Here is a 56,633-nt window from a genome sequence, read left to right on the forward strand (position 1 = left end):
CGCTGGGAGCGGTCGGCGGTGCGCTCGGCGTCCTGGAGGGCGCGCGGGACCACGCTCCACTCGTCGGGGCGGGTCTCCCCGGCCTCGTTGCCGCACCAGCGGACGTCGGGCCCGCACACGCTGATCACCGCGTCCGGCTGGAGCTCCCGGACGACCGCGTAGTACCGGTCCCAGTCGTAGAGCTGCCGCTTGCCGTTGGGGCCCTCGCCGTTGGCGCCGTCGAGCCACACCGAGAACAACGGCCCGTAGCGGGTGAGGAGTTCGGTGAGCTGGGCGACGTAGAAGTCGTCGTACGCGGTCCCGGAGCCGTAGGTCGCCTCGGTGCGGTCCCACGGGGAGAGGTAGATCCCGAACCGCAGTCCGTGCCGCCGTGCCGCGTCCGCGACCTCCGCGACCACGTCGCCCTGTCCGCCGCGCCAGGGCGAGGCGGCCACCGTGTGGTCGGTGACGTCGCTCGGCCAGAGGCAGAAGCCGTCGTGGTGCTTGCAGGTGAGGATGACGCCGGTCATGCCGGCGCTCCTGAGTGCCCTCACCCATTGGTCGGCGTCGAGGGACGGCGGGTCGAAGAGGGCCGGGTCGTCGTGGCCCTCGCCCCACTCCCGGTCCGTCATCGTGTTCATCCCGAAGTGCAGGAAGCCGTAGAACTCCATGGCCTGCCAGGCGAGTTGCCGAGCGCTCGGTCGTACGGCGGCCAGTTCGCGTCCGGTCGGCGCGCTCACCGGAACCGCCGGTTGTAGACGGCGAGCAGGGCCAGCAGACCGGCCAGTCCGGCGAGCATGACCAGGAGGTGTCCCCACCCGACGGTCGTACGGGCGGTGACGACGAGCGCGACACAGGCCGCCACGACGAGCGCACGGGCGGCGACCAGCAGCGCCGTACGCGTCGCTTCCTTCATGTCCTTCATCTCGGAGTTCCTTCCGCTGGTACCTTCCGCTGGTGGCGCGCGGGCGGGGATCAGCCCTTCACCCCGCCGGAGGCGATGCCCTCGATCAGGCGGCGCTGGATGAGCGCGTAGACGAGGAGGACCGGCACGATGACGATGACCATGCCGGCGTACAGGCGCCCGTAGTCGGCCGCCGCCTTCTGCGCGGTGAACAGGTTGAGCAGGCCGACCTGGAGAGTCTTGTCGTCGCCCGGGAGCAGGGTGAGCGAGATGATGAAGTCGTTCCAGTAGGCGAGGAAGTCGAACAGGATCACGGTGGTGACCGCCGGGCGGGCCATCGGGAGCATGATCCTCGTCATGATCCGCAGGCGGGACGCACCGTCCAGGGCGGCGGCCTCCTCGTACTCGACCGGGATCGACCGGAAGTAGGCGGTGAGGAGGTAGACGGTGAAGGGGATCGAGGTCGCCGCGTAGACGAGGGACAGGATCGCCGGGTTGTCGATGAAGAAGCCGCCGGGGAAGACGTCGATCAGCGCGCGGTCCCAGTCGACGAGCATCAGGAAGATCGGTACGACGATGTAGTTGACGTTGACGAAGAGGCCGGCCATCAGCGCGGTCTCGACGAGACGGCGGCCCCGGAACTCGTAGCGGGCGACGACGTACGCCGCCGGTACCGAGACCGCGAGGACGAGGACCAGGCCGAGCAGGGTGACCAGCACCGAAGTCAGGAAGTACCGGCCCATGTGCGCGGTGACGAACGCGTCGGTGTAGTTGCGCAGGTGCAGGCTCTTCGGCAGGGTCCACGGGCTGCCGAAGAACTCGCTCTTCTGTTTGAGGGAGGCGAGCAGCACCCAGGCGACCGGTACGGCGACGGACAGCGCGAGGGCGGCGACCAGGGTGTGGGTGAGCAGCCGGGCGGCGCGGGGGCGGGGGGCGGCTGGGGTGGTCATGGGTCCGTCCTCAGAACTGGAGGGGCTCGCGGCGGGTCGCCCGGCTCACCAGGAGCGACACGAGGAACGAGAACGCGAAGACGACGACGCCGATCGCCATGCCGTAGCCGTACGACGAGTTCGTGTACGCCTGCTTGTACATGTAGCTGAGCAGCACCTCGGAGGAGCCGTCGGGGCCGCCGCCGGTCATCGCGCGGACCAGGACGAAGCTGAGGTTGACGGAGCTCATGATGAAGAAGGTCAGGGTGGTGCGCAGGTTCTGCCAGATCAGCGGCAGGGTGAGGGCGAAGAACTGGCGGACGGCACAGGCCCCGTCGAGGGCGCTCGCCTCGTAGAGCTCCTCCGGGATGCCCGCCATGCCCGCCATGTAGAGGACCATGTAGTAGCCGAGCGACTGCCAGACCATGGCGATGGCGATGGCGTACACCACGATCTTCTGGTCGCCGAGCCAGATCTGCTGCCAGCTGTCCAGGGACAGCAGCCGGAGGGTGCCGTTGAGCAGCCCGTTCTTCTGGTCGTAGACGGCGGAGAAGATCGCCGCGATGACGACCACCGAGAGCACGTTGGGGATGTAGAGGACGAACCGGTAGAGGTTCCGTCCGCGCAGCCGCTGCCGGGTCATGACCGCGGCGAGGAACAGTCCGGAGCCCATCGTCACGACGGTCACCACGACGAGGAGCGCGACGGTGTTCTGGAAGGCGCGCACGAACTGGTCGTCGTCGAGGAGGCGTTGGAAGTTGTCCCACCCCACGAACCGTTTCTGCGGGGAGAAGCCGCTCCAGGTGTAGAAGGACATCCGGAACACGTTCACGGTCGGGATGATCATGAAGACCGCGAAGAGCACCAGTGCGGGCAGCAGACAGGCCAGGACGAAGCCGGTGTTGCCGCGCCCCGGGACCGCCGCCCGCCGGGGAGGTGCGGGCGGCGGGGTCCGCGGGGTCCGCTTTCCCGGCGTGCGGTTCGTGGCGCCCGGGGGTGGGTTCGTCGAGTCCGGGGGTGGGTTCGTCGAGTCCGGGGGTGGGGTGGAGAGCGTCGTCACCGCCTCAGTCGCCCGCCTCGCGCAGCTTCTCGCTGGCCTCGTTCAGCGCGGACTGCCACTTGTCCTCGGTGGTGTCGCCGCTGATGATGCTGTTCGCGGTGTCGAAGAGGGTGGCCTTGATGTCGACGCCCTCGACGGGAGCGGTGCTCGCGAAGCCGCCGACCAGCGCGGACACGTCGGGGTCCTCGTACACCTGGTAGAAGGCGGCGTTCTCGCCGGTCAGACTGCTCGCGATGCCCTCGGTGGGCTGGATGGCGTTCGACTTGGCGAAGATCTTCGCTGCCTCGTCGGAGTAGAGGTAGGCGATGAAGTCCTTGGCCGCGTCCTTGTGCTGTGCGGCGGTGGGGATCCACACCGATTCGACCGAGGTGGTGATGTAGCGTTTGCCGCCCGCCGTGACCGCCGGCAGCGGGGTCAGCGCCCACTGGAAGCCCTTCGCGCGCGGCGCGTCGGCCATCTCGCCCACGATCCAGGTGCCGTTCGGCATGAACAGCGCCTTGTTGTCGAGGAGCAGCTGCTGGTTCTTGGTGAAGTCCTGCTCGTTGGCGTACCCGACGGTGGTCGGGGCGGCGTAGCCCAGCAGCCGGGTGGTGAGGTCGAGGGCCTTGCGGGCGTTCGCACTCTTCCAGACGTCCTTCTTGTACGTCATGACGTCCGTGTAGAACTGCTCTCCGCCGATGTCGGCGAGCAGTGCGAAGAAGTACGAGTCGAGGTAGCCGGCCGTCGGGTACGTGAACAGGGGGATGCCCTGCTTCTTGGCGGTGTCGCCGAGCGCGAACATCTCGTCCCAGGTCGCCGGGACCTTCCACCCCTTCTCCTCCAACAGGCCCTTGTTGTAGAAGAGGCCGGTCGGGGCGTAGTACATCGGCAGCAGATACGTCTTGTCGGTGCCGTAGGGGTTGGTGTTGAGGTTGCCGACGATCCCCTCGGTGAGCTTGTCGCCGACGGTCTTCGACTCGCCGGGGACCTTCTCCTTCAGGACGGGGGTGAGGTCGTCGAGGGCCTTGTCCTTGATGAGGGTCTCGGTGAGCCCGGCCTTGCGGCCCTGGCCGAGGACGACGACGTCCGGGTAGCGGCCCGCCTTCATGTTCGGGGTGATCTCGTCCTCGATGCTCTTCGAGATCTTCAGCTGGACGTCGATGTCGGGGTGGGCGGTCTCGTACGCCTTGATGACCTGGGTGTACATGTCCCTGCCGTAGCCGCCTTCGAGGGCGGCGACCTCCAGGGTCGTCTTTCCGGAGTCCGTGCCGCTCCCGTCTCCGGCCGAGCAGCCGGTGAGCAGTGAGAGCACCGTGACCGCGGCGCCCGCGAGGACGAGCGATCTCCTCATGGGGGGTCCTTCCCGTGGACAGTTGCCCACCTGGCTGCGAGCAGGAGAACGGGTGGAACGGGAGAACGGGTAGAACGGAGAACGGGTAGAACGGGGAAACAAGTCCGGCTCACCGTGTTGTTACGGTGGCATCGATAACATGAGGCCATACGGTGGCACCGATCAGGGTGCGGCGCAAGGGGCCGAAGTGAGGCGGTTCCGTGTGCCTCAGGAACGGCGCGGCGGTGCCGTGGAGGCGCGCAGCGACAGGGACGCCGTGGCCGCGGACTCCCCGGCATCGGTCTCGTCGTCGTCCAGCAGCAGGGCGACCGCCGCGGCGCCGTAGCGGTAGAAGTCCTGGCGGACGGTGGTCAGCGGTGGGGCGCAGTAGGCCGCGAGGGCGATGTCGTCGACGCTGACGATGGACACGTCCTCGGGCACGGAACGGCCGCGCTCACGCAGCGCGCGGATGACGCCGAAGGCCATCTCGTCACTGGCGACGAAGACCGCGGTGACCTCCGGGATCATCGCGACGATCTGCCCCAGCCGGTGCCCCGAGTCGGGCGACCAGTCGCCCTCCAGGGGCGGGGGCGCCTCGATCCCGGCCGCGGCCAGGCACTCCTGCCAGCCCTGCCGCCGGCGCCGCGCCTCGATCCATTCGTCGGGGCCGGAGATGTGCCAGACCTGCCGGTGGCCGAGGTCGAGCAGGTGCTGGGTGGCGACCCGGCCCGCCTCCCGCTGGTCGATGCCGAGCACCCGCGCGCCCGCCGTGCGCGAGCCGTCGAGGGTCACGGTCGGAATGTCGCGGGTGATGTCCTCCATCTTCGGCGTCACCGAGATGAGCGGTACGGCGATGACGAAGCCGTCGACGCCCTGGTCGGCGAGCCTGGCCAGGGCCCGCTCCATGAGGCCGGTGTCGAGCGCGGCGATGGTCGCGATGTTCACCGCGTAGCCGGCCGCGCCGGCGGCGGCCTCCACGCCCGCGGTCACCGCCGAGCGCGAGTAGTAGCCGCCGGAGGCCAGCAGGACGAGCCCGATGGTGTGACTGCGCCCGGAGGACAGCGCCCGGGCGGCGCTGTTGAACCGGTAGCCGGTCTGTTCCACGGCGGCGAGCACACGCCGCCGGGTCTCGGGGTTGACGTTCGGTGAGCCGCGCAGCGCGCGCGAGACGGTCTGCGCCGACACCCCGGCGGTCCGGGCCACGTCGGCCATGCTCGGCTGCCTCGGCCGCACGGTGCTCTCGCTCATGACGCTCCCTCCTGTGTCCGTACCGATCCTAGCGTTCTTGTTACGCATGGCATCGATAACATAGGCTCCCGCCCGTGACTGAGCTGAGCACGACACATGCGCTCACCTGGGACGCGGGCCGCCTGTACCGGCACGGCGTCCCCCATCGCATCCTCTCCGGGTCGCTGCACTACTTCCGGGTCCATCCCGGCCTCTGGCGGGACCGGATCCGCAGGCTCGCCGACCTCGGCCTCAACACCGTCGACACCTATGTGCCGTGGAACTTCCACCAGCCCCGCGAAGACGAGGAGCCCCGCTTCGACGGCTGGCGGGACGTGGAGCGGTTCCTTCACCTGGTAGCCGAGGAGGGCCTCGACGCCGTCGTCCGACCGGGCCCGTACATCTGCGCGGAGTGGTCCAACGGCGGTCTGCCGAGCTGGCTCACCGCCCGGGAGCCGGCGGTCCGCAGCTCGGATCCCGCGTTCACCTCCCCCGTCGGCCGCTGGTTCGACCGGCTGATCCCGCGCGTCGCCGCGCTCCAGGCCTGTGCGGGCGGGCCGGTCGTGGCGGTGCAGGTGGAGAACGAGTTCGGCAGCTACGGCGACGACCACGCCTATCTGCGCCGGCTGCGGCAGGGCCTGGCCGAACGGGGCGTCAGCGAGCTGCTGTTCACCGCCGACGGCCCCACCGAGCTCATGCTGGACGGCGGCACCCTGCCCGGCACCCTGACGGCCGTCACCCTGGGCTCCCGGCCGGAGGCCGCCCGGCGGCTCCTCGCGGCACGCCGTCCCGACGAGCCGTTCCTGGTCGCCGAGTTCTGGAACGGCTGGTTCGACCACTGGGACGGCCGGCACCACATACGGGAGGTGGAGAGCGCGGTCGGCACCCTGCGCGGGATCCTCGCCGACGGCGGCAGCGTGAGCCTCTACATGGCGCACGGCGGCACCAACTTCGGGCTCTGGGCGGGCGCCAACGAGGAGTCCGGCCGACTGCGCCCCGTGGTGACGAGCTACGACTCCGACGCGCCGATCGCCGAGGACGGCAGCCTCACTCCCAAGTTCTTCGCGCTGCGCGAGGCGCTCGGCGCCCGCGGCCCCGTCCGCTCGGAGGTGCGCCCGCCCAAGCTCCCGGCGGCCCGGCTCCCCCTCGTCCACCGCGCCGACGTGCTGGCCGGTCTGACCGCCGTCCCGGCCCCGGTCACCACCGGTCCGCGTCCCGCCTCGTTCGAGCGGCTCGGGCTCGACGCCGGCATGGTCCGGTACACCGCGCACCCGCGGATCCCGTCCGGCGCACACCGGCTGGTCCTCACCGACGTACGGGACCGGGCCCTGGTCCTCGTCGACGGCACGCTGCTCGGCGTCGCCGAACCCGACTCCCCGGAGCTCCCCCTCCACGGCACCGGCGAGGTCGTACGGCTGGACGTGCTGGTCGAGAACCTCGGGCGGGTGAACTACGGGCCCGGCATCGGCGGGCACAAGGGCCTGCTCGGAACCGTCCTCGTCGACCGGCGTCTCGTCCAGGGCTGGGACAGCGCACCGGTCGCGCTGCAGGAGTGGACCTCCGCCGAACTGGCCGACGCGGTCGCCGCCGGTCCCGCGCGCACACGATCGGGCTTCGCCACGGCCGTGTTCCCCGTCGGTACCCCCGCGGACACCTTCCTCGCGCTGCCGGGATCGAGCCGCGGTCTGGTCTGGGTGAACGGCTTCCTGCTCGGCCGCTACCGCGAGAGCGGCCCTCAGCTGACCCTGTACTGCCCGGCCCCGCTGCTGCGGACCGGCGACAACACGGTGACGGTCCTGGAGCTGGAACGGCTCGGCGGGACACTGGAGTTGCGGGACCGCGCCGAGCTGGGGCCGCCGGAGGAGTACGTGGAGGAGTTCGACTGACGGGCGGGGTGGCCGCCCTCGGAGCCCTGGGCCGGTACCGCGACCCGCTCGTCGACCGTGGACCAGCGGAGCAGGAAGCGCCGGAGGGCGGCCGTGTCGAAGCGGACCAGTGCGGAGCCCTCCGACGCGCGGAGCTCCACGGTCGTGTGCGCCGGCCCGTACGGCCGGACCCGCACACTGCCCCCGTCGGCCGGGCCCTCCAGTCCCTGTTCCAGGAGGGCGCGGGCGAACACCCAGGTGACCTCCTCGCCGTCCAGCGAGGCACAGGCGGGGAACACCAGCCTTACGGCGAGGGGGTCGTCGGAGGTGCAGCGCAGGTTGGCCGGCACGGCCAGCTCACGCTGGTCACGGGTGAGCAGGCAGGCCCCCATGGGCTGGTCGAGGCTGATGTACACGGCGGTCTCCGAACTGGGGCGGGGCGGCGGCATGTTCCGCCGCCTCGCCCTGAAGAGCGAGGAGAAGGCCGGGCATTACGCCACTCCGGAGAACCCGGACTATGACGTGCGTCACAGACTACGAGCGCAAGCACCCGTGGGCGGGCCGGTGCTTCCGGTCCGCCCACGGTCCTCGGTGTCGCTCGGTGTCGCTTGGTGTCCTCCGGGGAGTCGGTCGGGTCAGGGCAGCTTGATCAGGGTGTAGTCGTCGCAGTAGCCGGCCGCCGAGCCCGCGTTCTTGTAGCAGTAGACGCCGGCCGAGGTGGTGGACGCGCCCGTGGTGAAGAAGATCGGCTGCTGGGCGTAGGACGTGGTCGAGGTCCGAAGATACGTTTCTGCACCGCCGAAGCTCTTCACGCCGACCGCGACCTCCTCACCGGCGGTGGCCGCCTTGGCCCAGCCCGCCAGCAGATAGGTGCCGCTGGAGGTCAGACCGCTCACCGTCTGGATGGCGCCGCTGGCGCTGACGCCGGTCCGCAGGGCGTACGTGCCGGTGCGGGCGTTGGAGGCGACGACACTGGACGCCGTACCGGTGCTCTGGGCCCAGGGGGTCAGGGCGCCGGTCTCGAAGCCCGGGTTGGTGATCGCGTTGGTCGCGGAGGACAGGGGCTCCACCGCGAGGTCGTCGCAGTAACCCGCGCCGGTGCCGCCGGTGTTCTTCCAGCAGTAGACGGTGGCCGTGGTGTTCGAGGAGCCGGTGGTGAAGAGGACCGCGGCCTGGGTGTACGCGGTCGTGGCGATGTTGGTGTAGGTCTCCGTGCCGCCGAAGCTCTTCACCCCGATCGCGAGGGTCTCACCCGCGTTGGCGACCTTCGCCCAACCCGTGAGCAGGTACGTGGTGTTGGGGCTCAGACCGGTCAGCGCCTGGTTGGCGCCGCTGCCGCTCGCCGCGGTGGTCAGCGCGTAGGTGCCGGTGCGGGCGTTCGACGAGGTGACGGACGGGGCCGCACCGCTGTTGGTCCAGGGGCTCATCGAGCCCGATTCGAACCCGGCGTTGGAGACGAGGTTGCCGCCGGTGCCGTTGTAGGCGCCGATGTTGGGGGCGGCCGTCGCGGAGACGGTGTTGCCGAAGGCGTCCTTGCCGCCGTTGGAGCTGATGACCGTACCGGCCCGGATCACCGGCGAGGAGGGGTGGACCTGGTAGGCGCTCGTGCCGGTGTAGGTGGAGGAGCTGTTGGCGTTGCCGGGGTTGCGGAACTGCGGGTCGGCCGTGACCTTCGCGGCGTCGGCGGGCTCGGAGGACGGGTGGTTGCCGTAGAAGAGGTTGTTGGAGTAGACGGACCCGGCGCTGGTGGTGAAGTAGCCGCCGGTGCCGTAGTTGAAGACGGCGTTGTTCTGGAAGGACAGGGTGCCGGTGACGCTGGAGCCGCGCCGGGAGTACAGGACGGGGGTGTTCAGGCCGCTCTTGTTGACGTAGATGCTGTTGTTGTAGATGAGTGGGACGGCGACCGAACTGCCGCTCTTGTTGGGGATGTTGCCGACGAAGTGGAAGACGCCGGTGCCATGGGTGGGGGTGCCCGCAGCGGGGCAGCCGGCGTTGGTGCCGTCGTTCTCGCTGATGTTGTAGCGGATCACCGTGCCGTCGCTGGGGACGGTCGAGGTGGGCTCGTTGGCGATGGTGAAGGGCGGCATCAGCAGCATGAAGCCGCCGATGTTCTGGTGGCTGTAGTTGTACTGGAACGTGGTGTTGTGGTTGCCCCAGTCCACGTCGAAGCCGGTGCCGTCGGCACCGTCGACGTGGCAGTAGACCTCGTTGTTCTGCACGACGGTGTCGTTGCTGCCGGACATCCAGATACCCGCCGAGGCGCGGTTGCAGTACTGGCCTGAGGGCGGGCAGTCCTCCTTCGCACCGCCGTAGCCGGCCTTGTTGCCCTCGATGAGGGCGCCGTCGTTCTTGACGACGAGGATGTCGTCGGCGCCGCTGTAGGTGATCGTGTTGTCGCGGATGACCGTGTTGGTGGTCTGGTTGGTGCCCTGGCCGTCCCCGTCCGGGGTGACCGCGACGGCGATGCGGTCGACGTGGTCGAAGGTGTTGTTCTCGATCACCACGTCGTCCCAGGTGGACGCCGGGGTGGTGTGGTTGGTCTGGACGCCGACGCCCGCGTTGGTGGCGTACCAGCCGCCCGAGTAGCCGCTGATGTGGTGGATGTTCATGTCGTGCACCCGGATGTGGTGCAGGACGCCACCGGACGCGTTCTCGGCGAGGACACCGGAGCGGTAGTTCGGGGAGGAGGCCGCGTTGGTCAGTTCCAGGCCGCCGATGTCCCAGTACTGCTGGTTGAGCAGGTGGATGACGGGTCCGGTGGCGCCGTTCGCGTCGATGACGGGCTTGGCGCCGGAGCCGTAGGAGCTGATCGAGATGTTGCTGCCCGAGGCTCCCGAGCCGCCCGGGGAGAGCTGGCCGGTACACGTGGTGCCGGCCTTGAACAGGATGCTGTCGCCCGCGCCGAACGTCGTGCTGTTGACGCTGCCGACCGCGTTCCAGGGGCTGGACTGGCTGCCGCTGCCGTTGCTGGACGCCGAGCAGTCGACGTAGTAGGCGGTGCCCGCCGCGTGCGCGGCGGTGGCCGGGACGAGCAGGGCGCCCGCCAGGGTGGAGAGCAGGGTGAGGATGCGGGACGCCCGTACGCCCGGGCGGTCCGTTCTGCGGCGCTTCATCGCGACGCTCCTTGGTGGGTGAAGGGGTCCTCCGCGGCGCGGGATGCGACGCGGCTCTTCGAGCACCGGGCCGGCCGGCCGAACCGGCCGCGCCCGGAGTTCATGCGGTCGCCTCAGCGCGCGGGCAGGGCGGCCGGGAGGGGCGTTTCGAGGACGGAGGCGTGCCGCATGCCCGGCGGCAGGGCGAGGGAGACCGGCTCCCAGGCCACGCCGTCCTTGCTGCGGGCCGCTCCGTATCTCCCTTCGAGGAAGTGGTCGAAGATCATGACCATCTCGTCCCCGCGCCGGAAGATCGACGGGCCTTCCACCACGGAGGGGGTGACCGGTCCCACGGAGGAGGTCCACGGCCCGCCGGGGGTGTCGAAGGTGGTCAGATGGATGTCCTTGTGGGCGGTGGCGAGGTCGTTGGTGCCGCGCTCGTCCTTGTACGCCATGAGGAAGCCGCCGCCCTCCAGCTCCCGCACGGTGGCGTCGATGACCGGATGGCCGGGGTCGAAGAAGATGTCCGGGTCCGAGAAGGTACGGAAGTCCTCGGTGGTGCAGTGCCAGATGCGATGGTCCTGGCCGATGTGCTCGTAGTCCCGGCCCTCGGCGGTGGTGCCGGCCTCGACGACCGACGACCAGATGAGGTGGTACGTCCCGGTCGCGCGGTCGAGGAAGAACTCCGGTGCCCACGCGTTGTGGGCGCCGTCCACACCGGCCATGACCGGGAGGAGTTCCTGCGCGGACCAGGTGACGAGGTCGGCCGAGGTGGCGTGGACGATGTACGGGCTGGTCCAGCCGTCGGTGGCCAGCAGATGGAACAGGCCGTCGGGGCCCACCCCGATGAACGGATCCCGCAGCCGGCCGGTGCCGACCGTGCCCCGCAGGACGGGGCTGCCGCCGTTCACGGGCGTGAACTCATGGCCGTCGTGGCTGTAGGCCAGGTACAGCGCCTCTTCGGCGTCGGTGAAGTAGGAGACCACGTACATCGGTGGCGGGTCCTTCCGGGACGTCGGGGGCAGGGGATGCCCGGGACGGTGGGGTCGTGGGACGGCTGGAGGCCGTAAGGCAGTACCGGGGTGGCGCGCGGGGACTGGGGCCGGGGATCGGGGCGAACGTGGGGCGGGCGGGCCGTGGGTCCAGGGCCGGGGTGGGGAACGCCGGGCTGGTGGCCGGGCCGGTCCGCCTGGGCCCTTCCGGCCTGGGCCCTTCCGGCCTGGGCCCGTCCGGTGGGATGGCCTTCGGCGTTGGGGATGGGCGTAGGCGTTCCGGCGGGGCCGGACGGTCGGTCAGGCCGCCCGGGACGGGAGGCGGCGGTGCCCCCGCCGGTCCGCGTCGGCTGCGCGGCGCGGCGCCGGGTTCGTCACTTGACCGCGCCGGCGGACATGCCGGCGACCACCTGGCGCTGGAAGAAGATGAAGATGATCAGCAGTGGGAGTACGCCGAGGAGGGCGGCCGGGAAGAGGGTGGTCGGCTGCACGGTGTGCGGGTCGATGAACGAGTAGGCGTTCACCATGACGGTCCGCTTGTCGGGATCCTGGAGGAAGACCAGCGGGACCAGCAGGTCGTTCCAGATCTGCAGGGAGACGAAGGTGAGCAGCGTGCTGGTGACCGGCCGCAGCAGCGGCAGGATGATCGTGAAGAACGTACGGAACGCGCCGCAGCCGTCGAGTGCCGCCGCCTCCTCCAGATCGGTGGGGACCGAGCGGATGAAGCTGGTGTAGAAGAACACGGCGACCGGCAGGTTCAAAGCCGTGTAGATGAGGACGACGCCCGCGTAGCTGTCCAGCAGGTTCAGGTCGCGCATCAGCAGGTACAGCGGGGCCGCCACCACGAACACGGGGATCGAGGTGCCGAGGATGAACAGCCGGTACACGGCGGTGGACCAGTGCTGGGTGATCCGGGCCAGCGGGTAGGCGGCGAGCGAGCCGATCACGGTGATGGCGACGCACGACAGGCCGGTGATGAGCAGGGTGTTGAGGGTGCTGCGCCCGTAGTGGATCTGGCTGAAGGCCTCGGAGAAGTTCTTCAGTGTCAGCGAGTGCGGCATGCCGAGCGGGGAGCGCGCCACGTCGGCCGCGGTGCGCAGCGAGGTGGCGACCGTGAAGAGGAACGGCAGGACGAACAGCAGCGTGCCGAGGCAGAGCAGGACGGTGCCGAGGCCGCCGGTCAGCCGGCGCAGCGGGCCGCGGGACGGTCCGGACGCCGTGTCGGGGCGGGTGGGGGCCGGGGGCTTGCCGACGGCGGACGGCCGGGTCCGGGCCGGCGGCGAGGTGATGTCTGAAGTCATGGTGGCGATCCGTCAGCTTCCGTCGGTTTCCATCAGATGCGTCGCTCGCGCAGCCGGAGCAGGGAGGAGGTGGCGCTGGACAGGACGACCACGGTCACGAGGAGGACGACCGACAGCGCGACGCCGTAGGCGAACTTCCCGCCGCCGAAGACGTTCCGGTAGACCAGCAGGGTCAGCGTGTCCGTGGCTCCGGCGGGGCCGCCGTTGGTCAGGACGAGGGGGAACTCGAAGACCTTCAGCGAGCCGATCAGGCTGAGCGTCACGTTGACGGTGAGCGCCGGGGCGAGCAGCGGCCACTCGACGCTGAGGAAGCGCCGCCAGCCGCTCGCGCCGTCCAGGGCCGCCGCCTCCAGCAGTTCGGCCGGCAGGTTCATGTAGGCGGCGAGGAAGATCGCGCAGGAGTAGCCGGTGAACATCCAGATGTTGACGGCGGCCACCGAGTACAGCGCGGTGGAGGTGTCGCCGAGCCAGACGTGGTTGAGGCCGTGCAGGCCGACCAGGTCGAGGAGGGCGTTGATGCCGCCGGTCGGGGCGAACAGGTACGACCAGATGAAGGCGGCCATCACGGGGGAGATCAGCGTCGGTGTGAGCAGGACGACGTTGAGCGCCTTGCGGACCTTGGGGCGGCGGAACAGCATGCTCGCGAAGAGCAGCCCCAGGCCGTTCTGCACGACCACGACGACGACCGCGTAGAGCACGGTGTGCCACAGGGCGGCGGTGACGGCCGAGTCGTCGGCCATGGCCTCGTACTGCTGGGTGCCGACGAAGTGGGCGATCGGGCCGCCGAGGCTGTCGGTCATGCTCAGATAGACGCCGCGGGCCAGCGGATACAGCATGAACACGCCGTAGATGACGATGGCCGGCAGCAGGAAGGCGGCCATGGTGGCGCGCCGTCGGTGGAACACGGGGGTCCTCCTCTTGCCCGGGTTCTCTTGCCGGGATGTGGCCGTGGCGGGGGCGGTCAGGAGCCGTTCCTCGCGCCCCCACCACGGCTGACCAGGGGTGGCCGGTTGTCTCCGGCCGGTGGCTTCGAACCGGGCTACTTCGCGGACGCCGCGGTCTGGATGTCCTTCAGGGTCTGCGCGGCGTCCGCCTTGCCCAGCAGATAGGCCTGGATCTTGGAGCCGGTCGTGGTCTCGGAGGCCGCGCCGTACCAGGAGTTGGACGGGAGGATCCGGTAACGGCCGTCCTTGAAGGCGTCGGTGAAGGCCGTGGTCTCGGTGCTCTCCGGGGTCAGCCCGCCGGTGAAGGGCGACTCCGCGTGCTCGGCCTCGAGGTACTTGGCGAGGTTCTCGTTCTGCGACCAGAACTTGACGTACTCACGCGCCGCGTCGCCCTGCTGTGACTGGGAGTTGACGGCCCACATGGTGCCGGAGAAGAGCATGCCGTTGGGCTTGGTGCCCGCGGCGCCGCCCGGCCAGGGCGCGAAGGAGACGGGGAAGCCGGCCTTCTTGACGTTGGAGACCTGCCAGGCGCCCTGGTACCAGAAGGCGCTCTTGCCGGCGCTGAAGTCCTGCGGGCCCTGCGCCCATTCGTCGACGCCGAGTTCGTTCTTCCAGCTGACGTACCCCTTGTCCTCGAGCGTCTTCAGCTGCTCCAGCGACTCCTTCCAGTCGGGGTCGAAGGAGGCCTTGCCGTCCAGGAAGTCGGCGTCCCACGTCTTGCTCTTGTTGTAGACGAGGGTCGATCCGGCGGCCTGGAAGACGGAGCTGCCGGTCCAGGCGGACTTGTCGGGGAGCGCGATCGGGGTGATGCCGGCCTTCTTGACCTTGGCGAGGTCGGCGAGGAACGTCGGCCAGTCGGCGGGGACTTCGGTGATGCCCGCCTTCTTCAGCAGGTCCATGTTGGCGTACAGACCGATGCCGATCAGCTCCATGGGCATCGCGAGGGTCTTGCCGTCGGTCTGCGCGAACGGCTTGGCGTCCGCGGCTATCCGGCTCGCCCACGACTCCCCGGACAGATCGGCGAGGTAGCCGGAGGCACCCCACTTCTTCATCTTGTCCGTGTCGACCATGATGACGTCGCCGGCCTTGCCGCCCAGCAGTTCGGGCTGGAGCTTCTGGACGTAGGTGTCGTTCGCGGTGATGTACTCGAAGTCGATCTTGATCTTCGGATTGGCCTTCTCGAACGCCTTGTTGATCTCGGCGACGTTCGCCGGCTCCGCCCCGCCGCCCTTCCATGCCTGCACATGAATGGTCACCGTGCCGTCGGCGGAGGCACCGGACGAGTCACCGCCGCACGCGGCCAGCGACATCGCCATGGCGGCGACCGTGGTGGCGACCGCGAGACATCTCCCAGAGCGCTTCATTGCACACCTCACCCATCGTCGGTACGGACCGACTTGTCACGTCTGAAGGGGTTCTGAATCGTTCAGCCCGCACCGGGTGGGTGCAGCGCTGATCCGTATGGAAAAGGGTCGGTCGACCCGAGTTGCGGCGAACGTTACGTGCCGATGGCCGGGAACTGTAACGCAAAACTTAGGCGACATCTATACGTAACTTTCCGTGGCCGCCCGACACGGTCGGCGTGACATCGCCCGACCGAGCCTCACCCCAGGACGGCGACTCACGCCCTGCTCGCGGGGCCGAACCCCATAACCACCTGGCACTTCATTGACGCCTCGCGCGACTTATCGTTAAAGTTTCCAGCGATATACGGCACGGGCTGGACAGTGCAGGCTCTAAAGTCGTCGCGTGCCGGGCAGCGCAGGCAGAAGGAGTTGGGGTGGCAGGGCGGGTGACCATCGCGCAGGTGGCCGAGGAGGCCGGCGTCTCCGCGATGACCGTGTCCAACGTCATGAACGGCAAGCCGGGGGCCTCCGAGGAGACCCGGCGCCGGGTCATGGAGGTGGCCGCGCGGCTCGGCTACCGGCCGAACGTCTCGGCCCGCAACCTCAAGGCCGGCCGCAGTGGGCTCATCGGGCTCATCGCCCTGGACCTGACCAGCCAGTACGGGCTGGAGATCCTGCGCGGTGTCGCCGACGAGCTGGCCGACGCCGAGCAGGAGCTGCTGGTCAACGCCTCGTACCACGACGCGGTGCGGGAGAAGGACCGGATCGAGTTCCTCGGACGCGGTCTGGTCGACGGCGTCCTGCTGATCGCGCCCGTCCTGGAGAACGAGACGGTCGAGCTGCTGCGCCGGCAGAAACTGCCGTGCGTCATCATCGACCCCCGCCGCCTGGACGTGCCGCTGCCCCGGCTGAGCGTGGACAACTACCACGGGATGCGCCAGGGCACCCGGCATCTGATCGACCTGGGGCACACCAGGATCGCCTACCTCCGCGGTGAGGAGGACCTGGAGAGCACGTCCATCCGCTTCCAGGGCTTTGAGGACGCGATGCGGCTCGCCGGGCTGAAGGTCGAGGAGCAGCTGGTCGCCTCCTGCGACTTCTCCTACGCCAGCGGCTTCCGCGCCGCCTCCCGGCTGATCACCGAGCACCGTCCCACGGCGATCGTCGCCGGCGCCGACCTCATGGCGCTGGGGGCTATCGACGCCGCGCGGGCCTGCGGGCTCACCGTGCCCGCCGACTTCTCCGTCGTCGGCTTCGACGACCTGCCGCAGGCGGCGCAGAGTTTCCCCGGTCTCACCACCGTGCGCCAGCCGCTGCACGACATGGGCCAGAAGGCGGCCCGCGCGCTGCTGTCCCTGATCGAGGGCCAGCGGCTGCTCATGGAGCACATGGAAGTGGGCACGGAGCTCGTGGTCCGCAACTCGACGGCAGCGCCGGGCGGCGCAACGCCGTAGGGCGCACCCGCACGCGACCGGAACCGGTTCGCCGCGCCGTGACTGGAACCAGGGCGACGGGGAGGGTGTTATCCCTTGTGGGCGCGGCGCGACGGACCCGCCCGCCGGCGAGAGGAAGGAGGGCGACGTGACGAGTGACAAGGCCCGAAAACTGTTCGAGGCCCTCGACCTCGACGAGGACGGGACCCTGACCCGCGCGGAGGTGATCACCGCTCTGCACACGAAGGGCCCGTCGCTCGCCGCGTCGGGATACCTGCCGTCGTGGGGCCTGGGGAACGCCGACGCGTCCTCCGCCCTGTTCGACGCGGCCGACCAGAACGGGGACGCGGTGCTGACCCTGGAGGAGTTCGCGGCGGTCGTGGACCGGCGGTTCGGCTGGGGCTGAACCGAGGGTCTCGGCCTCCGGCCCGGTCATCTCAGTCCCGCGCGTTCTCGCCGCGGGACATCCGGTTGAGCGGATGCGACGAATACCTCTACGGGGAAGCACCGGACGGGCTCCCGGCACCCCCGGGAGCCCGTCGTCCCGGTACGGGTGCACGCGGCGCCCGCGGACGTGCGGCCGGCCGACGGCGACGCATACTCCGCGTTAGTGTGGAAATCCACCGAATCGCCGGAAACGCGGGATGGTGATCTTCGTATGCACAGGCTCCGCATGACCGGAGCCGGGACGGCAGCCGACAGGGCGGAACCCGCGCCGGGGGACGAAGAGGCGTCCGGCGCGAGGACGGAGACACCCACGAAGTCACCCACGGAGACGCTGAGTCTGGCCCTGCGGCAGGCGACGACCTCTCTGGGCGGCCTCGGATCGCTGCTGCACCGCCGTGATCCCGGCACCGGGAGGCTGGGCCTGGCAGCGGTCGACAGGCTCGCCCCGGAGAGCGTCGGCGCATGGGCGGACCTGCGCGACGAGCAGGACGTGGCACCCGTGCGCGCCGTGCGGGACGGTGCCTTCGTCTGGGTGCCCGGGGACAGCCTGGGGATCGGGGCGGACGGCACGGCGGCGGTACCCCTGCTCGGTTCCGACGGGCCGGTCGGGGTGCTGTCCGTGCTCACGGCGGGGCCCGGTGAGCCGGACGAGACCCAGCAGTCCTTTCTGCGCGCGGTGGCGGCCTGGGCCGGAGCGCACCTGGTGAAGGCGCCCGGTGCGCCGTCCGGGTCCGAGCGGACCGTGCGGATGAACGAGCTGACCGCCGCGCTCGCCGAGGCCGTCACCTCCCAGGACGTCGTCCGGACCGTCGCCCGGCACGTCGTGCCTCCCTTCGAGGCCGACGGGCTGCTCGTCGACGTCCTCGAGAGCGGCCGGGTGCACGTGGTGGACTCCGCCGGATACCCGGAGGCGTTCATCCGGCTGCTCAACGGGATGCCGTACGCCGAGCACCCCGTGGTCACCGACATGCTGCGGACCCACACACCCCTGTTCTTCGAGTCGCCCGCGGAGTTCCTCCGCTCCTATCCGATCATCAGGGACATGGTGGAGGCGTCCCCGATGAACGCCTGGGCGTTTCTGCCGATGGTCGTCTCCGGGCGCAACATCGGCGGACTCACGCTGTCCTTCCACCGGCCGCGGTCCTTCAGCGACGAGGAACGCACCCTGCTCACCGCGCTGAGCGGACTGGTCGGCCAGGCCCTGGAGCGGGCACGTCTCTACGACGCCGAGCACACCCGCGCCCAGGAACTCCAGCGCGGACTGCTGCCCAGGACACTCCCCCGGCTGCCGGCCGTGAGCGCCGCCGCCCGCTATCTGCCCGCGGGCCGGGGCGAGAGCGTGGGCGGCGACTGGTACGACCTGATCCCGCTGTCCGCCGACCGGGCCGCCGTCGTGATCGGCGACGTCATGGGCCACGGCATCAGCGAGGCCGCCACCATGGGCCGGCTGCGCACCGCCGTACGCACGCTCGCCGACCTGGACATGGCCCCGGACGAACTGCTCGGTCATCTCAACGACGTGGTCAGCGAACTGGGCGACGACTTCTACGCGACCTGTCTGTACGCCGTGTTCGACCCGGTCACCCGGGTGTGCTCGTTCTCGCTGGCCGGTCATCCGCCGCCGATCGTCGTGCACCCCGACGGCAGCGTCCATTTCCCCGAGCTGGCCGGTGATCCGCCGCTGGGTGCCGCCGAGCCTCCGTTCGAGATCCATGAACTGCGGCTGCCCGAGGACTGTCTGCTGATCCTGTGGACCGACGGACTCGTGGAGTCGGCCGACCGGGACTTCGACCAGGGGCTGGACCAGCTGAAGCGGGTCCTCGCCCGCGCCACGGCCCACAACCCGCGTTTCCGCCCGGGGCGCCCGGACGGCGGCACGGAGCAGCTGGACGATCTGTGCGACCTGGTCACCTCGGCGCTGCTGCCCGACCGCGAGCAGACCACCGACGACGCGGCCCTGCTGATCGCCCACACCCATGGCACCGCCGCCGAGGACATCGCCACCTTCGGCCTCCCCTACGACCCGCGAGCGGCCGGACAGGCCCGCGCGCACATCCGCGGGCAGCTCGCCGACTGGGGGCTGGACGACCTCGTCGTCACCACCGAGCTTCTGGCCAGCGAACTCGTCGGCAACGCCGTCCGGCACGCCCGGGGACCCCTCCGGCTGCGTCTGCTGCGCAGCCGCTCCCTGATCTGCGAGGTGTACGACGGCAGCCTGACCACCCCGCGCATCCGCCGCACCACGGAAACCGACGAGGGAGGCCGCGGTCTGCAGCTCGTCTCCGCCCTCTCACGGCGTTGGGGCGCACGCTATCTGCGGGACGGCAAGTGCATCTGGACCGAGCAGGAACCGGGGTAGGCACCGCACCGCACCGCTCAGCAGGCGGCTGTGGCCGCGTCGATGTGCAGCGGCGCTGCCGTCTTCGCCGCGATCTCCTCGTACGTCACTCCCGGCGCCGTCTCGACCAGGGCGAGGCCGGCCGGGGTGATGTCGAGGCCGCCGACGGCCAGCGACGCGCCGTCGGGGATGTCGGCGACCGCCTCCGCGGCGCTCGCACAGACCTTGTTCACGTGACGGTCCTTTCGACCGGGAAACCGGGAAACCGGGAAGCGCTCACGGCCGTTCCCGGGGGCGGCGGCGGGCGACGGGGAGCGGGCGGAGCCCCGTCCCCGCCACGACGGTGTTGGAGACGGTGCCGACGCCCTCGACGGTGAGGGTCACGGTGTCGCCGGGCCGGAGCGGTGGCGGGTCCTGCTTGCCGCGGACGCCCCACAGCTCGGCGAGGCAGCCGCCGTTGCCGCAGGTGCCCGAGCCGAGGACGTCACCGGGGCGCACCCAGGTGCCGCGTGAGGCGTAGGCGACCATCTCCTCGAAGGTCCAGCTCATGTTGGACAGCAGGTCCGTGCCGACGACCTCGCCGTTGACGGTGGCGGTCAGGGCCAGCCGCAGGAAGCCCTCGGCGTCCCGGTACGGCTCCAGCTCGTCCGCGGTGACCAGGTACGGACCGAGGGTGGTGGCCGTGTCCTTGCCCTTGCAGGGGCCGAGGCGGACCTGCATCTCGCGGGACTGCAGATCGCGCGCGGACCAGTCGTTGAAGACGGTGTAGCCGACGATGTGGTCGCGGGCCTCGGCGGCGGTGAGGTCGCGTCCGGCGCGGCCGACGACGGCGGCGACCTCCAGCTCGAAGTCGAGCACGGTGCAGCCCGGCGGTACCGGGACGTCGTCGTGGGCGCCGATCACCGCGTAGGGGTTGGTGAAGTAGAAGGTCGGCGCGTCGTACCAGGCCTCGGGTACGCCCCCGGCGCCGTCCACGGACCGCCGTACGCCCTCGACGTGCTCCTCGAACGTGACGAAGTCCCGCACGGTGGGCGGCTCCAGCGGCGGCAGCAGCCGCACCTCGGAGACATGTGGCCCCGCCGGTGCGTCGAGGGTGGCGGCGCCGGTGCGGAGCAGCGCGTCGAGACCGTCGCCGGACGCGATCAGTTCGGTGAGCGAACGCGCCCCGGGGACCGGGAAGAGGGTCCCGTCCTCCTCGACGACGGCGACCCGGCGTCGGTGCTGGTGTTCATAGGTGGCGAAACGCATCGGCGGCTCCGGGCTCGTTTCCTTGGCGTCGCCCCATCTCACGCCACCCCGCCCGATCTGGGAAATCGATTCTCGTTATGTGGCACATCCACGGGATGGATGAGGGTGCGTGGGCGCCCGGAAATCGGTCGCACCCCGGGGACCTGGCCGTTAGCCTCCGCGTGCACATGACGAAACGGGCGACCGCGGAAGGGGTCAGGTATGGGGACCGATCGTTTGGGCTTACTGCTCGACCAGTTCGACTGTGCCAGGGAGAGGGCCCAGGTGCGGCTGACGGGACTCGGCGACGAGGAGTACCTCTGGGAGCCGGTGGCGGACTGCTGGTCGATCCGGCGCCGGGACGAGGCGACGACACCCCGGGCGTTCGGCCCGGGCGACTGGGTGCTCGATCTGGGCGCCCCGGACATCCCGCCGAGCGAGTACGCCGAGGTCGGCCGGCAGGCAGCGGGCGGTATGTCCGTCGACAAGATCGCCGAGGACTGGAGTGTGAGCGTCGAGCGGGTCCGGCAGGTCCTCGCCCACACCGGCCCGGTGGAGCCCGACAGGAATCCGGTCACCACCATCGCCTGGCGGCTGAGCCACCTCCACTACGGCTTCGCCGGCGGCTGGGAGTGGGCCTTCGGCGAGCGGCGCCAGGACCCCAAGCTGATGGTCGACTTCACCCCCGACGCGTCCCTGGCCCTCGAACGGTTCTGGCCCGTGATCGACCGCTGGCGCGACAGCGTCGCCGGTGTCACCGAGGAGCAGCTCGACACGGTCGGTTTCTCCCAGTACCCGTACGGCTCCGACCCCGACGATCCGTTCGTCGACGTGCTCTGGGGGGCCAACCTCGAGTTCATCCACCACATGTCCGAGATCGCCCTCCTCCGCGACCTCTGGCAGCACCGCTTCGCCCCGAAGGGGTGACTCCCGGACGCGCCCTGCCGGCCGGCTGCGGGCCGGCATCCAACACCGTCCCGGTGCCCCCGGGATGCCGACCCGCTCCCCCGTGCCCGAGCCCTTGTACGTCCGGTCCGTCGCCGGACGGCTTCCCCGAAAGGGCTCGCACCATCGATTTCAGCGGCCGGCGCATTGTTTGGCAGCGCCGGCCGGGCGTCCAAACAATGGCCGGACGCGATCTGTCCCGAGGTGCCGGTGGTGCCCAGCGTGGCCGCCTGACCCGTGTCGGGGGTCTGTTCCACCGGTTCGGAAGGGGGGTGGGGGGTGGCGGGGCGGCGTGAGGTGCCGGTGGATCCGGGGGCGGGGCCGGTGCAGCAGTTCGCCTTCGCCCTGCGGAAGTTGCGGGCGGAGGCGGGCGGGATCACCTACCGCGAGCTCGCGGGGCGGGCCGGGTACTCGAGAACGAACTCGTGTACCCCGAGACCGAGGACTCCCGGGCGCCCGGCCTCGGCTCGGCGGCGCTCACCCCGGACGGGCGCACCCTGGCCAGCGGTGGCGAGGACGGTGCCGTACGCCTGGGGGACACCCGCACGGCGGGTACCGGTGTCCCACAGCCGCAGGACTCCGTCCGCTCCACCGGCCGCCAGAGTGTGTCCGTCCGGGCTGAACGCCGGCGAGGTCACGGTGCCCCTCCGGCCGGTGAGGGTGGGCGCCGCTCCCCCGATCGACGCGATGGCCTTCAGCCCGGACGGACAGGTCCTGGCCACCGCCAGTACCGCTGTCGGGGTGCAGCTGTGGAACACGGCCATCGGCCGTCTGCGCACGAGCCTGAACGGCGACACCGCCGCCGTCACCTCGGTGGCGTTCAGCGCGGACGGGCGGACACTGGCCACCGGCGGCGAGGACGGGACCGTGCAACTGCGGGATCCGGGCACCGGCCGCAGCCGCGGCAGCCTGCCTGGGAACGTCAGCGCGGTGACCGCGCTACCGCCGGGCCATGGACCGGGCTTCGAGGTCAGACGCCCCAGCGGGGATACGCGGCGACGCCGATCAACGACCTGGGCCGGGCGGCGGGACTCGCCAAGGGCGCGCTGTACTACTACATCGCCTCCGAGGAGAACCTCCTCGTCGAGATCCAGTCCCGGGTGACGGGGCCCCTGCTCTCCCGGGCCCGGCAGATCGCGGACCTGGACATGAGCCCCCTGCTGCGGCTGCGGCTTCTCTCCGAGTCACTGCTGACCGTCATCTTCCGCCGGCTGGACGCGGTGCGGAACTCAAGACCCTGCTGGGGCGGCGGGCCGATTTCGAGCAGCTGATCTCCGGACTGCTCGCGGAGGCCGTGGAGCAGAACACGTTCCGCACGATGGAACCGCGCCTGGGCACCCTGCAGTTCCTCAATCTCCACAACGGGACGCGGCCTTCCTGGCCCGCGAGCAGGAGTGGGCGCCGACCACCGACTGACAACGGCGTTCACATTACGAACAGCTCGTTCAGAGAATCCGGCGGACTGATAGTGCGCCGCCACATATCTCCACATCAAGAGACCGGACGCCCGCACACGCCCTTGATCAGTTACATCACCAACCTTGACGCCCTTCGAGGGTCATGCCAGACTTCCAAAAATTCGGCTACGGCGTTCACTATGCGAACAGCTTCCGAATCGCGAAGGATCGCAATGGTGACCACTGTCAGCAATCCCGCCACCATTGGTGAGCAAACGGCCGCCCCGGTCGACAAGCGGCGCTTCCTCCTCAAGCTGACCGGCGTCACCGGTGGCGGCATGTTCATCGACGGCTATGTGCTCGGCATCATCGGCGCCGCGATCGGTGCAGCCGCCACCGAGTTCCACATGTCGCTGCTGTGGGAGGGCCTGATCGGGGCTTCCGCTCTGATCGGCATCTTCGTGGGCGGTCCGGTCGGCGGCTGGCTCTCCGACAAGTTCGGCCGCAAGCCGCTGTTCACGATCGACCTGGCGATCTTCGTCATCGGATCGTTCCTGCAGTTCTTCGTCGACTCGGCCTGGCAGTTGTTCGCCGTACGGCTGCTGATGGGCATCGCGGTCGGGGCCGAGTACTCGGTGAGCTGGCCCATGCTCTCCGAGTTCGCCCCGGCCCGGCTGCGCGGACGGATCCTGTCCGTCCTGGAGGTCGCGTGGTACGCCGGCTTCATGATCGCGTTCATCGTCGGCTACGTGATGAGCACCGTGTTCTCGCTGGACTGGCGTCTCGTTCTCGGATCGAGCACGGTGCCGGCGGTGATCCTCTTCCTGGCCCGGTTGGGCCTGCCCGAGTCACCGCGCTGGCTGATGAACCAGGGCCGGACCGACGAGGCCCGCCGGATCGCCGAGGCGTATCTCGACGACCCCGCCGAGGCGCTCGGCATCGGCCGTGAACCCGCCCGCAAGGGCACCTTCGGGATGCTGTTCTCCGCCGAGTACCGGCGCTCCACGGTCTTCGTCTCCGTGTTCTGGTTCTGTTCGGTCACGCCGTACTTCGCCATCGCCACGTTCGCCGCCGACGTACTGTCCACCTACGGTCTCGGTGACGGATTCGGCGGCGCCATCGGCGTGAACGGGCTCGCCGTCGCGGGTGTCGTGGTCTCGCTCCTGCTCATCGACCGGATCGGCCGCCGCAAGCTCACCATTCCGGGACAGTGGGTATGCGCCGTCGCCCTCGCGGTCATCGGGCTGTGGAGCGGTGCGCCGGCCGCCGTCGTGCTGACCTGCTTCCTCGCCTTCGCCTTCGCCAACGCCATGTACTCGGCCCTGACCGGTGTCTACCCCGGCGAGATCTTCCCCACCGAGATCCGCGGCATCGGCACCGGGTTCGCCGCCGCCTTCAGCCGCATCGGCGCCGCCCTCGGCACGTTCGCCCTCCCGTGGTCGATGGACCACCTCGGTACCGGGCCGAGCATGCTCATCGCCGCCGGTGTGTGCGTCGTCGGCGCCGCGTTCTCCCAGGTACTCGCACCGGAGACCATGGGGCGCAGCCTGAGCGAGACCTCCGCCCCGCACCCGGCGTAGCCACCTTGCTCACCAGGGGCGGTGGTGGGCCATGAGCGAGCCGTCCGCCGAGACGCCCTCGCCGCCCGCACCGCCCGCGCCGCCTACGCCGGGGACGGTCGAGCGTGGCACCGTCGTGGCCGTCGCCCTCACCTGGCGCGGGCGCGTCGGCCTGTTCAAGCGCGGCGCCCGCGTCGGACACGACGCGGGCCTGTGGCACTGCGTCACGGGCTTCGTCGAGGACGGGAACCCCACGCGGGCCGAGGCGCTGCGTGAGCTGTTCGAGGAGACGGGCCTGGCGGCCGCCGACCTCACCGGCTTCCGCCCCGGGCCGGTCCTGGACCTCGCGGACACGCGCGGCGGCGCGCCTACCGGTGGGTGCGCGGCCGGTTCGTGGCCCACTTCGACGGGCAGGTGCCGTGGCTCCGCCATGTTCTGAGCACTGTGCTCACACCGAACACTCAGCTCCAGTGATCTGCGGGACTGCCGCTCAGACGGCCTCGAACTGCACCCTGCCCGGCCTGCATGGCGGAGAAGCCGATGGCTCGACGGCGGCGACCGCGTCATCGTCATCGGCCGCGTGCTGCGCATGAGCGCCGGCTCCACCGAGGTCCTCGCCTTCCACCGGGGCAGGCTCGGTGGCTACCGCGCCCCGGCCGCCACCTGACCTCACCGAATCGTTCAATATCCGAACACATCGACGTTACAGTGAACAGCCGAGTGCATCTGTGCGCCGTGCAAGGCCGTGCGTCTGCTGCGTGAACTGGCCGCGCAACCCAGGACCGGTGCCGCCGGCGTCGCCCGGCCCACCGCGTTCCGCCTGCTGTCCAGCCTGGAGAAGAACGGCTTCGTCGACCGCGTCGACCACCACTACGTCCTCGGCCGGGTACTCGCCAGGCTCGGCCGTCACGCCGACCCGCACGCGGGTCTGGTGGCCCGGGCGCAGCCACTGCTCCGGGAGCCGGCGGACAGCTTCGACGAAACGGTGAGCCTGGCGGTGCCGGAGTCCAGGGACGGACTCGACTGGTCGCCGAGGCCACCGGATCCCGGGTCGTCGGCATCAGGGCCCAGCACATGATCGGGCAGCACTGGCCGCTGCACGCCAGCTCCACCGGCAAGATACTGCTCGCCGAGATGCCCCACGGAACGCGTGCGGACCCTGCCGCCCGAGAAGCTCCCTGTCGCGTCCGGTCCGCGCCCCGTCCGGGAACCTGGTCGCCGTCCTGACCCTCAACGGCCCCCGGTACCGCTTCGGCCGGGACCGGATCCCCGAGGCCCTCCAGCAGACGCAGACGATCGTCGACCGCCTGGCCGACGTGTTCTGGCAGGACGCGACGGCCGACCGACCCGCGCCCCGGCGCCTCAGAGCAGGGAACGGATCGCGGTCTCGAACCTCTCCACGTGCTCGGCGGCCAGACCCGCCGCTCGCTCCCCGTCCCCCTCCAGCACGGCGCGCACGAGGGGACCGTGCTCGCCCACGTGGCCGGCCAGCCCCGGCAGGCGGTCGAGGAACAGACACCAGATGCGCGTGGCCAGGTTGTCGTAGCGCACGAGCGTGTCCTGGAGGAAGGGGTTCGCCGTGGCGGTGTACAGCGCCCGGTGCAGCCGCAGGTCCAGTTCGAGGAGCTCTCCGACCTCTCGTCCGGCAGCCGCGTCCAACTCCTCCAGCAACTGGCCGAGTACGGCCCGGTCCGCCGCGCTCGCCCGGCGCGCGGCGCAGTCTGCCGCCAGCGGCTCCAGCCGGAGGCGCACTTCGGTGAGGTGCCCGAGGTCGGTGATCTGCACCTCGGAGGCGAAGGTGCCGCGCCGCGGATAGGAGACCACGAGCCGGTCGGCCTCCAGACGCTTGAGCGCCTCCCGCACCGGCGTGCGTCCGACCCCCAGCTCCGCCGCCATCTGCTCGTCGTTGATGGGTGTTCCCGGTGCGATCCGCAGGGTCACCAGGCGGTCGCACAGGGCCCGATACGCCCGCTCGGCCAGGGTGACCTGACCCTCCGCCACCGCGACCGACATGCACACCCTCCTCGCCGAGACTCCGAACACCCACGCTAGCACAATTGATATATCAGTTGCGGAGCATGGGACGGGAGGGGAGGAGGGAGGGAGACGTACCTGACCAATTGAATCCTCCCCCTCATGAATCCGCACGAGGTGCGGGTATACGTTCGTTCCGACAGCGGCAGTACGTGCTTGGCTCTCGCTCCGCAGTGCGCGCAGTCCATCGCGTCGACTTCGCGAGGAACCTGGGCCGGAAGTCCTCCACCGCCACAGCGTCGTGGTCGCGGACCACGCCCTTGGCCCATTTGCGACCCGTGTCCTGACGTCATGCGGTCATACCGCGACAGCTTGGCCTGCTCCTTCTTCCCGTGCTGGGCACGCGGGAGGTCATGGGCGTCGGAGGTGGTGGTCGCGATCTGGCGTACACCCCAGTCGACACCGATCACCCGGCCGGTCTCCGGCAGCGGCTGCACCCGGGCAGGGACCACGAACGAGCAGTACCAGTGCCCCACCGTGTCCTGGTACACGGGCACACTTGAGGGCGAGGCGGGCAGGCTCCGCGACCACACCGGCGTCAGGACGATGCCCCCGGCCCAGGTGCAGACGGCCGTCTTTGAGACCGAACCCGCGCTTCGTGTAGTTCAGGCTCGGCCGGGCCTCGCGCTTCTTCTTCCACTTCGGCATCCCGGCCCGCTGCCGCTGCGGAAGCCGCTCGCGGATGTCCTTGTGCGCCTTGGCCCTGGACTTCCCGAAGTCTCGGATGATCTGCTGCTGCGGCACCGAGCTTTCCTCCCGCAGCCACGGCGTACGGGCACGGGCCTCGGTCAGCATCCTGTCGAGCCGGGCGGGACCGCAGGTCTCCTTGCCGGTGTCCTCGGGCCGGGTCCTGTTCCGGGCGTAGATCTGCCTGGACTTGGCCACGCTCTCGTTCCACACCCACCGGTACCGGTCCCACTCGCCCATCAGCGCCGCGTGTGCGCCCGACGACACCCGAAGCCGAAACGTCCGCCGATGCGATTCCTCCCCGGCGTTCGCCAGGGCCTCCTGGCAGGAAACAGGTGACACAGCGGCCCCCTGCCGTGTTGTAGCACCCACCACCTAGGCGTTCACTATCTGAACGCCGCGGCGCTAAAATCGTCTGAGGTCGCGCTGCGCACGGCGCAGCTCCACAGCGACGAAAGGGCCGCATGACCGACGCATCCTCACCGGCGGAGCTGACCAACAAGTCGGTGACCAAGGCCGTCCGCCTGCTGCGTGAACTGGCTGCCCAGCCGCGATCCGGCGCCACCGTCAGCGCCCTCGCGAAGGCTGCGGAGATCTCCCGGCCCACGGCGTTCCGCCTGCTGAACAGTCTGGAGCGGAACGGGTTCGTCGACCGCGTCGACCACAACTACGTCCTCGGCTGGGAGCTGGCCCGGCTCGGCCGTCAGGCGGACCCCTACGCGGGTCTGGTCGCCCGGGTGCAGCCACTGATCCAGGAGCTGGCGGACAAGTGCAACGAGACGGTGACCTTCTCGGTGCCGAATCCTCAGGACGATCTCGACCTCATCGCCGAGGCAGCGGGATCGCAGTTGATCGGTCTCTCGGCGCAGAACATGATCGGTCGGTGCTGGCCGCTGCACGCGAGTTCCACCGGCAAGATCCTGCTCGCGGAGATGCCGATGGAGAAGGTGAAGGCGCTCCTGCCCGAGAAGCTGCAGTCCTACGCGTCGAACACGATCACCGATCGCGCGGCGCTGCTGAAGGAACTCGAGCAGGTGCGCGAGCAGGGCTTCAGTGTCATCGACAACGAGCTCGAGGAAGGGCTGCTGTCGCTCTCGCGTCCCATCCGGGACTCGTCCGGGGTGCTGGTGGCGGTCATGTCCCTCAACGGGCCCCGCTACCGGTTCGGCCGGGTCCGGATCCCCGAAGCCCTCCAGCAGATGCAGTCGACCGTCGACCGCATCGTCGAGGTGTTCTGGCAGGACGCCGGCGGCGACGCCTGAGCCGGGTGCCGGCCGGCCCGGTGACCGCCGGAGCTTCCTCTCCCGCACATGACCGCGCGCCGCATACCTGCCCCCGAGCAAGCAGGCGGCGCGTCGGCGTCTCTGCCCCGCCGGCGGTGTCAGCGGGAGTGTTCGTGCATGACGTGCTGGGTCCGCGAGTAGTCGTCCAGGGCGTAGACGGACAGGTGGCGGCCGTAGCCGGCGCCCTTGAAGCCCGCCCAGGGCATCTCGTTGGCGAGTACGAGATGGGCGTTCACCCAGACCGTGCCGAAGTCGAGGCGGTCGGGGAGGTCCAGGCCCCGCCGTGAGTTCTCCGTCCGGACGGAGGCCGACAGCCCGTAGGGCGCGTCGTTGGCGCGGGCGAGGCGGACGCCTCGTCGGTGAAGGTCTCGACGGTGACGACGGGGCCGAAGATCTCCTCGCGGGCGCACTCGGCGCCGGCCGGTACGTGCGACGAGGACGGTGGGCCGTACGAAGAAGTCCGGGCCCTCGGCGGGAGTTCATCCGACGGCCGCCGGGATGCCCTCGTCCTCCCCGGCGGTCGGTTCGCCGACGACGAAGGTCTCGACCTGCCCGACCAGGTGCCGCACGAACTCCTCCGCCACGGACTCGTGGACCAGGACCCGGCTGCCGGCAATCATCATCACCCTCCCTGAACACCTCTCGACGACTCTTGACGACCGGCGCATGCTACGCCTACAACTGATATACCAGTCGTACGCTTCTAGCCTTCCAAGGGGACCGCATGAGCTTCTCCCAGCCGCTGACCCTGTTCGACCCGGAGGTCGCCGCCGCGGTCGACGCGGAGCTCGAGCGCCAGCAGTCGACGCTGGAGATGATCGCGAGCGAGAACTTCGCCCCCCCGGCGGTGATGCAGGCCCAGGGGTCGGTGCTGACCAACAAGTACGCCGAGGGCTACCCGGGGAAGCGCTACTACGGTGGCTGCGCCCACGTCGACACCGTCGAGCAGCTGGCCATCGACCGGGTCACCGCCCTCTTCGGCGCCGAGGCGGCCAACGTCCAGCCGCACTCCGGCGCCCAGGCGAACGCGGCCGCGATGTTCGCCCTGCTCCAGCCCGGCGACACGATCCTCGGCCTGGACCTGGCGCACGGCGGCCATCTCACCCACGGCATGCGGCTGAACTACTCCGGCAAGCTCTACAACGTCGTCCCGTACCACGTGCGCGAGTCCGACCTGCGCATCGACATGGACGAGGTCGAACAGCTCGCCATCGCCCACCGCCCCAAGCTGATCGTGGCCGGCTGGTCGGCCTACCCCCGGCAGCTGGACTTCGCCGGGTTCCGCCGGATCGCCGACAGCGTCGGCGCCTACCTGATGGTGGACATGGCGCACTTCGCCGGTCTGGTGGCCGCGGGCCTTCACCCGAGCCCGGTGCCGTACGCGGACGTGGTGACGACGACCACGCACAAGACCCTGGGCGGTCCCCGGGGCGGGGTGATCCTGAGCCGGGCCGAGCTGGCCAAGAAGATCAACTCGGCGGTCTTCCCCGGTCAGCAGGGCGGTCCGCTGGAGCATGTGATCGCCGCCAAGGCGGTCGCCTTCAAGATGGCCGCCAGCGAGTCCTTCCGCGAGCGGCAGCAGCGCACGCTGAAGGGCGCGAAGATCCTCGCCGGACGCCTGCTGGCCGACGACGTCGCCGAGGCCGGCATCACGGTGCTGACCGGCGGCACGGAGGTTCATCTCGTGCTGGTGGACCTGCGCAACAGCCCCCTCGACGGCCGACAGGCCGAGGACCGGCTGCACTCGATCGGCATCACCGTCAACCGCAACGCCGTCCCCTTCGACCCGCGCCCGCCGATGGTGTCGTCCGGGCTGCGGATCGGCACCCCCGCCCTGGCCACCCGTGGCTTCGGCGAGACCGAGTTCCGCGAGGTCGCCGACATCGTCGCGAACACCCTGAAGCCGGAGCAGCTCTCCGCCGACCAGGCCGAGTCGCTGCGCGGCCGGGTCGCGAAGCTCGCCGCCGCGTTCCCCCTGTACCCCGAGCTGAACGGAGCCGCGGCATGACCGGCACACCGCTTCCGGACCACCCGGACTTCCTCTGGCGCAACCCCGACCCCAAGCGGTCGTACGACGTGGTGATCGTCGGTGGCGGCGGGCACGGCCTGGCCACCGCCTACTACCTGGCCAAGAACCACGGCATCACGAACATCGCCGTCCTGGAGAAGGGCTGGCTCGCGGGCGGCAACATGGCCCGCAACACCACGATCATCCGCTCCAACTACCTCTGGGACGAGAGCTCCGGCATCTACGAACACTCCCTGAAGCTGTGGGAGACCCTCGAAGAGGACCTCGACTACCCCATCCTGTTCAGCCAGCGCGGGGTGCTGAACCTCGCGCACACCCTCCAGGACATCCGCGACAGCAAGCGCCGGGTCTACGCCAACCAGCTCAACGGCATCGACGCCGAGTGGCTGGAGCCGGACGAGGTCGCCAAGGTCTGTCCGATCGTCAACATCGACCCGGACGTGCGCTATCCGGTGCTCGGCGCCACGTACCAGCCGCGCGCCGGCATCGCCAAGCACGACTACGTCGCCTGGGGCTTCGCGCGGCGGGCCGACGCCTATGGCATCGACCTGATCCAGAACTGCGAGGTCACGGGCATCGACGTGACGGACGGCCGGGTCACGGGCGTACGGACCACGCGCGGCGACATCGCCGCCGGCAAGGTGGCGCTCGCCGGAGCTGGACACACCTCCGTGCTGGCCGAGATGGTGGGCCTGCGGCTGCCGTTGCAGAGCCACCCGCTGCAGGCGCTGGTCTCCGAGCTGCTGGAACCGGTGCACCCGACGGTCGTGATGTCCAACGCCGTCCACGTGTACGTCTCCCAGGCGCACAAGGGCGAACTCGTCATGGGCGCCGGCATCGACAGCTACAACGGCTACGGCCAGCGCGGCGCGTTCCACATCATCGAGCGCCAGATGGCCGCCGCCCTGGAGCTGTTCCCGGTGTTCGCCCGCGCCCACATGCTGCGCACCTGGGCCGGCATCGTCGACACCACCCCGGACGCCTCCCCCATCGTCGGCCTCACCCCGGTCGAGAACCTCTACCTCAACTGCGGCTGGGGTACGGGCGGGTTCAAGGCCACCCCCGGCGTCGGCTGGTGCTACGCCCACACCATCGCCACCGGCGAACCCCACCCGTACAACGCGCCCTTCAGCCTGTCCAGGTTCGTCACCGGCGCGCTGGTCGACGAGCACGGCGCGGCCGCCGTCGCCCACTGACACCCCTCCCGGAGACTCCGATGCAACTCATCGCCTGCCCCTGGTGCGGCGAGCGCGAGGAAGCCGAGTTCCACTACGGCGGACAGGCGCACGTCCCCTACCCCGCGAAGCCCGCCGAACTCGACGACGAGCAGTGGGCCCAGTACGTCTTCTTCCGCGACAACCCCAAGGGCCCGTTCGCGGAGCGGTGGATGCACGCCGCAGGGTGCCGCCGCTGGTTCAACGCCGTGCGCGACACCGCCACCCACCAGTTCCTCGCGGTCCACCGCCCGGGCGACGACGGTCAGGAGGCCGGCGCATGAGCAACCCGTTCCGTATCGACGGTCTCGGCTCCGTGGACCGCGGCAGGACACTGTCGTTCACCTTCGACGGATCCGAGTACACCGGCCACCCGGGCGACACCCTCGCCTCGGCCCTGCTGGCCAACGGGGTCCACCACGTGGCCACGAGCATCAAGTACGGGCGGCCCCGCGGCGTCATGGCCGCGGGGGTCGAGGAGCCCAACGCCCTGGTGCAGATCGAGGCCCCCTTCCCCGAGCCCATGCTCACGTCCACGACCGTGGAGCTGTACGACGGGCTCGTCGCCCGGGGTCTGCGCGGCCAGGGCCGGCTGGGCACCGAGCCCGACCCGGCCCGGTACGACACCATGCACGCCCACTGCGACGTGCTGGTCGTCGGCGCCGGTCCGGCCGGTCTGGCCGCCGCCCTGACCGCCGCCCGCTCCGGCGCGCGTGTCGTCGTGGTGGATGAACTCCCCCGCCCCGGCGGCTCGTTGCTCGGCGGCCAGGACGGTCTGGACGGCTGGGTCACCGAGGTCACGGACGAACTCTCGTCGCTGGCCGACGTCCGTCTGCTGCGGCGGACCACGGCCATCGGGTACTACGACGACGGTCTCGTGCTCGCCCTGGAGAAGCGCACCGACCACCTCGGAGCGGACGCGCCCGCCCATGTCTCCCGCCAGCGGGTCTGGCGCATCCGGGCCAGGCAGGTCGTGTTCGCCACCGGCGCCTACGAGCGGCCGATCGCGTTCGACGACAACGACCGTCCCGGCATCATGCTCGCCGGGTCCGCCCGCACCTACCTCAACCGCTTCGGTGTGCTCCCGGGCCGCGAGATCGCCGTGTTCACCACGAACGACAGCGCCTACCGCGCGGCGACCGAACTCGCCGACGCCGGTGCCCGCGTCCACACGGTGGTCGACGCACGGGAGAACGTGCCCGCCCACTGGCGCGAGGCGTGTGCCGCCCGGGGCATCGAGGTGCGGGCCGGGCAGACGGTGACGGGCACGACGGGCACGGAGCGGATCACCGGCGTCCGGGTCGGATCCGAGGAGATCGGCTGCGACCTGCTGCTGGTGTCGGGCGGCTGGAACCCGGCGGTGGCCCTGTTCAGCCAGGCCCGCGGCACCTTGCGCTACGACGCCGACCTGGGGTCCTTCGTTCCCGCCGCCGCCCTGGACACCGTACGCACGGCGGGTGCCGCGAGCGGCGTTCTCGGGCTGGCGGGGGTCCTGTCGGACGGAACGGAGGCCGCGCGGGAGGCGCTGTCGGCGCTCGGCCGGACCGCGGAGCCGGTGCCGCTGCCGGCCGTTGCCGACGAGCCCGCCGGTGAACCGGCCGCGGTGCTCTGGCGAGTGCCGAGCCCTCAGGACGGTTCCGTCCAGTTCGTCGACCTCCAGCGCGACGGCACCGTGGCGGACGTCCTGCGTGCCACCGGTGCCGGCCTGAGCTCGGTCGAGCACGTCAAGCGGTACACCACCATCGGCACCGCTCACGACCAGGGCCGTACCTCGGGTGTCGTCACCTCCGGGATCATCGCCGAGGCCCTGGGCGTGGACATCGCCGAGCTGGGCACCCCCAAGCTCCGTCCCCCGGCGCTGCCGGTGTCGTTCGCCGCGTTCGCCGGACGCAACCGCGGTGAGCTGTTCGACCCGGTCCGGGTCACCGCCGTTCATCGGTGGCACGTCGAGCACGGCGCCCTCTTCGAGAACGTCGGCCAGTGGAAGCGGCCGTGGTACTACCCCGTCGACGGGGAGACCATCGAGGAGGCCGTGCTGCGGGAGTGCCGGGCGACCCGCGAGGGCGTCGGCATGATGGACGGCTCCACCCTCGGCAAGATCAGCGTCCAGGGCCCGGACTCCGGCGAACTGCTGGACCGGCTCTACACCAACGTGATGAGCACGCTGAAGGTCGGCCGGGTCCGCTACGGCGTGATGTGCGGCATCGACGGCATGGCGCTCGACGACGGAACCGTGCTGCGCATCGCCGAGGAGGAGTTCCTGGTCACGACGACCACCGGCAACGCCGCCAAGGTGCTGGACTGGATGGAGGAGTTCCTCCAGACCGAGTGGCCCGACCTGCGGGTCCACCTCACCTCCGTCACCGAGCACTGGGCGACGATCCCGCTGGTCGGGCCCCGCTCACGCGACGTGCTGGCCCTGGTCGCCCCCACGCTCGACGTGAGCAACGAGGCCTTCGGGTTCATGACCTGGCAGGACACCGTCGTGGCGGGCGTGCCGGCCCGGGTGGCCCGGATCAGCTTCTCCGGTGAACTCGCCTACGAGGTCAACGTCCCCGCCTGGTACGCCATCACCGTGTGGGAGGCCCTGTACGCGGCGGGCGGCCCGTTCGGCATCACCCCGTACGGCACGGAGACCATGCACGTGCTGCGCGCGGAGAAGGCGTACCCGATCATCGGGCAGGACACCGACGGCACGATCACCCCGCAGGACCTCGGGATGTCCTGGGTGGTGTCCAAGAAGAAGGACGACTTCGTCGGCAAGCGCTCCTTCAGCCGGGCCGAGAACCTGCGCACCGACCGCAAGCAGCTGGTGGGCCTGCTGCCGGTGGACGAGTCGACCCTGCTGCCGGAGGGCGCCCAGATCATCGCGACCGAGACGGTGCCCGCGCCGCCGGTTCCCATGCTCGGGCACGTCACCTCCAGCTACCGCAGCGACGCCCTGGGCCGCACCTTCGCCCTCGCCCTGCTGCGCGGCGGCACCCGGCACGCCGGCGAGACGCTCTACGTCCCGCTGGAGGGCCGCACCGTGCCGGTGACCGTGACCGACCCCGTGCTCTACGACAAGGAGGGAACCCGCCGTGACGGTTGACGCCCCCAACGCTCCCGCCCGTTTCAGCCCGCTCGCCGACTGGCAGGAGGCCTTCGGCCGACTGCCCGCCGGCCTCCAGGTCCGCGAGCTGCCGTACCTCACCCAGCTCACCCTGCGGGTGACCGCGGACAGCCCCGCGGCGAAGGCGGTCGAGTCCGTACTGGGCGTTCGGCTGCCGTCCGCCTCGCGCGCGGAGCTGTCCGGTGAGGTGAAGGCCCTGTGGCTGGGCCCCGACGAATGGCTGCTGGTCGCTCCGGCGGACACCGGTGCCGAGCTGGTCGGGCGGCTGAGGTCGGCGATCGGCGAGGAGTTCGCCACCGTCACCGACGTCTCCGCGCAGCGCACGGTGCTGTCCCTGCGGGGGGACCTCACCCGCGAGGTCCTGGCCCAGGGCTGCGCGATCGACCTGGACCCCCGGGTGTCGCCCGTCGGCGCCTGCTACACCACCCTGCTCGCCCAGACGGGGATCACGCTGGTCGTCCGGGAGGAGGCGGCCTCCGGTGTGTGGCTCCTCGTCCGTTCCTCCTTCGCCCCGTACGCGGCGGCGTGGCTGGTGGACGCGGCCACGGAGTACGGCGGAGGGACGGGATGACCCTCAGCGTCTTCGACATGTTCAAGGTGGGCATCGGACCGTCCAGTTCGCACACGGTCGGTCCGATGCGGGCCGCGAACTCCTTCGCGCACGCCTTGGAACAGGAAGGACTGCTGGAGGACACCCACGGCGTCCACGTCGAACTGTTCGGCTCGCTGGGCGCCACCGGACACGGGCACGGCAGCGTCAAGGCGGTCGTGCTCGGTCTGGAGGGCCACACCCCGGAGCACGTGGACCCCGCCCTGGCCGCACCGGCCATGGACCGGGTCCGTACGACGGGCAGCCTGCGGCTGCTCGACAAGCATCCCCTCGCCTTCCGGGTCGACGACGACATCGTGCTGCACCGCGGCAAACGGCTGGAGTTCCACTCCAACGCCATGACGTTCGAGGCGGTGGACGCCGCCGGCCGGAGCCTGTCGCTGCGGACCTACTACTCCGTCGGCGGCGGTTTCGTCCTGGACGAGGACCAGGCGAACGGCCCGCAGATCGTCCCGGACACCACACCGGTGCCGTATCCGTTCACCACCGGCGCGCAGTTGCTGGCGCACGCCGAGGCCACCGGCCTGTCGATCAGCTCGATCACGATGGCGAACGAGACGGTCCGGCGCACCGAGGCCGAGGTCCGGGCCGGGCTGTCGCACATCTGGTCCGTCATGCGGGAGTGCGTCCAGCACGGTTGCGCGACGGACGGTGTGCTGCCCGGCGGCCTGAAGGTGCGGCGCAGGGCGGCCGCACTGCACCGAAAGCTCCTGAGCGCGGACGGGGAGGCGGAGACCGACTCCCTGCACGCGATGGAGTGGGTGACGCTGTACGCGCTGGCCGTGAACGAGGAGAACGCGGCGGGCGGACGGGTCGTCACCGCCCCGACCAACGGCGCCGCCGGGATCATCCCCGCCGTACTGCACTACTACGAGCGGTTCGTGCGCGGCGCGGACGAGGACGGCATCGTGCGGTTCCTGCTGACCGCCGCGGCCGTCGGCGTGCTGTTCAAGGAGAACGCCTCGATCTCCGGGGCCGAGGTCGGCTGTCAGGGCGAGGTCGGTTCGGCCTGCTCGATGGCCGCGGCCGGGCTGGCCGAGGTCATCGGCGGCACCCCCGAACAGGTGGAGAACGCCGCCGAGATCGGCATCGAGCACAATCTCGGTCTCACCTGCGATCCCGTCGGCGGACTCGTGCAGATCCCCTGCATCGAGCGCAACGCCGTCGCCTCCCTCAAGGCGATCACCGCCGCGCGGATGGCCCTCCACGGGGACGGCACCCATCATGTCTCCCTCGACAAGGCGATCAAGACCATGCGGGAGACCGGTGCCGACATGAAGGACAAGTACAAGGAGACCGCGCGTGGCGGTCTCGCCCTCAACGTGGTCGAGTGCTGAGGAGACAGCCATGAGCACCCAGTTCGTACTGACCCTGAGCTGCCCCGAGCGCCCCGGCATCGTCAATGCCGTGACCAGCTTCCTCGTCCGGCACAGCTGCGACATCACCGAGCACCAGCAGTTCGACGACCCCGACCACGGACAGGTCTTCCTGCGCACCGGCTTCACGGGCACCGACGGGACGATCACCCTCGACGGCCTGAAGGAGGAGTTCGCGTCGATCGCGGACACCTACGGAATGCAGTGGGAGCTGCGGGACGCGACGGTGAAGTCCCGTGTCCTGGTGATGGTGTCGAAGTTCGACCACTGCCTGGCGGACCTGCTCTACCGCTGGCGCAGCGGCACTCTCGACGCCGACATCGCCCTCATCGTCTCCAACCACCCCGATCTGAAGCCCCTGGCGGACGCGGCCGGGATCCCCTTCGAGCACGTCCCCGTCACCGCCGCGACCAAGCAGCAGGCCGAGGCCCGGCTCCTGGAACTGGTGGACGGGCACGACATCGACCTCGTGGTGCTGGCCCGCTACATGCAGATCCTCTCGGACGACCTGTGCAAGACCCTGGAAGGCCGCGCGATCAACATCCACCACTCGTTCCTGCCGAGCTTCGTGGGGGCCAAGCCCTACCACCAGGCGTACCAGCGCGGGGTGAAGCACGTCGGCGCGACGGCCCACTACGTCACGGCCGACCTGGACGAAGGGCCGATCATCGAGCAGGAGGTCATCCGCGTCGACCACCGGCTCTCCGCGGACCAGCTCGTCCTCGTCGGCCGGGACGCCGAACGGCTCGCCCTGGCCCGGGCGGTCAACTGGCACTGCCAGAACCGCATCCTGCTGCACGGCAACCGCACGGTCATCTTCAGCTGACACGGAAGGCGTCACCATGTCCACCGCGACCGTACTCTCCGGCTCCGCAGCCGCCGCGGACATCAAGCGTGAACTCACCGACCGCGTCGCCGTCCTGCGGGGCCGCGGGATCGTCCCCGGGCTGGGCACGATCCTCGTCGGCGACGACCCCGCCAGCCGCTCCTACGTGGGCGGCAAGCACCGGGACTGCGCCGAGGTCGGCATCGCCTCGCTGCGCGTCGACCTGCCGGCCTCCGCCACGCAGGCCGATGTCGAGGCGGCCGTGCTGCGGCTCAACGCCGATCCGGCGTGCACCGGCTTCATCGTGCAGCTGCCCCTGCCCGGCCATCTCGACATGCACGCGGTGCTGGAGCTCGTCGACCCCCACAAGGACGCGGACGGGCTGCACCCGACGAACCTCGGCCGCCTCGTGCTGGGCATCCCCGCGCCGTTGCCGTGCACCCCTCGGGGCATCCTCGATCTGCTGCGGCGTCACCAAGTCGCCATCACCGGAGCCCAGTTCTGTGTCATCGGCTGCGGGGTGACCGTCGGCCGGCCGCTCGGTCTGATGCTCACCCGGCGCACGGAACACGCCACCGTCACCCTGTGCCACGAGGCGACCCGCGACATCGCGGCCCACACCCGTGAGGCGGACGTCGTCGTCGCCGCGGCCGGGGTGGCGCATCTGGTCCGGCCCGACTGGATCAAGCCCGGCGCGACGGTGTTGTCCGTCGGGCTCACCCGGACCGTGGAGGGCATCCTCGGCGACGTCCACCCCGACGTCGACCGGGTGGCCGGCACCCTGGCTCCCCCGGTCGGCGGCGTGGGACCGATGACCCGCGCCATGCTGATCACGAACATCGTCGAGGCGGCGGAACGCCGGGCCGCGGGCGGTGAGTGACGCGCCGCCGATCTCCAGGTCCCTGCCTCTCGTGCCGTTCGGCCCCAGGGCGAAGGGCCGTTGGCCTCGCGCCGGGTGCCGCCTCGATCCGCCACCGTGGAGGCGAAAGCCCGCCCCTGGTCCGGTCGAACCGTCCGAGACGAGCCGGGCCCGCTCAGAGGATGGCTGTGATGAGCCCGTTCCGGGACACCGAAGGATCACCAGCCGGACAGGCTCCGGCCCCCACACCGGCCAGGACAACCTCCGCCCCGACGTGGATGTGGACCGCGTTGAAGTGGGTCGTTCCCGTCGTCGCGGCTCTGGCCGTCTATCTGCTGCCGCAGCCCGACGGGATCAAGCCCGGGGGCTGGGCCGTACTGTCGATCTTCGTCGGCACGGTGCTCGGGCTGATTCTGCAGCCGCTGCCTCTCGGCGCGGTCGCTCTCGTCGGCCTGACGGTCACCATGATCACCGGAACCCTGGAGCCGGACGTCGCGCTCGGCGGCTTCTCCGAGCCGACGATCTGGCTGATCGTGGCGGCGTTCTTCATCTCCCTCGGCTTCACGAAGACGGGGCTGGGGCGCCGTATCGCGTTGTTGTTCGTCCGGGCACTGGGCCGCAGCAGCCTCGGACTGGCATACGGCATCACGCTCACCGACCTGGTGCTGGCCCCGGCCACCCCCAGCAACACCGCCCGCTCGGGCGGCGTCATCCACCCCGTCATCCGCTCGCTCAGCACCAACGCCGGCTCGCACCCCACCGACGCGTCCCGCCGCAAGCTGGGCGCCTACCTGAGCGTGACCGCCATGCAGATCAACACGGTCACCAGCGCCATGTTCCTGACCTCCATGGCCGCCAACCCCCTGGCCCAGAAGCTCGCCGCCGACCGCGGCATCCACCTCACCTGGACCTCCTGGGCGCTGGCCGCACTCGTCCCCGGGCTGGTGTCCCTGCTGGTCCTCCCGGCGCTGCTCCACCGGGTCCTCCCGCCGACCGTGCGTGAGACGCCCGAGGCTCCGAAGCAGGCGCGCGAGCAGCTTGCGAAGCTGGGGCCGATGTCCCGCCAGGAGTGGACGATGACGGGCGTGTTCGTGCTGCTGCTCCTGCTGTGGTCGGTGGGCGGCCAGGTCTGGGATCTGTCGGCCACCGTGTCCGCCTTCACCGGCGTGGCGCTGTTGCTGGTGACCGGGGTGCTGACGTGGGGCGACCTGGTCGCGGAGAAGGCGGCCTGGACCACGCTCGTGTGGTTCTCCGTCCTGGTGATGATGGCCGGTCAGCTTCAGGAGCTCGGTGTGATCGGCTGGTTCAGCGACAGCATCACGGACGCCACCTCCGGGGTGGGCTGGCAGACCGCGTTCGTGATCCTGACCCTGGTCTACCTGTTCTCCCACTACCTGTTCGCCTCCAACACCGCTCACGTGGCCGCGATGTACGCCGCCTTCCTCGCCGCGGCCACCGCCACCGGTGCGCCGCCGGTGCTGGCGGCCCTGGTGCTCGGCTTCATCAGCTCCCTGTACGGCGGCCTGACGCACTACGCCTCCGGCCCGGCCCCCGTCCTCTTCGGCGGCGGCTACGTCACTCTCGCCGAATGGTGGCGCACCGGGCTGATCGCCGCCGCCGCCAACATCGTCATCTGGATGAGTGTCGGAGCCCTGTGGCTGAAGGTCCTGGGCCACTGGTAGCCCTCCCGGCGACCTGCCGCCCCCTCGCCCCCCACGGCCCGGCTCAACAGCCGGGCCGTCGGCGCAGGGTCGTCAGCCGTTGGAGAAGCGGCCCGCCTGGGCGAGGAGCTGCTCCGGGTCGTCGGTCGGCGGGTAGATCCAGATCGCGTTGATGTTCTGCTTGAGGGTCTTGGCCTCCTGGCCGGTCAGCGCGATCCTGCGGTCCCAGCCCTCCGTGTAGACGGCCCCTGCGGGACCGAGGTCCAGGCAGGTGACGTAGGGGTCGGGGGTGAAGGGCAGCAGGGCGCCGCCCAGGAGGTCGGCGGCGACATTGTGGCCGGCGAACTTGCCCATGGGCAGGGCGTGCTGGCAGGACTGGGTCGTGGTGCGCGCGTCGTCGGCGGGGGCGAGTGCGGTGTCGCCGGCGGCGTAGACGTCGGGCACTCCGATCACCCGCAGGTGGGCGTCCACGCTCAGCCGTCCCAGGCGGTCGCGCTCGCCGGGGATCTGGGCCGTGAGGGGGCTCGCCGCCATGCCGGCCGTCCACACGACCGTTGCCGCGGGGATCACTTCGCCGTCCGAGAGGGTGACGTCCTGGCGGGTCACCGCTGCCACGGTGCGTCCCAGGCGTCGCTCGATCTTCAGTTCGTCGATCGCGTCGTCGATGACCGGGCGCGGGCCGGGGCCGAGTTCCGGGCCCACGACGTCGGCGAGGTCGACGAGGACGACCCGGACGTCCTCGGCCGCACCCTGGCGGGCGGCGACCGCCCGGAGCCGTTCGCCCAGCGCGGTGGCGAGCTCCACGCCGGTGAAGCCCGCGCCGACCACGACAGCGGTGTAGCGGCCCATGGACGACGTCCGGTCGGGCAGCCGCCGGAGGTGGTGGTCGAGAGCCGCCGCCGCCGGAAGAGTGTCGATGTCGAAGACGTCCTGCGCCCCGGGGAAGTCCGGCCGTACGAGCTGGCTGCCCGTGGCCAGTACCAACTTGTCGTAGGCCAGGTCCAGTTCCTCGCCCGTGCGCGCCACGGCGCGTACGGTGCGCGCCTCGGTGTCGATCCCCGTGACGGTCGCCGTGACCCGGCGAACGCCGATCGGGCCGAGGACACGGTCGAGGGCGACCCGCATGCCGTCGGGGGCGTCCTCGTACAGACGGGGGCGGATGACCAGGTCGTCGCCGCCGCTGACCAGTGTCACCCGTAGGTCGTCACCGGCGCCGCCCGCCTGACGGGCGGCGCGTACGGCGCCCGCCGCGCTCCACACGCCGGCGAAGCCGCCACCGATGATCAGGACATCCTTCATGAACCACTCCGTTGTCGAATGCGTTGCCGGAAAGGGCCGCCGCCGATCACGTGCGGGGCTGGTCCGGCGCCGGTGAGTGCCGCAGCACGGATTCGCCACCATGCGGCGAGGCGCCCGCAAGGAACATACAGCCGAGATCAACACCTTGTCACACGAAGTTTCAGAGACGGGCCCTGTCACACATCGCAGACCCCTCCGGTCAGTAGTACGTACGCCCCTGCTCGGCCGGCCCGTCGGCGACCACCGGCCCGGCCGGTTCGGCTGACGGTGTCACACACCGTGTGATCGTCCGGTCCTGGTGGTGAGACCCGTCCGTTGCGGTGCCGGGGTGAGAAAGGTGGATCATGAGGGCTATCCGTCGTCAGAGACCGGCCCCGTCGTCGGGCGGGCCGCCGGGGGACCCGGCGTCGGCGGGCCTGCGCGGCCTGCCCCGTCCCGTCGCCGCCGTGGTGGGCGCCGGTGGCGTCCTCGGAGCGGCGCACGTCGGCGTCGGTCACGCGCTGGAGCAGCGCGGATTCGTTCCGGACATGATCATCGGGACCTCGGTGGGTGCCCTCAACGGGGCCATCGCGGCCGCCCATCCCGACCGGGCCGCGCCCTGGCTGGACCATGTGTGGACCCGGTTGCGTCGCCGTGAGGTGTATCCGCTCGGCTACCTGTCCTCACGGGCCAGTGTCTTCACCGATCGTGGCCTGCGCCGGCTGATCGCACGAGCCGGGCTGCCGCCCCGGATCGAGCAACTGGCGATCCCTTTCACGGCGGTGGCCATGGACCTGGTCACCGGCGCCGCGGTGCTGCTGGACGAGGGCGACCTCGAGTCCGCGCTGCTGGCCAGCGCGGCTATTCCCGGGATGCTGCCCCCCGTGGACCGTGGGGGCCGGACGCTCGTCGACGGCGGGGTCATCGCCTACGTCCCGGTACGGGCGGCCCTGCAGGCCGGAGCGGCCAGCGTGGTGGTCATCGCGACCGGGCCGGAGAGTTCACCGCCCAGCCCGGTCGGCCCGCGCCGACGTGCCGGTGCGATCGCCGCCAGGGCCGGGCTGCTGCTGTTGCACCATCAGATCGAGCGTGACCTCCACGAGGTGGCCGGGCACATCCCGACGGTCGTCCTGCCGACGGGCATCGGGGACTGGCCCGCGCCGTGGGATTTCGGCCACTCCCAGCGGCTGATCAACACCGCGTCCGTCACGGCGGGGCGGTTCCTGGACGGACTGCGCGTCAGCGGGCCGGGCCTGTACCGGGTCGACGCCCCTCCGGCCGTCTCCGCCGGTCCGGAACACGCATCCACTACTTCCACAGGGGGAGTCGACCTGTGAGCGCCATCTCGTTCCTCAACATCGCCATGCACGGGCGCGTCAATCCGACGCTGCCGGTCGTGACCGGGCTCGTCCGCCGCGGCCACACGGTCACGTACCACACCTCGCCCGCCTTCCGTGAGGAGATCGAGGCCACCGGGGCGACCGTGTGCCTCTACCCGGGGGGCGACCAGCCGCTGCCCGATCCGCCGACACCGCTCACCCTGCTGGAGGGGCTCGCGGGCGCCGCCGTGCGCATGCTGCCGGCCGTACTCACCGATCTGCGCCGCGTCCGACCCGACCTGATCGTCCACGACAGCGCCTGTCCGTGGGGTGCGGTCGCCGCCCGTGAACTGGGCGTACCCGCGGCGTCGTCGTTCACCACCTTCGCGTTCGACCGGCATGTACCCAGCCCCACCCGAGGCTCGTGGGACCTGCTGGCCGACGCGCGGAGCCGCCCCCGCAGCCTCCAGGGCTACCTGCGGTCCCGCTGGGAACTGCACCGCCGCTTCGACGCGCGGGGGTTGCCACTGGTCGATCTGGGGAACATCCGCCAGCCGCTCAATCTGGTCTACACCTCACGGGAGTTCCAGCCCGCCGTCGAGGACTTCGACGGGTCCTACCGGTTCGTCGGCCCCAGCATCGGCGCCCGGCCGGCCGACCCGTCGTTCCCGGCCGACCGGCTCCAGGACCCGGTGCTGTACGTGTCGCTGGGCACGGTGTTCAACACCGACCCACAGCTGCTGCGCGGCCTGGCCACCGCGCTGGCCCCGCTGGGCGGCACCGTGATCGTCTCCACCGGGCAGACCGATCCCGACGCGCTGGGACCGTTGCCGGCCAACCTGCTCGTCCGCCGTTCCGTACCGCAACCGGAGGTGCTGGCCCGCGCGGCGCTGTTCATCACCCACGGCGGGATGAACAGCGTCAACGAGGCCCTGTACGCCGGGGTTCCGATGCTGGTGGTCCCGCAGGGCGCGGACCAGCCGATGGTGGCCCGCCGCGTCGTGGAACTCGGCGCCGGCCTGTCGATCCGTACCCGGGACGTCGCCAGGGGCACCGTGCGCACCCTCGCCCGGCGCCTGCTCCACGAAGACCGGTTCGGGGCGGCCGCGAGGACCCTGCGGGCCGCCCAGCGGAATGCGGGCGGGCATCAGCGGGCCGCCGACGAACTCGAGCGGTATCTGCAAGCGGCCGGCCCGGTCCGTCGGCCGGTTCCCGTCGATCCGTCACGGCGAGGCTGAGCGATGTCACCTGTCGTCGTCCTGCTGCTGTGCGCCGGGCTGTCGGAGGCCGCCGGACGGATCCTGCCGCTGGTGTCCCGCCGACCCGGTATGTCACGGACGGTCGTGGCGAGCCTGGTACTGACCGGCGGCCTCGTCGAGGGGCTGGTGTTCGCGCTGTGGCCGCTGACCGCGTGGACCCTGGCCGAGCCGGCGCGGTCCTCCCCCGCGCCGGGCACCGGGTTGGAGTGGACACCCGGCCTGGTCGCGCCGCTGGTGCTCGCCGCCGTCCTCGCGTTCCCGTTGCTCGGGCCCCTGCTCCATCTGCTGCTCTTCGTGGGGGTCGGAGCCGGTCTGGCCGACCCGCTCGCGGCGGCGAGCGGGCTCGGCTGGTGGGGCGCCGCCGGTTGCGTGGCCGTGGCCGGGGCCGGGCTCGGGGTCGCCGTGGAGACCGTGCGCCGTCTGGTCGTGAGGATCAGCACGACGCGTGCACCGGAGGCATTCGTATGAACGACCTGCTGCTCTGGATCTGCCTGCTGGGGCCGGTCCTGCTCGCCGAAGGGCTGCTGGCCCGCTACGAGGTGATGGCCTACGGCGCCGGCTGGCGCGCCCCGGTCACCGCACTCCCGGAGGGCGTGCCCTACGCCCGGGGCGCGGCCCCCGACAGTCCCCCGGCCGCCTACCTGGTGTACCTGGACGGCATCGGGAAGCGCCGCGTCCGCGACACCCGGGACGGCGGCCAGTTGGTCAATGCCGTGCTCGCCGGGGCGCCCGAACTGCGCGTGCTGGGGCAGGTCCAGCCCTACTCGCCGCTGGCCGCCCCGCTCGCCGACCGGCCGGTGTGGGCATGGTTGCGCCGCCACGTCGGGCTGCTGCTGTTCCTGCACAACGTCATGCAGATCTTCGTCGCCGCCGACCACCGGTACCGCCCCCTGTACAACCGGGCCGTCGGCTCCCAGACAGCCACCCAGCTCCGGCTCGCCGGCTATCGTCCCGGCAGCGGCATTCCCGTGGTGCTGCTCAGTTACAGCGGCGGCGCCCAGGTCGCCACCGGTGCGGTCGAGGCACTGCACACCCAACTGCGCTGCCCACTCCTGCTGATCACGCTCGGTGGGTTCCACAACGGCGCGAACGACGTCACCCATGCCGAGCACGTGCATCAGCTCACCAGTGCGAGCGACCGGATCGAGCGGGTCGGCACCTGGATCTTCCCCCAGCGTTGGCGCCTGTTCCGCCGCAGCGGATGGAACCGCGCCCGTCGCGCCGGGAAGATCACCGTGCATCGGCTCGACCCGGCCACTCACCTCGGACCGCACAGCTACATCAGCCCCGTGGGCCGGCTGCCCGACGGCCGCAGCTACCTCGACCACACCACCGACACCGTGATCGCGCTCATCCGCGCCCACCACCGCACGACCACGCCCACGAACGACCCGATGCCCGAAGGGCACTGAGCGGCGGAGCCGCGCGAGCCCGTCGACCGTCAGCGGTGGATGAGGAGCATCACCATGACGAGGTGCAGAACACCGTCGATGCGGTCGGGCCGGCCGGAACTCCGTGGCAGGGCGGCGCCCATGTGTCCCGGCCCTCCCACGGAGCGGTTCCGACGGCAGGCGCGGGTCAGGACACGGGGCGCGGAGCGCGCAGGTGGGCCCGCCGGGCCAGTTCCTCCTCGTCGACGAACGTGAGCATCGGCTCGCCCGGTGCGCACAGCATGGTCACGACGAACCTGGTCGGCGCGTCCGACAGGGCGTTGCCGTCCTGGTAATGGATGACGTCGCCGCCCGGTTCCCAGAAGGTCTCCCCGGCCCTGACCACGCGCTCGGGCTCTCCCTCCAGTTCGAAACGCACCGCGCCCTCGATCACGTACCCGAACGCCGGCCCCGAGTGACGGTGCGCGGGAGAGCCGGGGTCACCGGGCGGCCACTCGACCAGGAGGGTCATCCCCGAGGCACCCTCGGGGATGTGGGGCGGCCTGACGTCCTGGAGCATCGTCGCCGCCGTCTTCCATGCCTCGGAACGCGGCTTGCCGTCGTTCGTACCGGTCATGTCGTTGCTTGACACTGTTGCACCTCCGTGGTTTTCACAGGCGAGGCCGTTCACACGTTGCCTCTGAGAAGAGACCGGACATGCGCTGTTTCTGTGACAGTTCCGGCGTCCTGGAGCGCCGGTAGCGGCAGGGCCGCGTGTCACAACATGGGTGAGTGGTCTGTCGTATGGAGTGCATACGGCGACTTCGCCGCCGCCAGGACGCAGGACGCCAGGACGCCAGGACGCCAGGACGCCAGGACATCGGGGGCGCGACGCCCCGTCGACGGGAAGGGATCCAGATGAGGGTTGTTGTCGCCGGGGCCACCGGCCGGATCGGCTCCAGGACGGTTGCGCGGCTGCGTGACCACGGTGTGGAGGCCGTGCCCGTGTCACGCCGTCACGGTGTCGACGTGATCACGGGGGACGGTCTCGACGAGGCTCTGCGGGGCGCCGAGGTGCTGGTGGACGTCACCGACGCACCCGCGCGCACCGAGGGGGCGGGGCTCCAGTTCTTCCACACCGCCACGACCAACCTGCTGACCGCTGCGGCAGCGGCCGGTGTGGAGCACCACATGGTCCTCTCCGTCGTGGGAGCCGACTGGCTGTGGTCCGACTACTTCCGCGCGAAGCCGCTCAAGGAGCAGATCGTACGGAACTCGCCCGTTCCCCACTCGATCGTGCGGGCCACGCCGTTCTTCGAGTCCATCGAGGTCATGGTGGAGAAGAACACGCTCTACGACCGCGTGCACGTCGCGCCCGTCCTCGCGCAGCCCGTGTCGACGGACGACCTGGCCGTCGCCGTCGCCCATGTCGCCGTGGGCCTTCCGCTGTTCGGCGTCCTCAAGGTGGCCGGGCCTGAGGTGCGTCGCCTCGACGACCTGGCGGGCGAGGCACTGACGGCCCGCCGTGACAGCCGAGTTGTCGTTCCCGACGCGCAGGCCCGTTATGTGGACCGGCCGCTGTCACAACCCGGGTGACTTGTCGGTCAACCAGCTGTCCGAAACCCCGGACGTCCCCACGACACAGAGGTGCGTGACATATGAAACCCGGCATGATTCGTCCGGTGGGCGCCGACCACAGCCGTGATGCCGACGTCGACGGGGGCCTGCGGTGACCGAGGAAATCCGGTTGCCCGATCTGTCCACCGCCAAGGACTTCGACGGGGACGCCTTCGCGCCGCTCTACACCACGACGGTGACGGTGAGCGGTGGGATCGCGAGTCACGGGCGGGCCTCGGGGCGGGCACGCTCCGCCGACGGGGTGCTGGATCTCGACCTGCGCATGCCCGCCGAACTGGGCGGGGACGGCCGGGGAACGAATCCCGAGCAGCTGTTCGCGGCCGGCTTCGCCGCCTGCTTCCACGGGGCGCTGAGTCTGGTGGCGCGACAGGCCGGGCTCGATCCCGCCCCGATCTCCGTGGACGCGACGGTGGCGTTCGGCCGGGACCCGGGAGACGGCGGCTACCTGCTGCGCGTCGACCTCGTGGTCGACTGGCCGGACATCGACCGTGAGCTCGCCGCCCCGCTCCTGGAGACCGCCGATTCGCTGTGTCCCTACGCGAGGATGGCCTGGGAGGGGACGCCGACGACGATCACGCTGGCTCCCTAGCCCGCACACGGGCCCGCCGTGGCGGCCGCTCACGCCTGTCGGCGCCCCCGCTCGGTGTCGAACTCGGCCCAGGCCCGGTCCCACTGGGCCAGGCGCCGCGCCTCCAGCCACACCTGGACGGCCCCCCAGCCGCTCACGACCAGCAGGCCCAGGCCCGCTCCCCCGGCCACGCCGACGGCCGCTCCGTGGGACCTGGCCCGGGCCGGGGTGGGCGGCGCGGGACGCGGGCGGCCGGCGGCGTCGAGCCACACCGTGACGGGCGAGCCCGCCTTGCCGCCCGCTGCCACGAACGCCTCACCGGTCTTGATGGAGCCGTCGGACGTCGTCCACCGCACGGTCGACCGCACGTCACCCTCCCCCGTCCCGGAGAGCCGTGACGGCGTCGCGGGGGCCATGTCCTCGACGAGGCGCGCGGCCGTACGGTGCAGGCCCCGCGCCTGGTCGAGAGCGGAGCGCTCGGCGACGCCTGCCGCCAGCACGCCCACCGCGGGCGCCGCGAGCAGCAGCAGCGCCGCTGCGGCCACCCCGATCCACGCTTCGGCGACGTCGGAGCGCCGTCTGAGGGGGTTGCGCCGCCAGCGCCAGAGCGACACCCTGCCAGCTCGTTTCAGCATGTGCGTATCCCTCCGGGCACGGCGGACCGAGAGGCCTGCCTCGCAGAGAAGACCGAGCGGGGCCCGCGTCTGTGACATGCCGGGTGCACCGCCGAAACGTCCGGGCCGTCGTCGGCGTTTTGTCACGGGACGGGGGGCTACGCGGTCTGATGGGTGCCCCCTTCCCCATGCCGCGCATCATGCGCCATCCGAGACGAGGAACGCCGTGAACTCTTTCGTGATAGTCGGTGGCGGTCTGGCCGCGGGCAGGACGGCGGAGGCTCTACGGGAGCACGGCCACGACGGCCCGCTCGTCATCATCGGCGACGAGCACGAGAAACCGTACATCCGGCCGCCGCTCTCCAAGGGCTACCTGCTGGGCAAGGAGGAGCGCGACTCGATCTTCGTGCACCCCGACGACTGGTATCGGGAGCACGAGGTCGACCTGCTGCTGGGCACACATGCCCGCGCGGTCGACCCGCGGGCCCACACGGTGGATCTGGACGACGGCGGTCAGATCACCTACAGCAAGCTGCTCCTGGCCACCGGCTCCTCTCCCCGTCGGCTGTCCGTCCCGGGTGCGGACCTCGACAACGTTCTGTATCTGCGCCGCGTCGAAGACAGTGAACGGCTCAGGTCCGTCTTCAGGGCGGAGGCGAGGATCGTGGTGATCGGTGCCGGATGGATCGGTCTGGAGACCGCCGCGGCGGCCCGGCTGGCCGGCGCCGAGGTGACCGTGCTCGAGCACTCGGAGCTGCCCCTGCTGAAGGTGCTGGGGCGTGAGGCGGCCGAGGTGTTCGCGGCGCTCCACACCGATCACGGCGTCCGTCTGCTGCCCACCGTGCGGGTGGAGTCCCTCACGGGGACGGACGGCCGGGTGGACGGGGTGCGGCTCGCCGACGGCAGGCAGCTGGCCGCCGACGCCGTGGTCGTCGGCGTCGGTATCACCCCGAACGTCCGACTCGCCCAGGAGGCGGGCCTGGAGGTGCGGAACGGCATCGTCACCGACGAGCACCTGCGGACCTCGGTGGCCGACGTCCACGCCGCGGGCGACGTCGCCAACGCCTACCACCCGCTGCTCGGCCGCCATCTCCGGGTCGAGCACTGGGCCAACGCCCTGCACCAGCCGGAGGTGGCGGCGCTCGGCATGCTCGGCAAGGACGCCGTCTACGACAGGCTGCCGTACTTCTACACCGATCAGTACGACCTCGGAATGGAGTACACGGGATACGTGGAACCGGGGGGCTACGACCGCGTCGTCTTCCGCGGCGAGCGGTCCGAACGACGCTTCATCGCGTTCTGGATGGCCGCGCATCGCGTCCTGGCGGGCATGAGTGTCAACGTGTGGGACGTCATCGATCCGATCCGGACCCTCATCACGTCCGGGTCGGACGTCGACGACGTGCTCCTCTCCGACCCGGACATCCCCCTGGACCGTCTCCTGCCGTGACGCCGCGGCGTGGGCGCGTGTGGGCCCGGAAGGTGTCACAGATCCCGGGACGACCTGGTCGTAGTGAATGACACCCCGGCGATCGGAGCAGACAGTGGCTATCACCGAACAACGTCTTTCCACCATGGTGCTGGTGATCGGCACCGGAGGTGCCGGGCTGCGCGCCGCCATCGAACTGGCCGAGGCCGGTGTCGACGTCCTCGCCGTCGGCAAGCGCCCCAAGGAGGACGCCCACACGGCCCTCGCCGCCGGAGGCATCAACGCGGCGCTCGCCACCATGGACCCCGAGGACAGCTGGGAGCAGCACGCGGCAGACACCGTCAAGGAGAGCTATCTGCTGGCCGACCCCCGCACCGTCCAGATCGTCGCCCAGGGCGCCGCCCGGGGGATCGACGACCTGGAGCGCTACGGCATGGCCTTCGCCAGGGAGGAGGACGGCCGTATCTCCCAGCGCTTCTTCGGCGCGCACAAGTTCCGGCGGACCGCCTTCGCCGGCGACTACACCGGTCTGGAGATCCAGCGCACCCTCGTCAGGCGTGCGGAGCAGCTCGACGTCCCCGTGCTCGACGGTGTCTACATCACCCGGCTGCTCGTCCATGACGGCGCCGTCTTCGGTGCCTACGGCTTCGATCTCACGAGCGGACGGCGCTGCCTGATCCACGCCGACGCGGTCATTCTCGCCGCAGGGGGCCACACCCGTATCTGGCGGCGCACGTCCTCACGGCGCGACGAGAACACGGGCGACTCGTTCCGGCTGGCCGTGGAGGCCGGAGCCCGCCTGCGCGACCCCGAGTTGGTCCAGTTCCATCCCTCCGGAATCATCGAGCCGGAGAACGCGGCCGGCACCCTGGTCAGCGAGGCCGCCCGGGGCGAGGGCGGGATCCTGCGCAACGCCCTCGGGGAACGGTTCATGGCCCGCTACGACCCGGACCGGATGGAGCTGTCCACCCGCGACCGCGTGGCCCTGGCCTCCTACACGGAGATCAGGGAAGGGCGCGGGACGCCCAAGGGCGGGGTATGGCTCGACGTCTCCCACCTGCCCCGGCAGACGATCATGACGAGGCTCCCCCGCGTCTACCAGACGCTGCTCGACCTGCAGATGCTGGACATCACCCGTGATCCCATCGAGATCGCGCCCACCGCGCACTACTCGATGGGCGGGGTGTGGGTGCGTCCGGAGGACCACAGCACCGACGTGCGGGGGCTGTACGCCATCGGCGAGGCGTCGAGCGGGCTGCACGGCGCCAACCGCCTCGGCGGGAACAGTCTCATCGAGCTGCTGGTCTACGGCCGTATCACCGCGCGGGCGGCCGCCGCCTACTCGGAGTCCCTGACCGCGCAGCCGCGGTCGGCGTCGGCCATCGCGCAGGCCCGCGCGGAGGTCGACGATCTTCTCGCCGCCGACGGAGCGGAGAACGTCCGCGCCCTGCAGCGCGCCATCCGCACCACCATGACCGAGCACGCGGGCGTCGTACGGGACGAGGAGGGCCTGCGCGCCGGGCTGGCGGAGCTCGAGGTGATCGAGAAGAGGATGGAGGACGTCGGCGTGCACCCGGACATCGCCGGCTACCAGGATCTCGCGCACGCCTTCGACCTCAGGTCTTCCGCCCTGGCGGCCCGGGCCACCCTCGAAGCGGCACTGGAACGTCGCGAGACCCGCGGCTGCCACAACCGCAGCGACTACCCGGACCTGGATCCCGCGATGCGGGTGAATCTCGTGTGGTCCCCGACGACCGGTATCACCCGCGAGAGCATTCCGGCCGTCCCGGTCGAGATTTCCTCCCTGATGGAAGAAGTCTCGACCGAGGGAAAGCTTGCCGAATAACCGCGCGGCCCCCTGTCACAGGTCGAGCCGCTGTCCTGTCTCTTCTCTTGCAGACCTCGAACACCTCCGAGAGGAATCCGTCATGAAGGTCGTAGTGATCGGTGGAACCGGGCTCATCGGCTCGCAGCTGGTCGGCAAACTGGGCGAGCACGGGCACGAGGCGGTCGCCGCCGCGCCCGACACGGGTGTCAACACGCTGACGGGCGAGGGCCTGGCCGAGGTCCTGGAGGGCGCGTCGGTCGTGGTGGACGTGTCCAACTCCCCCTCGTTCGAGGACCAGGCCGTCATAGACTTCTTCCGTACGTCCACGACGAACCTCCTGAAGGCGGAGGGCGAGGCCGGCGTGACGCACCACGTCGCGCTGTCGGTGGTCGGCACCGAGCGCCTCCAGGAGAGCGGGTACTTCCGCGCCAAGCAGGTCCAGGAAGAGCTGATCAAGGCGTCCGGGATTCCGTACTCCATCGTCCACGCCACGCAGTTCTTCGAGTTCATGAAGGGGATCGCGGACCTGTCGACCGAGGGCGACACCGTGCGTCTGGCCCCGGTGATGATCCAGCCCATCTACTCCGGCGACGTGGCCGCGGCCGTCGGCCGGACCGCGGTCGGCACCCCGGTGGGCGGTGTGGTGGAGGTGGCGGGCCCCGACCGGTTCCAGCTCGACGAGCTCATCAGCAAGGGTCTCGCCGCCAAGAACGACCCCCGCACGGTCGTCACGGACCCGCACGCGCCGTACTCCGGCGCCGAGTTGGAGGAGAGCACGCTCCTGCCCGGTCCTGACGCGCACATCGCCGAGACCCGGTTCGCCGACTGGCTCGCACAGCAGCAGTAAGCCCTCCACGTGGCCCCCTGCCGAAAGGCCGGGGGCCGCTTGGTTCCAGGCACGAAGGAACTGACTCGCCATGCTCGACCGCAAGGGAACCGTCTTTTCCCGTACCGCCCGTCTTGCGGGGCTGACCGGCGTCTACACCATCGACCCCCTGCACAGCACGATCGGGTTCTCCGTCCGACACGCCATGATCGCCAACGTGCGCGGAAAATTCACCGCCTTCGAGGGGATCCTCAAACTCGACGGAACTCGTCCCACTCGGTCGGAGGCCTGTCTCACCGTCCAGACCGGCAGCGTGGACACAGGTCTTCCCGAGCGTGACGCGCATGTCTGCAGCCCGGACTTCCTCGACTCGGCGACATTCCCTCTCATGAGCTTCCGCTCCATCGGAATCTTCGACGCCGGGGACGACCGGTTCCGCGTGGGCGGATATCTCCGCATCAAGGACGTCGAACTGCCGATTCGCATCGACCTCGAGTTCGGCGGAACGAGCCAGGACCCCTACGGCAGGAACCGTGTCGGCTTCGAGGGCAGAGCCACTCTGCAGCGCTCCGACTGGGGACTCGACTGGAACACCCCCCTGGCAACGGGCGGGGTCCTGGTCAGCGACAAGGTGAAGCTGCTGCTCGACATCTCGGCCGTACAGGTGCCCCCGGCGCGAGCCGCCTAGGCCCTGTCGTCACATTCCCGTCGTCGCCCGGAGGGCGGCCACGCGGCGTCAGGTGCGTGCTCTCGGTGTGCCGGGCCCTGACCCTCGTACTGGACGTACGCGGGTCTGGGCCCGGTGCGGCGAGAGGGCGTGCATGGCGTCGCGGGGCAGGCGGGAATGTGACGACAGGGCCTAGGGCACCCGGAGAACCCCCGGTGGCTCACCGGCCGAGCAGGGACAACCCTCGGGACCTCTGGCCCACCACACCGGCGACTGCCACGCGCTCGCCGTGCGCGACCGGTTCGGAGGCCGGCCGGAGGTCGGCGTCCGTGGTGAGGACCCTTTCCAGGTGTGCGAAGTCACCGGACCGGGCCGCCGTGAAGAACGCCTGGACGAGCCGCCGATGCGCGGTCGGGTCCACGGGCTGCCTGCGACGGTTCCCGGCGAGACGCTCCTGGGCACGTGCGACCTGCTGCCTCGTGTTGGCGAGGCTGAGACACAGCATCTCGGAGATCCGGCTGTACGAATAGCCGAACCCCACCCTCAGGACGTACGCGGCGCGCTGCCGCGGCGTCAGTGTCTCCATCAGCAGGAAGACCGCTCGCTCCACGGCGTCCTCTCGCTCGGCCACCGCCTCCGGGATGGCGCACGTGTCCACGGATTCCGGGAGCCAGGGGGTGGCGCAGGTTTCCCGGCGTCTCCAGGCGGACTGGACGACATTGATGGCCAGCCGGGCGGTTGTCGTCCTGAGCAGCGCGGGTGGATTCGAGACGACCGTACGGTCCGTGCCCTGCCACCGAAGCCATGCCTCCTGGATGACGTCCTCGGCCTCTCCCGTGTTCCCGACGATGCGGCCGGCGATCTTGAGCAGTCCGGGCCTGGCGCGGACGAACACCGACGTCGCGTCTTCCAGGTCGTCGACCGTCGGGGCGGCCGTCGTGCCCGCCGTCTTGGGAGCCGGCATGACAAGCAGCGGCGCAAGAGTCGAATTCCTCGGGCGGAGGAACGAATGCCGGGCCCTCGACGACGTCCTCACGGGCGCCCGGGCCGGGCGGAGTGCGGCCCTGGTCCTGCGCGGGGAGCCGGGCATCGGCAAGACCGAGCTGTTGAAGTACCTCCTCGAGCGTGCCGACGGCTGCCGCACCGTCAGAGCCGTCGGCGTCCAGTCCGAGATGGAGCTCTCCTTCGCGGGCCTGCACCAGCTGTGCGCTCCACTGATCACGGGCCTCGATCGTCTCCCCGGTCCTCAGCGCGACGCACTCGCCACGGCGCTCGGTCTACGGGGCGGGCCGGCACCGAACCGGTTCCTGGTGGGCCTGGCCACGCTGAGCCTCCTCGCGGACGCCGGAGGGAACCAGCCGCTGGTCTGCCTCGTCGACGACGCGCAATGGCTGGACCGGGTGTCGGCGCAAACCTTGGAGTTCGTCGCCCGCCGGCTGCTCGCGGAGTCCGTCCTGCTGGTCGTCGCGGTCCGTGAGCCCAGCCCCGGCGAGACTTTCGCCGGCCTCCCCGAGCTTTGCATCACGGGGCTGACCAGCAGCGACTCGCGACGGCTCCTCGACTCCGTCGTCCCCGGCCCGCTCGACGAGCGGGTGCGCGACCGCATCGTGGCCGAGACGCGTGGCAATCCGCTGGCCCTGCTGGAACTGCCGCGCGGGATGACGGTGGCCGAGATGGCCGGCGGCTTCGTGGCCCCCGACGCGCGCCCGTTGTCGAGCCGGATCGAGGAAGGATTCCTCCGCCGCGTCCGGTCGCTCCCCGCCGAGACGCGGCGCCTGCTGTTCACCGCCGCCGCCGAGCCGGTCGGCGACCTGACGTTGCTGCGGCGAGCGGCCGGGCGCCTGGGGATCGACGTGGACTCCGCCGCGTCGCACGCCGAGGCATCCGAACTGATCACACTCGGCACTCCCGTGCGCTTCCGGCACCCGCTGGTGCGATCGGCGGCCTACAGGGCGGCAGAACCGTCCGACCGTCGCGACGTACACCAGGCGTTGGCGGATGCGACCGACGCGCGCCTCGATCCCGATCGTCGGGCGTGGCACCTGGCACGCGCGACGGCGGGACCCGACGAGACGGTGGCCGCCGAGCTGGAGCGCTCGGCGGACCGGGCGCAGGCGCGCGGCGGGGTCGCCGCCGCGGCGGCCTTTCTCGACCGGGCTGCCGAGCTGACGCCCGACCCCGCCCACCGCGGAGCCAGAGAGCTGGCGGCCGCACAGGCCAAGTACGAGGCCGGTGCGTTCGGCGCCGCGCTGGACCTGGCGGGTACGGCGGAACGGAGCCCACTCGACGAGCTGAGTGCGGCAAAGGTGACATTGCTGCGCGGTCGGATCACGTCTCTCACCAGGGGCGCGACCACGGCGTTGCCGCTGCTGCTGGAGGCGGCGAAACGGCTCGGGCCGCACGACGCCGCACTGGCCCGTGCGACCCACCGGGACGCCGTCTTCGCGGCGCTCACCGCGGGCCGTGTACCGAACGCGGTGGCCGAGGCCGTTCTCGCGGCGCCGAGGCCCGCCGAGCCCACGCGCGAGGCGCTGCTCCTGGAGGGCCTGGCGCGCGTGATCACGGAGGGGTACGCCGCCGGGGCACCGACGCTGCTGGAGGCGCTGACGGCCTTCCGTTCGGCCGGCGGCGCGAGGGAGGACGGGCTGGGCTGGCTCTCGCTCGCGTGCGGGTTGGCTCAGGACGCGTGGGACTTCGAGAGCTGGTCCGTGTTCTCGGCGCGGCTGGTCGGCCTGGCCCGGGAGGCGGGGAATCTGTCCGTGCTGCCGACGGCGCTCCTGCACCGTGTGGGAAACCGGGTCCGCGTCGGCGAACTCGCCGACGCGGAGGCACTCGTCGTGGAGGGGGTGGCGATCGGCGAGGCGACCGGCAACAGCATCTGGGCCCACTACGGAGCACTGTTCCTCGAGCCGTGGAGAGGCCGCGAGACAGCGACGCACCGGGCGATCAAGGGAATCACCCAGGATCGCCGGCTGGACGAGCAGCCGAAGGTGCTGGCGGACGTGCAATGGGCCGCGTCGGTGCTCTACAACGGCCTCGGCCGGTACGAGGAGGCCTATCTGGCCGCTCGGCGCGGCTGCGAACACCCGGAGGAGCTGGGCCACACCATCCCGTCGATGGTGGAGCTCGTCGAGGCGTCGGCACGACTCGGACGGCCGACGCGCGCCGCCGAGGCCGTGCGCAGAATCAGCGACATGGCGCTGGCCACCGGCACCGACTGGGCCCTCGGCAACGCGGCCCTCGTACGAGCTCTGGTCGGCGAGGGGCAGGCGGCCGACGACTCGTACCGTGAGGCGATCGAGCGGCTGGGCAACACCGAGGTCCGGATGGAGCTCGCCCGGGTCCGGCTCCTCTACGGAGAGTGGCTGCGCAGTGAGAACCGCCGGGTCGACGCCCGTGCTCAACTGGGCATCGCTCATGACATGCTCAGCCACATGGGGGCCTCGGCATTCGCGGAACGTGCGCGACGCGAGTTGCGGGCCACCGGGGCCAAGGTGCGCAAACCCGCCGCCGCGAGGGACGCAGCCCTCACACCTCAGGAGGCGCACATCGCTCGCCTCGCCGGCGCAGGGCTCACGAACCCCGAGATCGGCGCTCAGCTGTTGCTCAGCCCCCACACCGTCGAATGGCACCTCCGCAAGGTCTTCTCGAAACTCGGCATCTCCTCCCGGAAGGAGATCGGCACCGTGTGGCTCGACGACGGGGCGACATAGCCCGGCTTCGACTTCGGCTTCGACTTCGACTTCGACTTCGGCTTCGACTTCGACTTCGGCTTCGGTTTCACTTAAGACCGTATCGAACGAGTGGAGCGCTGTAGCGTGACCTCATGACCGCCGACGTCCCTCCCGGCAC

At 70.7% G+C, this 56,633-nt stretch carries 52 protein-coding genes and 3 pseudogenes (2 of these 55 only partly in view); 32 read left to right on the forward strand and 23 right to left on the reverse strand.

Annotated elements, in window-relative coordinates; translation table 11 throughout:
- The 6 genes from ACLZN2_RS30310 to ACLZN2_RS30335 all read right to left on the reverse strand — a co-directional run.
- A protein-coding gene (locus tag ACLZN2_RS30310; protein ID WP_416982556.1) for an alpha-L-fucosidase crosses the window boundary here: on the reverse strand, positions 1–719 show its 5' portion. Its footprint begins 685 nt before the window's first position; only the first 719 of its 1,404 coding nucleotides appear in the window; its start codon is at positions 717–719; its stop codon lies off the left edge, out of view.
- Positions 716–904, reverse strand: a complete 189-nt coding sequence (locus ACLZN2_RS30315) for a DUF6903 family protein (protein WP_416982558.1) — start codon at positions 902–904, stop codon at positions 716–718. Before ACLZN2_RS30315 ends, ACLZN2_RS30310 begins: the two co-directional genes overlap by 4 nt.
- Before the next feature lie 50 nt (positions 905–954).
- Positions 955–1,833, reverse strand: a complete 879-nt coding sequence (locus ACLZN2_RS30320; protein ID WP_416982559.1) for a carbohydrate ABC transporter permease — start codon at positions 1,831–1,833, stop codon at positions 955–957.
- Positions 1,834–1,843: 10 nt separating this feature from the next.
- Positions 1,844–2,872 (reverse strand): carbohydrate ABC transporter permease, encoded by a 1,029-nt coding sequence (locus ACLZN2_RS30325; protein ID WP_416982561.1) that lies wholly within the window; start codon positions 2,870–2,872, stop codon positions 1,844–1,846.
- Positions 2,873–2,876: 4 nt separating this feature from the next.
- On the reverse strand, positions 2,877–4,202 hold the full coding sequence (locus ACLZN2_RS30330; protein ID WP_416982562.1) for a carbohydrate ABC transporter substrate-binding protein: 1,326 nt from the start codon (positions 4,200–4,202) through the stop codon (positions 2,877–2,879).
- Positions 4,203–4,409: 207 nt separating this feature from the next.
- Positions 4,410–5,429 carry a LacI family DNA-binding transcriptional regulator gene (locus ACLZN2_RS30335; RefSeq protein ID WP_416982564.1) on the reverse strand — a complete coding sequence of 340 codons (1,020 nt, stop codon included), beginning with the start codon at positions 5,427–5,429 and terminating at the stop codon, positions 4,410–4,412.
- A 74-nt stretch (positions 5,430–5,503) separates the two neighbouring features.
- Between ACLZN2_RS30335 and ACLZN2_RS30340 the strand changes: the two genes are divergently transcribed.
- Entirely contained in the window at positions 5,504–7,294 is a 1,791-nt protein-coding gene (locus ACLZN2_RS30340; RefSeq protein ID WP_416982566.1) for a glycoside hydrolase family 35 protein, read from the forward strand.
- A gap of 77 nt (positions 7,295–7,371) precedes the next feature.
- Here ACLZN2_RS30340 and ACLZN2_RS30345 read toward each other — a convergent pair.
- The 6 genes and pseudogenes from ACLZN2_RS30345 to ACLZN2_RS30370 all read right to left on the reverse strand — a co-directional run.
- Positions 7,372–7,722: pseudogene (locus ACLZN2_RS30345) on the reverse strand (SsgA family sporulation/cell division regulator); the annotation flags it as partial.
- 186 nt (positions 7,723–7,908) lie between these two features.
- Positions 7,909–10,386, reverse strand: a complete 2,478-nt coding sequence (locus ACLZN2_RS30350; protein ID WP_416982567.1) for a carbohydrate binding domain-containing protein — start codon at positions 10,384–10,386, stop codon at positions 7,909–7,911.
- Positions 10,387–10,499: 113 nt separating this feature from the next.
- On the reverse strand, positions 10,500–11,357 hold the full coding sequence (locus tag ACLZN2_RS30355; protein WP_416982569.1) for a glycoside hydrolase family 43 protein: 858 nt from the start codon (positions 11,355–11,357) through the stop codon (positions 10,500–10,502).
- A gap of 374 nt (positions 11,358–11,731) precedes the next feature.
- Entirely contained in the window at positions 11,732–12,658 is a 927-nt protein-coding gene (locus tag ACLZN2_RS30360; protein WP_416982571.1) for a carbohydrate ABC transporter permease, read from the reverse strand.
- Between the two features lie 32 nt (positions 12,659–12,690).
- Entirely contained in the window at positions 12,691–13,563 is an 873-nt protein-coding gene (locus ACLZN2_RS30365; RefSeq protein WP_416982572.1) for a carbohydrate ABC transporter permease, read from the reverse strand.
- 134 nt (positions 13,564–13,697) lie between these two features.
- Entirely contained in the window at positions 13,698–14,966 is a 1,269-nt protein-coding gene (locus tag ACLZN2_RS30370; protein ID WP_416982574.1) for an ABC transporter substrate-binding protein, read from the reverse strand.
- Positions 14,967–15,382: 416 nt separating this feature from the next.
- Between ACLZN2_RS30370 and ACLZN2_RS30375 the strand changes: the two genes are divergently transcribed.
- From ACLZN2_RS30375 to ACLZN2_RS30385, 3 genes are all read left to right on the forward strand, one after another.
- Entirely contained in the window at positions 15,383–16,402 is a 1,020-nt protein-coding gene (locus ACLZN2_RS30375; RefSeq protein WP_416982576.1) for a LacI family DNA-binding transcriptional regulator, read from the forward strand.
- A 127-nt stretch (positions 16,403–16,529) separates the two neighbouring features.
- A complete protein-coding gene (locus tag ACLZN2_RS30380) occupies positions 16,530–16,787 on the forward strand; it encodes an EF-hand domain-containing protein (protein ID WP_416982577.1) in 258 nt (85 codons plus the stop codon).
- A gap of 252 nt (positions 16,788–17,039) precedes the next feature.
- Complete coding sequence (locus ACLZN2_RS30385) at positions 17,040–19,187, forward strand: SpoIIE family protein phosphatase (RefSeq protein ID WP_416982578.1); 2,148 nt, start codon at positions 17,040–17,042, stop codon at positions 19,185–19,187.
- Positions 19,188–19,204: 17 nt separating this feature from the next.
- Here ACLZN2_RS30385 and ACLZN2_RS30390 read toward each other — a convergent pair whose 3' ends face one another.
- Entirely contained in the window at positions 19,205–19,399 is a 195-nt protein-coding gene (locus tag ACLZN2_RS30390) for a hypothetical protein (RefSeq protein ID WP_416982579.1), read from the reverse strand.
- A gap of 43 nt (positions 19,400–19,442) precedes the next feature.
- The gene (locus ACLZN2_RS30395) at positions 19,443–20,414 is read right to left on the reverse strand and encodes a fumarylacetoacetate hydrolase family protein (RefSeq protein WP_416982580.1); all 972 of its coding nucleotides are present in this window, start codon (positions 20,412–20,414) and stop codon (positions 19,443–19,445) included.
- Positions 20,415–20,615: 201 nt separating this feature from the next.
- Between ACLZN2_RS30395 and ACLZN2_RS30400 the strand changes: the two genes are divergently transcribed.
- Positions 20,616–21,320 (forward strand): DinB family protein, encoded by a 705-nt coding sequence (locus tag ACLZN2_RS30400; RefSeq protein WP_416982581.1) that lies wholly within the window; start codon positions 20,616–20,618, stop codon positions 21,318–21,320.
- 398 nt (positions 21,321–21,718) lie between these two features.
- On the opposite strand, the gene ACLZN2_RS30405 is transcribed toward ACLZN2_RS30400, so the two are convergent.
- Positions 21,719–22,186: a WD40 repeat domain-containing protein gene (locus ACLZN2_RS30405; RefSeq protein ID WP_416982582.1), complete on the reverse strand. Its 468-nt coding sequence runs from the start codon at positions 22,184–22,186 to the stop codon at positions 21,719–21,721.
- Between ACLZN2_RS30405 and ACLZN2_RS30410 the strand changes: the two genes are divergently transcribed.
- The 6 genes from ACLZN2_RS30410 to ACLZN2_RS30435 all read left to right on the forward strand — a co-directional run bounded on the left by ACLZN2_RS30410 (position 22,152) and on the right by ACLZN2_RS30435 (position 25,521).
- Entirely contained in the window at positions 22,152–22,442 is a 291-nt protein-coding gene (locus tag ACLZN2_RS30410; RefSeq protein ID WP_416982584.1) for a hypothetical protein, read from the forward strand. The genes ACLZN2_RS30405 and ACLZN2_RS30410 overlap by 35 nt on opposite strands.
- Positions 22,352–22,609, forward strand: coding sequence for a hypothetical protein (locus tag ACLZN2_RS30415; protein ID WP_416982627.1), 258 nt, complete (start codon positions 22,352–22,354; stop codon positions 22,607–22,609). The genes ACLZN2_RS30410 and ACLZN2_RS30415 overlap by 91 nt, the downstream gene beginning before the upstream one ends.
- Positions 22,610–22,968: 359 nt before the next feature.
- Positions 22,969–24,315 carry an MFS transporter gene (locus ACLZN2_RS30420; protein WP_416982585.1) on the forward strand — a complete coding sequence of 449 codons (1,347 nt, stop codon included), beginning with the start codon at positions 22,969–22,971 and terminating at the stop codon, positions 24,313–24,315.
- A gap of 31 nt (positions 24,316–24,346) precedes the next feature.
- Positions 24,347–24,733, forward strand: a complete 387-nt coding sequence (locus ACLZN2_RS30425; protein ID WP_416982586.1) for an NUDIX domain-containing protein — start codon at positions 24,347–24,349, stop codon at positions 24,731–24,733.
- Positions 24,734–25,039: 306 nt separating this feature from the next.
- Entirely contained in the window at positions 25,040–25,372 is a 333-nt protein-coding gene (locus ACLZN2_RS30430; RefSeq protein WP_416982587.1) for a helix-turn-helix domain-containing protein, read from the forward strand.
- On the forward strand, positions 25,369–25,521 hold the full coding sequence (locus ACLZN2_RS30435; RefSeq protein WP_416982589.1) for an IclR family transcriptional regulator domain-containing protein: 153 nt from the start codon (positions 25,369–25,371) through the stop codon (positions 25,519–25,521). The genes ACLZN2_RS30430 and ACLZN2_RS30435 overlap by 4 nt, the downstream gene beginning before the upstream one ends.
- A gap of 135 nt (positions 25,522–25,656) precedes the next feature.
- Here the strand turns inward: ACLZN2_RS30435 and ACLZN2_RS30440 are convergent, their stop codons facing one another.
- Positions 25,657–26,307: a GntR family transcriptional regulator gene (locus tag ACLZN2_RS30440; RefSeq protein WP_416982591.1), complete on the reverse strand. Its 651-nt coding sequence runs from the start codon at positions 26,305–26,307 to the stop codon at positions 25,657–25,659.
- Between the two features lie 35 nt (positions 26,308–26,342).
- A pseudogene (locus tag ACLZN2_RS30445) lies at positions 26,343–27,255 on the reverse strand (RNA-guided endonuclease InsQ/TnpB family protein).
- Between the two features lie 224 nt (positions 27,256–27,479).
- Between ACLZN2_RS30445 and ACLZN2_RS30450 the strand changes: the two are divergent.
- Positions 27,480–28,277 (forward strand): IclR family transcriptional regulator, encoded by a 798-nt coding sequence (locus ACLZN2_RS30450; RefSeq protein ID WP_416982592.1) that lies wholly within the window; start codon positions 27,480–27,482, stop codon positions 28,275–28,277.
- Between the two features lie 119 nt (positions 28,278–28,396).
- Here ACLZN2_RS30450 and ACLZN2_RS30455 read toward each other — a convergent pair whose 3' ends face one another.
- Both ACLZN2_RS30455 and ACLZN2_RS30460 read right to left on the reverse strand, forming a co-directional pair.
- Positions 28,397–28,708: an aldehyde dehydrogenase family protein gene (locus tag ACLZN2_RS30455; RefSeq protein ID WP_416982594.1), complete on the reverse strand. Its 312-nt coding sequence runs from the start codon at positions 28,706–28,708 to the stop codon at positions 28,397–28,399.
- A 69-nt stretch (positions 28,709–28,777) separates the two neighbouring features.
- Positions 28,778–28,921 carry an aldehyde dehydrogenase family protein gene (locus ACLZN2_RS30460; protein ID WP_416982595.1) on the reverse strand — a complete coding sequence of 48 codons (144 nt, stop codon included), beginning with the start codon at positions 28,919–28,921 and terminating at the stop codon, positions 28,778–28,780.
- 101 nt (positions 28,922–29,022) lie between these two features.
- On the opposite strand from ACLZN2_RS30460, the gene glyA reads away from it, so the two are divergent.
- From glyA to ACLZN2_RS30500, 8 genes and pseudogenes are all read left to right on the forward strand, one after another.
- Entirely contained in the window at positions 29,023–30,306 is a 1,284-nt protein-coding gene (gene glyA / locus ACLZN2_RS30465) for a serine hydroxymethyltransferase (protein WP_416982597.1), read from the forward strand.
- On the forward strand, positions 30,303–31,523 hold the full coding sequence (locus tag ACLZN2_RS30470; RefSeq protein ID WP_416982598.1) for a sarcosine oxidase subunit beta family protein: 1,221 nt from the start codon (positions 30,303–30,305) through the stop codon (positions 31,521–31,523). Before glyA ends, ACLZN2_RS30470 begins: the two co-directional genes overlap by 4 nt.
- Positions 31,524–31,543: 20 nt before the next feature.
- Positions 31,544–34,632, forward strand: a pseudogene (locus tag ACLZN2_RS30475) (sarcosine oxidase subunit delta family protein).
- Positions 34,622–35,224 (forward strand): sarcosine oxidase subunit gamma, encoded by a 603-nt coding sequence (locus ACLZN2_RS30480; protein ID WP_416982599.1) that lies wholly within the window; start codon positions 34,622–34,624, stop codon positions 35,222–35,224. The pseudogene ACLZN2_RS30475 and the gene ACLZN2_RS30480 overlap by 11 nt, the downstream one beginning before the upstream one ends.
- Positions 35,221–36,600, forward strand: a complete 1,380-nt coding sequence (locus ACLZN2_RS30485; protein WP_416982600.1) for an L-serine ammonia-lyase — start codon at positions 35,221–35,223, stop codon at positions 36,598–36,600. The genes ACLZN2_RS30480 and ACLZN2_RS30485 overlap by 4 nt, the downstream gene beginning before the upstream one ends.
- A gap of 10 nt (positions 36,601–36,610) precedes the next feature.
- Positions 36,611–37,465: a formyltetrahydrofolate deformylase gene (gene purU, locus ACLZN2_RS30490; RefSeq protein ID WP_416982601.1), complete on the forward strand. Its 855-nt coding sequence runs from the start codon at positions 36,611–36,613 to the stop codon at positions 37,463–37,465.
- Positions 37,466–37,481: 16 nt separating this feature from the next.
- Positions 37,482–38,345, forward strand: coding sequence for a bifunctional methylenetetrahydrofolate dehydrogenase/methenyltetrahydrofolate cyclohydrolase (locus ACLZN2_RS30495; protein WP_416982602.1), 864 nt, complete (start codon positions 37,482–37,484; stop codon positions 38,343–38,345).
- A gap of 269 nt (positions 38,346–38,614) precedes the next feature.
- Positions 38,615–40,006, forward strand: coding sequence for a DASS family sodium-coupled anion symporter (locus ACLZN2_RS30500; RefSeq protein WP_416982603.1), 1,392 nt, complete (start codon positions 38,615–38,617; stop codon positions 40,004–40,006).
- Positions 40,007–40,078: 72 nt separating this feature from the next.
- On the opposite strand, the gene ACLZN2_RS30505 is transcribed toward ACLZN2_RS30500, so the two are convergent.
- Positions 40,079–41,284, reverse strand: coding sequence for an NAD(P)/FAD-dependent oxidoreductase (locus ACLZN2_RS30505; protein WP_416982604.1), 1,206 nt, complete (start codon positions 41,282–41,284; stop codon positions 40,079–40,081).
- 344 nt (positions 41,285–41,628) lie between these two features.
- Here ACLZN2_RS30505 and ACLZN2_RS30510 point away from each other — a divergent pair, with 344 nt between their 5' ends.
- Genes ACLZN2_RS30510 through ACLZN2_RS30525 form a run of 4 tightly spaced genes read left to right on the forward strand, consistent with a single transcriptional unit; the run spans position 41,629 to position 45,253 of the window.
- Positions 41,629–42,600 carry a patatin-like phospholipase family protein gene (locus tag ACLZN2_RS30510; protein WP_416982606.1) on the forward strand — a complete coding sequence of 324 codons (972 nt, stop codon included), beginning with the start codon at positions 41,629–41,631 and terminating at the stop codon, positions 42,598–42,600.
- Positions 42,597–43,820, forward strand: coding sequence for a macrolide family glycosyltransferase (locus tag ACLZN2_RS30515; RefSeq protein WP_416982608.1), 1,224 nt, complete (start codon positions 42,597–42,599; stop codon positions 43,818–43,820). Before ACLZN2_RS30510 ends, ACLZN2_RS30515 begins: the two co-directional genes overlap by 4 nt.
- 3 nt (positions 43,821–43,823) lie before the next feature.
- Positions 43,824–44,309, forward strand: a complete 486-nt coding sequence (locus ACLZN2_RS30520; RefSeq protein ID WP_416982609.1) for a hypothetical protein — start codon at positions 43,824–43,826, stop codon at positions 44,307–44,309.
- A complete protein-coding gene (locus ACLZN2_RS30525; protein ID WP_416982610.1) occupies positions 44,306–45,253 on the forward strand; it encodes a hypothetical protein in 948 nt (315 codons plus the stop codon). The genes ACLZN2_RS30520 and ACLZN2_RS30525 overlap by 4 nt, the downstream gene beginning before the upstream one ends.
- 166 nt (positions 45,254–45,419) lie before the next feature.
- Here ACLZN2_RS30525 and ACLZN2_RS30530 read toward each other — a convergent pair whose 3' ends face one another.
- On the reverse strand, positions 45,420–45,848 hold the full coding sequence (locus tag ACLZN2_RS30530; protein ID WP_416982628.1) for a cupin domain-containing protein: 429 nt from the start codon (positions 45,846–45,848) through the stop codon (positions 45,420–45,422).
- 281 nt (positions 45,849–46,129) lie between these two features.
- Between ACLZN2_RS30530 and ACLZN2_RS30535 the strand changes: the two genes are divergently transcribed.
- The gene (locus ACLZN2_RS30535; protein ID WP_416982611.1) at positions 46,130–46,807 is read left to right on the forward strand and encodes an SDR family oxidoreductase; all 678 of its coding nucleotides are present in this window, start codon (positions 46,130–46,132) and stop codon (positions 46,805–46,807) included.
- 133 nt (positions 46,808–46,940) lie between these two features.
- Positions 46,941–47,438 (forward strand): Ohr family peroxiredoxin, encoded by a 498-nt coding sequence (locus tag ACLZN2_RS30540; RefSeq protein WP_416982612.1) that lies wholly within the window; start codon positions 46,941–46,943, stop codon positions 47,436–47,438.
- 29 nt (positions 47,439–47,467) lie between these two features.
- Here the strand turns inward: ACLZN2_RS30540 and ACLZN2_RS30545 are convergent, their stop codons facing one another.
- Complete coding sequence (locus ACLZN2_RS30545; protein WP_416982613.1) at positions 47,468–48,052, reverse strand: hypothetical protein; 585 nt, start codon at positions 48,050–48,052, stop codon at positions 47,468–47,470.
- A gap of 205 nt (positions 48,053–48,257) precedes the next feature.
- Between ACLZN2_RS30545 and ACLZN2_RS30550 the strand changes: the two genes are divergently transcribed.
- The 4 genes from ACLZN2_RS30550 to ACLZN2_RS30565 all read left to right on the forward strand — a co-directional run bounded on the left by ACLZN2_RS30550 (position 48,258) and on the right by ACLZN2_RS30565 (position 52,802).
- Positions 48,258–49,481: an NAD(P)/FAD-dependent oxidoreductase gene (locus ACLZN2_RS30550; protein WP_416982614.1), complete on the forward strand. Its 1,224-nt coding sequence runs from the start codon at positions 48,258–48,260 to the stop codon at positions 49,479–49,481.
- A gap of 124 nt (positions 49,482–49,605) precedes the next feature.
- Positions 49,606–51,306, forward strand: a complete 1,701-nt coding sequence (locus tag ACLZN2_RS30555; RefSeq protein WP_416982629.1) for an L-aspartate oxidase — start codon at positions 49,606–49,608, stop codon at positions 51,304–51,306.
- An 82-nt stretch (positions 51,307–51,388) separates the two neighbouring features.
- Positions 51,389–52,135 (forward strand): SDR family oxidoreductase, encoded by a 747-nt coding sequence (locus ACLZN2_RS30560; protein ID WP_416982615.1) that lies wholly within the window; start codon positions 51,389–51,391, stop codon positions 52,133–52,135.
- 70 nt (positions 52,136–52,205) lie between these two features.
- Entirely contained in the window at positions 52,206–52,802 is a 597-nt protein-coding gene (locus tag ACLZN2_RS30565; protein WP_416982616.1) for a YceI family protein, read from the forward strand.
- Between the two features lie 199 nt (positions 52,803–53,001).
- Here ACLZN2_RS30565 and ACLZN2_RS30570 read toward each other — a convergent pair whose 3' ends face one another.
- Positions 53,002–53,745, reverse strand: a complete 744-nt coding sequence (locus ACLZN2_RS30570) for a sigma-70 family RNA polymerase sigma factor (RefSeq protein ID WP_416982617.1) — start codon at positions 53,743–53,745, stop codon at positions 53,002–53,004.
- Here ACLZN2_RS30570 and ACLZN2_RS30575 point away from each other — a divergent pair.
- Positions 53,744–56,494, forward strand: coding sequence for a helix-turn-helix transcriptional regulator (locus ACLZN2_RS30575; RefSeq protein ID WP_416982618.1), 2,751 nt, complete (start codon positions 53,744–53,746; stop codon positions 56,492–56,494). The genes ACLZN2_RS30570 and ACLZN2_RS30575 overlap by 2 nt on opposite strands.
- Before the next feature lie 113 nt (positions 56,495–56,607).
- A protein-coding gene (locus ACLZN2_RS30580) for a MarR family winged helix-turn-helix transcriptional regulator (RefSeq protein ID WP_416982619.1) crosses the window boundary here: on the forward strand, positions 56,608–56,633 show its 5' end (the start). The gene runs 460 nt beyond the window's last position; the window shows 26 of its 486 coding nt (coding positions 1–26); its start codon is at positions 56,608–56,610; its stop codon lies off the right edge, out of view.

The organism is Streptomyces sp. T028, from assembly GCF_048159505.1.
Taxonomy (GTDB): Bacteria; Actinomycetota; Actinomycetes; order Streptomycetales; family Streptomycetaceae; genus Streptomyces.

Excerpts from the sequence above, each read along its gene's own strand:
- ACLZN2_RS30565 (WP_416982616.1), top strand. The coding sequence starts at position 52,206 with ATGCTCGACCGCAAGGGAACCGTCTTTTCCCGTACCGCCCGTCTTGCG.
- ACLZN2_RS30350 (WP_416982567.1), bottom strand. The coding sequence starts at position 10,386 with ATGAAGCGCCGCAGAACGGACCGCCCGGGCGTACGGGCGTCCCGCATC.
- ACLZN2_RS30385 (WP_416982578.1), top strand. The coding sequence starts at position 17,040 with ATGCACAGGCTCCGCATGACCGGAGCCGGGACGGCAGCCGACAGGGCG.
- ACLZN2_RS30335 (WP_416982564.1), bottom strand. The coding sequence starts at position 5,429 with ATGAGCGAGAGCACCGTGCGGCCGAGGCAGCCGAGCATGGCCGACGTG.
- ACLZN2_RS30555 (WP_416982629.1), top strand. The coding sequence starts at position 49,606 with ATGGTGCTGGTGATCGGCACCGGAGGTGCCGGGCTGCGCGCCGCCATC.
- ACLZN2_RS30570 (WP_416982617.1), bottom strand. The coding sequence starts at position 53,745 with ATGCCGGCTCCCAAGACGGCGGGCACGACGGCCGCCCCGACGGTCGAC.
- ACLZN2_RS30435 (WP_416982589.1), top strand. The coding sequence starts at position 25,369 with ATGATCGGGCAGCACTGGCCGCTGCACGCCAGCTCCACCGGCAAGATA.
- ACLZN2_RS30400 (WP_416982581.1), top strand. The coding sequence starts at position 20,616 with ATGGGGACCGATCGTTTGGGCTTACTGCTCGACCAGTTCGACTGTGCC.
- ACLZN2_RS30425 (WP_416982586.1), top strand. The coding sequence starts at position 24,347 with ATGAGCGAGCCGTCCGCCGAGACGCCCTCGCCGCCCGCACCGCCCGCG.
- ACLZN2_RS30545 (WP_416982613.1), bottom strand. The coding sequence starts at position 48,052 with ATGCTGAAACGAGCTGGCAGGGTGTCGCTCTGGCGCTGGCGGCGCAAC.
- ACLZN2_RS30440 (WP_416982591.1), bottom strand. The coding sequence starts at position 26,307 with ATGTCGGTCGCGGTGGCGGAGGGTCAGGTCACCCTGGCCGAGCGGGCG.
- ACLZN2_RS30395 (WP_416982580.1), bottom strand. The coding sequence starts at position 20,414 with ATGCGTTTCGCCACCTATGAACACCAGCACCGACGCCGGGTCGCCGTC.
- ACLZN2_RS30575 (WP_416982618.1), top strand. The coding sequence starts at position 53,744 with ATGACAAGCAGCGGCGCAAGAGTCGAATTCCTCGGGCGGAGGAACGAA.
- ACLZN2_RS30360 (WP_416982571.1), bottom strand. The coding sequence starts at position 12,658 with ATGACTTCAGACATCACCTCGCCGCCGGCCCGGACCCGGCCGTCCGCC.
- glyA (WP_416982597.1), top strand. The coding sequence starts at position 29,023 with ATGAGCTTCTCCCAGCCGCTGACCCTGTTCGACCCGGAGGTCGCCGCC.
- ACLZN2_RS30520 (WP_416982609.1), top strand. The coding sequence starts at position 43,824 with ATGTCACCTGTCGTCGTCCTGCTGCTGTGCGCCGGGCTGTCGGAGGCC.
- ACLZN2_RS30355 (WP_416982569.1), bottom strand. The coding sequence starts at position 11,357 with ATGTACGTGGTCTCCTACTTCACCGACGCCGAAGAGGCGCTGTACCTG.
- ACLZN2_RS30420 (WP_416982585.1), top strand. The coding sequence starts at position 22,969 with ATGGTGACCACTGTCAGCAATCCCGCCACCATTGGTGAGCAAACGGCC.
- purU (WP_416982601.1), top strand. The coding sequence starts at position 36,611 with ATGAGCACCCAGTTCGTACTGACCCTGAGCTGCCCCGAGCGCCCCGGC.
- ACLZN2_RS30535 (WP_416982611.1), top strand. The coding sequence starts at position 46,130 with ATGAGGGTTGTTGTCGCCGGGGCCACCGGCCGGATCGGCTCCAGGACG.
- ACLZN2_RS30505 (WP_416982604.1), bottom strand. The coding sequence starts at position 41,284 with ATGAAGGATGTCCTGATCATCGGTGGCGGCTTCGCCGGCGTGTGGAGC.
- ACLZN2_RS30560 (WP_416982615.1), top strand. The coding sequence starts at position 51,389 with ATGAAGGTCGTAGTGATCGGTGGAACCGGGCTCATCGGCTCGCAGCTG.
- ACLZN2_RS30370 (WP_416982574.1), bottom strand. The coding sequence starts at position 14,966 with ATGAAGCGCTCTGGGAGATGTCTCGCGGTCGCCACCACGGTCGCCGCC.
- ACLZN2_RS30470 (WP_416982598.1), top strand. The coding sequence starts at position 30,303 with ATGACCGGCACACCGCTTCCGGACCACCCGGACTTCCTCTGGCGCAAC.
- ACLZN2_RS30525 (WP_416982610.1), top strand. The coding sequence starts at position 44,306 with ATGAACGACCTGCTGCTCTGGATCTGCCTGCTGGGGCCGGTCCTGCTC.
- ACLZN2_RS30450 (WP_416982592.1), top strand. The coding sequence starts at position 27,480 with ATGACCGACGCATCCTCACCGGCGGAGCTGACCAACAAGTCGGTGACC.
- ACLZN2_RS30485 (WP_416982600.1), top strand. The coding sequence starts at position 35,221 with ATGACCCTCAGCGTCTTCGACATGTTCAAGGTGGGCATCGGACCGTCC.
- ACLZN2_RS30530 (WP_416982628.1), bottom strand. The coding sequence starts at position 45,848 with ATGACCGGTACGAACGACGGCAAGCCGCGTTCCGAGGCATGGAAGACG.
- ACLZN2_RS30460 (WP_416982595.1), bottom strand. The coding sequence starts at position 28,921 with ATGATGATTGCCGGCAGCCGGGTCCTGGTCCACGAGTCCGTGGCGGAG.
- ACLZN2_RS30510 (WP_416982606.1), top strand. The coding sequence starts at position 41,629 with ATGAGGGCTATCCGTCGTCAGAGACCGGCCCCGTCGTCGGGCGGGCCG.
- ACLZN2_RS30320 (WP_416982559.1), bottom strand. The coding sequence starts at position 1,833 with ATGACCACCCCAGCCGCCCCCCGCCCCCGCGCCGCCCGGCTGCTCACC.
- ACLZN2_RS30330 (WP_416982562.1), bottom strand. The coding sequence starts at position 4,202 with ATGAGGAGATCGCTCGTCCTCGCGGGCGCCGCGGTCACGGTGCTCTCA.
- ACLZN2_RS30315 (WP_416982558.1), bottom strand. The coding sequence starts at position 904 with ATGAAGGACATGAAGGAAGCGACGCGTACGGCGCTGCTGGTCGCCGCC.
- ACLZN2_RS30495 (WP_416982602.1), top strand. The coding sequence starts at position 37,482 with ATGTCCACCGCGACCGTACTCTCCGGCTCCGCAGCCGCCGCGGACATC.